The organism is Candidatus Chlamydia corallus (genome assembly GCF_002817655.1).
Lineage (GTDB): Bacteria > Chlamydiota > Chlamydiia > Chlamydiales > Chlamydiaceae > Chlamydia > Chlamydia corallus.
In genome coordinates this window covers 1-57,671 of record NZ_NWQK01000003.1, presented here as the reverse complement: position 1 = coordinate 57,671, position 57,671 = coordinate 1, and the positions used below count along the sequence as shown (strand labels likewise).

Sequence of the window (57,671 nt, the reverse complement as noted above, 5' to 3'; positions counted from 1 at the left end):
GAGAAAATCAAAGATCCAGCTCTACAATCCTTAGCTTTAGACTACCTTGTTCAAACCACCCCACCCTCTCAAGGTAAATTAAAAGATGCTCTTATTCAAGCAAGAAATAGTCATACAGAGCAATTCGGACGGACAGCTATTGGTGGAAAGAACATCTTATTTGCCTCTCAAGAATATGCAAACCAACTTAGTGTTTCTCCTTCAGGGCTTCGCTCTTTGTACCTAGAAGTAACTGGTAACATACATACCTGTGATCAGCTGCTTTCTATGCTGCAAGACCGCTATACATACCAAGATATGGCTCTTGTTAGCTCCTTCCTAATGAAAGGAATGGCTACAGAATTAAAAAGACAAGGTCCCTACGTACCTGCTCCACAGCTACAAGTACTCATGACAGAAACTCGCAATCTGCAAGCTGTTCTTGCCTCTTACGATTTCTTTGAAAGTCGAGTACCTGTTTTAATGGACAACTTAAAAGCTGAAGGAATCCAAATTCCTGGAGATATAAATTTTGTAAAGGTTGCTGAGTCTTTCCATAAAATCATTAACGATAAGTTCCCTACAGCATCTAAAATGGAACGAGAAGTCCGTGGTCTCGTAGGAAATGACGTCGATTCTGTTACTGGTGTCTTAAATTTATTCTTCTCAGCTTTACGTCAAACATCGTCGCGCCTCTTCTCTTCAGCTGACAAACGCCAGCAATTAGGAGCTATGATTGCTAATGCTTTGGACGCCGTAAATATAAACAATGAAGATTATCCAAAAGCATCAGATTTTCCTAAACCCTATCCTTGGTCATGATTAAAAAGGATTGCCATGCAAAACCAATTCGAGCAATTATTAGAATCCTTAGCACCTCTATTAAATACAAAACTTGCTCCCGATAAAAATAACTCTTGTTTGATCCGTTTCAGCAATACCCAAGTCCCAGTTCAAATAGAAGAAGACGGGAATTCTGGAGATCTTGCAGTATCTACGATTCTAGGTCCTCTTCCTGAAAATGTATTCCGTGAGCGTATTTTCAAAGCCGCACTCTCTGTAAACGGCTCTTTCCAATCTAGCATCAAAGGAATTCTAGGCTACGGTGAAGTCACCCAACAACTCTACCTTTCAGATATTATAAGTATGAATTATCTGAATGGAGAAAAGTTATTCGAATACCTTAATCTCTTTTCTATGCATGCTAAGATTTGGCTCGAATCCCTAAGAACAGGAAATCTTCCTGATCTCCATGTTTTGGGAATCTACTACGTCGCGTGAATGTTTTAAAATACACAAAACACTCGCCCGCAGCACATGCTTGGAAAATTCTAGGAACGTCTCCTAAACATGGTATTTGCCTACCGCTATTTTCAATACATACAAAAAACAGCTGTGGAATTGGTGAATTTTTAGACCTCATTCCTCTGATCTCTTGGTGTCGAGAAAAAGGGTTTCGCGTGATCCAGCTTCTCCCTTTAAATGATACTGGTGAAGATACTAGTCCATATAACAGTATCTCTTCAATAGCGCTAAATCCCCTTTTTCTTTCCCTATCATCTCTTCCAAAGATCGATCAAATCCCTCAAGTTTCTAATAAACTCCAAGAGATGCATGCGCTATGCTTGACCCCTTCGGTAAACTATACTCAAGTTAAAGAAAAAAAATGGGCATTCCTAAGAGAGTACTACCAAAAATGCTGTAAATCTTCCCTTGAAGGTAACCTTAGCTTTTCCCAATTTTTAGAAAAGGAGCACTACTGGCTGTATCCTTACGGAACTTTCCGTGCACTCAAACATCATATGCACGGAGAACCGATTAACAACTGGCCAAAGTCAATCACAAAAAAGGAAAATTTCCCTTACTTAACTAAAAAATTCTATGACGAAATTCTTTTCTTTTCTTATCTCCAATTTCTCTGTTACCAACAGCTTTCCCAAGTTAGAGCCTATGCAGATCAAGAACAGGTCTTGCTTAAAGGAGACCTTCCCATTCTAATTAGCAAGGATAGCTGCGATGTCTGGTATTTCCGAGAATACTTTTCCTCATCACGGTCTGTAGGAGCTCCTCCAGACCTCTATAATTCTGAAGGACAGAACTGGCATCTTCCTATCTATAACTTTTCAAGACTTGCCCAAGACGACTATATTTGGTGGAAAGAACGTCTAAGGTACGCCCAAAATTTTTATTCACTCTATCGCTTAGATCATATTGTAGGATTTTTCCGCTTATGGATTTGGGATTCTTTAGGAAATGGTAAGTTCATTCCTGAAAATCCTAAAGATTATATAAAGCAAGGTACGAGTATTCTCTCTGCTATGCTCCGTTCTTCTTCGATGCTACCTATCGGAGAAGATCTCGGGATCCTACCTGAAGATGTTAAAACAACATTAACACACTTAGGGATCTGTGGAACACGGATCCCGCGATGGGAACGTAACTGGCAAAGCGACTGTGCTTTTATTCCCCTCAAAGATTACAATCCACTTTCTGTGACCACCCTCTCTACCCACGACTCCGATACGTTTGCCCAGTGGTGGCTCAATTCACCTCAGGAAGCTAAACAATTTGCTACATTTTTAAATCTTCCTTTCGAACCCTCCCTGACCCCAGAAACTCAAACAGACATTTTAAGACTCTCTCACCAATCAGCATCCATCTTTCATATCAATCTCTTTAACGATTACCTAGCCCTCTGCCCTGATCTAGTATCAAAAAATCTACAAAGAGAACGAATCAATACACCAGGAACTATTTCTAAAAAGAATTGGTCTTATCGAATTCTTCCTGCTTTAGAGGATCTCTTCGCCCATAAAAAATTTAATGGCTACATTGATAAGATTCTTAAAGAACTTTAAGGGTATCAATAAAATATTCGCGTTTTCTCAAGCCAGATGAAGAACCTTCTATAATTTCCTATAATGACCTCTATTCTTTAAATAATTCATTCGTTATCAACAATAGACAATGAAATTTTCTAAGAAAACCTCTTTCCCATATATTCGAAAAGCTCTAGTATAGGTTCCTTTTCATAGAGTTGCTTTATTTAACCGATGTTAGAGAATTCATAGGAAGAATATGTCAAGAAAGTGCCCCCTTACAGGGAAAAGACCTCGTCGTGGTTATAGCTATACCATTCGAGGTATTGCTAAAAAGAAAAAAGGAATTGGCTTGAAGGTAACAGGGAAAACTAAAAGAAGATTCTTCCCTAATATGTTGACCAAGCGTTTATGGTCCACAGAAGAAAACCGTTTTCTTAAGCTTAAAATTTCTGCTAGTGCTCTTCGGCACATCGATAAGCTTGGATTAGCGAAAGTTCTGGAAAGAGCAAAAAGCAAAAATTTTTAATTTATATTAATTAAGGGAAATATTTATGTCTTTTCTAAGGCGCCATATTTCTCTTTTTCGTTCGCAAAAACAACTTATTGATGTTTTTGCTCCTGTAAGTCCTCACCTCGAGTTAGCTGAAATTCATCGTCGTGTTATTGAAAATCAAGGCCCCGCCCTTCTTTTTCATAATGTTTTAGGATCCCCATTTCCAGTCCTTACTAATCTCTTTGGGACAAAATATCGTGTGGACCAACTTTTTTCTCAAGCTCCTGATGACCTCGTAGCTCGATTCGCCCGTCTGCTTTCTTCTCCCCCAAAGCTTTCTTCTTTATGGCAATCGCGCAGTTTATTAAAAAGAGCCTGCTCTTTAGGACTCAAGAAAGCACGGTTTCGTCGCTTTCCTTTTGTTTCTATGTCCTCAGTGAACTTAGACCGCCTACCTCTGCTAACAAGCTGGCCTGAAGATGGTGGGGCCTTTCTTACACTTCCTCTTGTCTATACGGAATCCCCAACTCTTTTTACACCGAACCTTGGAATGTATCGCATGCAACGCTTCAACCAAAATACGATGGGGCTGCATTTTCAAATCCAGAAGGGAGGGGGGATGCATCTCTACGAAGCAGAGCAAAGACAGCAAAACCTTCCTGTTTCGGTTTTTCTATCTGGGAATCCCTTTTTAACCCTTTCTGCTATTGCTCCCCTACCAGAAAATGTCTCAGAAATTTTGTTTGCTACCTTCCTCCAAGGATCAAAGCTGCTCTATAAAAAAACAAACGATCACCCCCACCCTCTACTTTACGACGCAGAATTCATCCTTGTAGGAGAATCTCCAGCAGGGAAACGTCGCCCCGAAGGTCCCTTTGGAGATCATTTCGGTTATTATAGTCTCCAACACGACTTTCCTGAATTCCATTGTCATAAAATCTATCACAAAAAAGATGCTATCTACCCCGCTACAGTAGTTGGCAAGCCGTACCAAGAAGACTTTTATTTAGGAAACAAACTCCAAGAATACCTTTCCCCTTTATTTCCGTTAGTTATGCCTGGTTTGCGCAACCTTAAAAGCTATGGAGAATCAGGATTCCATACACTTACTACCGCTGTTGTTAAAGAACGCTACTGGAGAGAATCTCTAGCAACCGCTCTTAGAATTCTCGGAGAGGGCCAACTTTCCCTAACCAAATTTCTAATGATCACAGACCAAGAGGTTCTACTTGAAAGATTCTCTACAGTTCTAGAAACGATTTTAGAACGTTTGCAGCCAGACCGAGATCTTATTATTTTCTCAGAAACTGCAAACGATACACTAGACTATACAGGACCTAGCCTAAATAAAGGTTCTAAGGGAATTTTTATGGGAATAGGGGAAGCAATCCGAACCCTTCCTCATAGATATTCTGGAGGAAGAGTCCCAGGAGTTCGAGACCTCGCTCCGTTCTGTCGTGGTTGCCTAGTATTAGAAACATCGACCGAGGACCGATGCATTCAATCTCTCCTCCACCATCCAGATCTAAAGGGATGGCCTCTGATCATTCTTACTGATAATTTGATGCAAACCATACAAAGTGAAAAGGATTTTCTCTGGAGGACTTTCACACGATGTGCCCCAGCAACTGATCTTCATGCACTGCACAGTCATTTTGCTACCCACCGCCCAAATTACAACTTTCCCTTCATTATTGATGCCCTTATGAAGCCTTCTTATCCTAAAGAAGTTCACGTAGACCCATCTACAGAACAAAGGGTCTCCGAACGTTGGCACAAATACTTTCCTAATCAAAAAGCTTATTATATCTAATAATAAATCTTATTTTATTAAAAGTTTAATAAAGTGGTTATTTTTTATTTTTTAAAAATATATAAAAAATAAAAAACTATTTTAAGAGTAAAAAATGAATAAAAGACAAAAAGCTAAATTAAAAATCACTGTTATTATTAGTACTTTGATTTTAGTAGGAGTTTTTGCAAGAGCCCCTCGTGGCGACACTTTTAAAACTTTCTTAAAGTCCGAAGAAGCCGTGATTTATTCCAATCAATGTAATGAGGACATTCGTAAAATTTTATGCGATGCTATAGAACATGCTGATGAAGAGATCTTCATGCGTATTTATAACCTCTCTGAACCCAAGGTTCAACAAAGTATAACTCGACAAGCTCAATCAAAAAAAAAAGTTACTATCTACTATCAAAAATTTAAAATTCCTTACATCCTAAAGCAAACAAGCAATGTGACTCTAGTTGAGCAATCTCCATTAGGAGGTAAGCTCATGCACCAAAAAGCCCTTTCGATAGATAAAAAAGATGCGTGGTTGGGATCTGCAAACTATACGCACCTTTCTCTACGTTTAGATAATAATCTGATCCTAGGAATACATAGCTCCAAGCTCTGTGATCTTATTATTACAAACACCTCTGGCGACTTTTCCATAAAGGATCAGATAGGGCACTATTTCGTTCTTCCTCAAGATCGTAAAATAGCCCTACAAACAGTGCTTCAAAAAATTCAGACTGCTCAAAAAACAATCCGCGTTGCCATGTTTGCTCTCACGCACTCAGAGATTATTCAAGCCTTGTATGAAGCAAAACAACGAGGAATCTATATAGATATTATCATTGATAGAAGTCATAAAAAACTTACTTTTAATCAGTTACAAAAATTAAATATCAATGAAACTTTTGTTGCTGTAAATACGGGACCTTACACCCTACATCATAAGTTTGCAGTTATAGATAATAAAACCCTACTTGCAGGATCTATAAACTGGTCCAAAGGAGGATTCTCCTTAAACGATGAAAGTTTAATCATCTTGGAAAACCTTACAAAACGGCAAAATAAGAAACTTCAGATGATTTGGAAAGAACTAGGTAAGCATTCCGAACGTCCTATAATAGATGCTACAGAAAAAGAGATCTTAGAAAAACGTTTTGCTGTAGAAGTACAAGAAGCAGCTTAATTATTTAAAGAGTACAATCAGCAGGCCTAGCTCCTTATTCAAGCAGCTCTAGGCCTCTTCATCCTTTTGATAAAAGAGATTGGAAGCAAGCTCTAAAACTCCTTTATTTCTAGCAATGACCCAAGCTTCTCCTGCTGCTGCAATTGCCTGAGAAGCCGCAGCCCCTAAAGAGATGTTCTTTTTTTTCTTTATAATCTTGATGGATCGCTTTTGTTGTTTTTTTTCGTCTTTTTCCTCGTCCCTATCCTCTTTTTTCTTACTACCGTCGTGTAGCTTTTTAAAATCTAAACGAACATGGCGCAACTGAGAAAGCAAGACCTTTGCTTGTTTTTGTCCTAGTAACTTATAACGATGCTTTTGCTTCTTCTCCTCTTGTTCACGATCTCCAATAGCAAGCAAAGCAAGGCGAATTGCCTCATTCGTAGCGATCTCATCAGAAATTTTTTCTGCTAAAGGAGAGTTTTGATGAGAATCTCTAGCTATATTTTGTGTAGACAGAGCTCCATAAGGATCAAAACGAATTATGCGCATTACCAACCTACAACCCTATATATCCTTAGATAATTTTTTTTCTTTCTTCTCCCGACGCGAAGCTCTTGGATTGGAAGATCCTCTTCCTTCATCTCTAAAACCACTATTTCCACCACCAGAATCGTCATGAACAGAAGAAGCTTCAGGCTTTCCTTGAACTGATAGACGTGAGGATCCTGAAAAAGGTTGTGGAGAACGGAAAACAATGGGCGGTTCAACGGAAACATTTCGATATTGATAAATTAAGGGATCTGGAGGCCCTCCAGGACCTTTATGAGCTTCGATCTTTTCTTTGTAGTCATTAGTAGAACGAGGTGTAGGAGCAAGTAACGACACCCCTCGCTGGGCAAGAAAATGATATGATGAACTCACAGCATCGCTTCCTAAAGGTCCTCCTAAACCACTCTTAGTAGGGAAAACACTCTCCTCACTAATAGGAAGAAAGTTTTCACTGCTGTTATCTGGATGTTTGAATTCCGTAGATTCTTTCACGAATGATTTGGGCATCTCACTCGGAACTGCGGCGTCCCTAGGGAAACGATGCCTACCCTCTGCATGAGGTAAACTTTCAACCGCAGCTCCTCTCAAAGCACTCTCACGAATAGGAGAAAAGTTTGTATGGTTATCACTTTTTTCTATCCCTAGAGGCTTATGCTTTGATTTATCTCCCGATCTCTGAGGAGATAAAGTTCCTGAAAACTTGGGAAGAGGAAATTTTGTAGAGGAACCAGACCAAACAGAAGTACTTATATAAATCTCTCCAGTCCCTGATCCTGCAAGAAGCGAGGCCATAGCACGCGCTAGCATTATCTGGTCCTCACTCAATTCCTCTCGACTTTCTTTTTTCTCAGCTTCTTTTTCTGCCTTTTCTAGGGTATTAGAACCCTGCATTGCTTTTGGATTAGCTTCTACTGATTCGGAAGAAGATGACTTTACTTTCGCCTCAATCGTTTTAGGAGGAGTCATTGCTGTACTCATTTCCTCCTGTCCTAAATCAGAAAGATCTACCATTCCTTCGTTACCTGTTGCCATTGCCCTACGTACTAGTGAGGAGGTCTCAACATTAGGATCTAGAAGAGAGCTTACCATTTCCCCTCCTAAACGAGCTACAGTCCAAGCATTTACCTTTTCTTCACTCATAGGCTCTACTGCCCTTTGGAAAGATCCAAAAGAAGCCACGGAACTCGCTCCTGAAGAGCTTCTACTTAAACTTCTTGTCTCTGAAAATGCTGAAGATTTCAAAGCATCTAAAGAAAGCTGAGAAATATCAGAGGAACTCCCTCCCATCCCAGAAGCATCTAAGAAAAATCCCTGCATTTCAGGAGAGATACGGTTTCCCTTCTTTACCGCAACATCCATCGCTGTCGGCAATAAAGACGTTCCCTCGCCGTTATCAGAAGCCCGCTTTGCAGAAACTCTCGAAGCGCGGGATCCAAACCCCGACATGAATCCTTGCACACTAGCCCGCATTTTCGAAAAGGTCCCTTTTAATCGAGATTTTGGAGAGGTCGACGCTCGATCCTGAGTTTTACGATACTTAGCCTTATTGATTTGCGACTCTGTTTCGTACATCCCAGTGGATCCCGAACGCACTAAGCTTTCCTGCTTAGCAGAGGAAGCCTGCTTCGTTTCAGAAAATACAGATTCTTTTGGCGCAGAGGGACCCTCTGCCTGATCTCCTTTAAGAGCAGGATTCCACTTGCTTGGATCTGAAGAAGGATGAATGCCTCCGCCGCCTGAAACTGCCATAGTGATTCTCTGAATTTAAAAAATATAACTTATAATTATTTATAATTTTAAAACAAAAAATAATTAATTTAAAAAAAAGAACTTACAAACAAATCTTAAAAATCTCGCAAACAAAAAAAAACGCAAGATAAAACACCTTGCGTAAAAAAAAACTTATGGGAGGACAAAGAATAACGAGTAGATGCAACAAAGTGCATCGCTGTTAAGCTAGAAGGATCACTCAGATCCGACTGTCTAAGTATTAAGATTTTGGAGATCTTAATACTTAGACAGTTCTTAGCTCTAAATTGATTCCCCAGATTTCCTGTCATTCCATCACGGGATAGTCCCGTTCTGCGATTTTTTTTTAGTTTAACCCCGTCTAAAGACGGACTGAATACTTACTAAAATTATCTTTGTCAGTAAAAATAAATCCATTCTCATAATTGAAAATCAACACCTTATCAATATCCTTTTTCTGAGAATCCAAGAGAGAGCGAACTAACTGGTCGTATTCTTGAGCACGGTGTTTAAGAGTTTTCTGTTCCTTAGCAATAACAAATGCACGACGGTTCTTATTTTTTATCTGCTTAGGTTTCTTTAACACTTCGGTTGATTTCTTTTGAATCGCCCGAGCCAAAGCCCTATCGGTTCTGCTCTTCTTTGGCTTTCCCATAAAAATTATAAAAATAAAAAATCAACCCAACAAACTAATTTTAATTTAAAAATATTAATAATAATAAATTAATTTTAATTAATATATAAAATATAACCTAAGCTTTTGTTTAGAAACCTTTTAGATAGATATAAAAAACCAAGCTAAGAAATGCTCTGGTTTGTTATATACAAGACGTCTAAACCTTTCGAAATCGATAATCAGAACTACAGGCTATCACAATGCCTTCCTACATCACACCTGGCAAATGCTTTCTTTTTTGTATTTTATCCATGCTAATCCTCCCCATACTCTGCCCTACTGCAAATCTGATCATTTTTTCTCCCTATATTGTTCTATGCTTCTATTGTTTTTCAAAAGATAGGGGACTCCTACTCTCTCTAGGCTGTGGTATCTTAAGCGATTTAGCCTTAGGAAGCCGAGGCGTATTTCTGCTTCTTTATCCTCTAACAGCTCTTATCACCCATAAGGCATACCTTATTTTTTCAAAAGAGAGCAAGACCGCCTTGGTAATCGTGAATATGATTTTCTGTGCAATCTTTTTACTCCTAACAATTCCTACATACGCCCTGTTTGGCCATGAAGTACGTTGGTCTATAGATTTACTAGTTTCACCCCTAAGACATTCTTTCTTAGATAATCTCATCTTCAATTCCTTAATCTATATACTTCCTTGCGCAATAAACTCTGGAATCCGTAAAATGGTATCTTTTTTTAGGAGATTTGTATGTTGCTGAGAGGGCTTCCTGTAGCTGAAAAAATCCTTCAAAAACTTAAAGAAGAAATCTCGCAAAGTCCTACTTCTCCTGGACTTGCTGTGGTTCTTATTGGCAATGACCCCGCCTCTGAAGTATATGTTGGCATGAAAGTCAAAAAAGCTGGAGACATTGGAATCATTTCCAAAGCTCACAAGTTACCTTCCGACTCCACCCTATCTTCCATCCTGAAGTTAATAGAACGGTTAAATGAAGATCCCAGCATCCACGGCATCCTTGTTCAACTTCCCCTTCCCAAACACCTAGACAGTGAAGTTATTCTCCAATCGATCTCACCAGATAAAGATGTTGACGGTCTTCATCCTATAAACATGGGAAAGTTACTCCTTGGAAATTTTCATGGACTTATACCTTGCACTCCTGCAGGAATTATCGAACTTCTGAACTATTATGAGATTCCTCTTGCAGGTCGCCATGTTGCTATTGCAGGGAGAAGTAATATCGTGGGGAAACCCTTAGCAGCCCTCATGATGCAAAAGCATCCTCAAACCAACTCTACAGTCACAGTTCTCCACAGCCAGTCCAAAAACCTACCAGAAATCTTAAAGATGGCTGATATTATTGTTGCTGCTGTAGGAGTGCCACTTTTTATAAAAGAAACTATGGTAGCACCCCACGCTGTAATTGTAGATGTAGGAACAACAAGAGTTCCCGCCGACAATGCGAAAGGCTATACTCTCCTTGGAGATGTAGATTTTAATAACGTTGTGACAAAATGCGCAGCAATCACTCCAGTGCCTGGAGGCGTTGGTCCCATGACTGTTGCTATGCTTATGAGCAATACCTGGCAATGTTATCGAAATTGTTCTTAATTCTTCTATGTCTTGGACTCTGTTCATGCTCTCAGAAAATGACAACAATCAAGGGAGAGCAGATGACAATCTCTTACCGTATCATTCTGGGAAAATCTTTATCTGCAAAAGAAAAAGACCTTTTATGCCAGCAAATCAAGGCATGTTTTCATAAGATTGACTCAATTTATAACAATTGGAATCCCAATTCAGAGCTCTCGATGATCAACCGAGCTCCAGCAAACATCCCTATCACCCTATCCGTAGAACTTTCTGATTTCTTAGATCAGGTAGATAAACTTTATAAGCTTTCGGAAGGACGTTTTGACCCTACTTTAGGACCTTTAAAAACTCTTTGGCTTCTACATCTCAAGAGTCAAACTCTCCCTCCTAAGGAAGTGTGGCAACAACATTATCAAACCATGGGTTGGCAACACCTTACTTTTAACCCAAAAACAAAAACTCTAATCAAAGATAATCCTCAAGTTCAAATCGATCTCTGTGGTGTTGTCAAAGGTTACGCCGTAGATTGTCTAAATGAAATTTGTAAAAATTTTTGCTCCAACAGCTATGTGGAGTGGGGAGGAGAGATAAAAACCTCAGGCCATCATCCTTCAGGAAGGCTCTGGCGTATTCTCTCTGAAGCGGCAGGTGAGATTTTAGAGATGGATAACAAGGCAATTGCAACTAGTGGAAATCGTATTCAAAAATGGTTTGTTGAAGGGAAAACTTATACTCATATTCTTGATCCCCGTACAGGAAAACCTTTAGAGCTAGACACGTATCCTATCCAAAGTGTTTCCGTAGTCCATCCGAGCTGTACATATGCCGATGCTATTGCAACAGTTCTCATGACTTTTAGTTCTAAAGCAGAGGCAAAAAAATGGGCTGAAGAACATCACATCCTAACCTATATCAATGATGGCGCCTCTTCATAGCAGCCGCAACCTCACGTTCTTTTTCCCGTTCTATGATCGTACGACGCTTATCGTAAGCTTTTTTCCCACGACAACAACCCAAACGCACCTTAACATAGCCGCGACGAAAAAACATGCTCAGAGGAATCAAAGTCATGCCCTTTTGAGCAATTTTACCCTCTAATTTACGAATTTCGTATCTATGAAGAAGGAGCTTACGCTTACGACGCTCTTCGTGGTTATAGATATTCCCAAACCGATACGGAGCGATACTAGCATTCAACAACCACCCCTCACCTTTAGAAATGACTACATAAGCATCCCCTAGATTCCCTCCATGATCACGCAATGACTTGATCTCAGTTCCAGTCAAAATGATGCCTGCTTCTAAAGTCTCTATAACTTCATAGTTACGCAGAGCCCTGCGATTAGAAACAATTTCTTTTTCTGCCATAAGATCCTCCCCCGTATTTGGGGACAAAAGCAAGTATAACAAAAAGTAATTTTTCCTTCTTAAGACAATAACGAGAATCGTCTTTCCTTTATTTTCAAAGAAAATTTCCTCAGCCTAAAGCCTTTTTTAGTAACAAAATATCTAGAAGACCAGAAAATCGCTTTGTAGTAATATCCCGATCGTACCTCTACGATCTCTTTTAAAGAGGCGTAGCCCTTCGCATAAAGTTAGATGACTCTGAGGTCATAGGAAAATATGAAATTCGTTGTATCCCGAAATGAGCTAGGAAACCTTATCAAAAAAATTCAAAGTGTCGTTCCTCAAAACACACCGATTCCCGTACTCACCCACGTGCTGATTGAAACTTATAATGACGAATTAGTTTTTACTGCCACCGATTTGACAGTGAGCACACGTTGCGTTGCCAAAGCTAAAGTCTATGAAAAAGGAGCGATTTCTATCCCATCAAAGAGATTTTTTCAATTGGTTAAAGAGTTAACAGAGGCAAATTTAGAAATTTCCTCGTCCGCAGGGGAAATGGCACAAATCACTTCGGGATCTTCATGCTTTCGCCTACTGAGCATGGAAAAAGAAGACTTTCCCATGCTCCCTGATATACAAAACGCTCTGCGCTTTTCCTTACCTGCTGAGCAGCTAAAAACAATGTTACAGAGAACCTCATTTGCCGTATCGCGAGAAGAAAGCCGCTATGTTCTTACTGGAGTTCTGTTTTCTATAGCCCAGGGCATTGCTACTATGGTGGGGACTGACGGAAAACGGTTAGCAAAAATAGATGCCGAAGTTACTTTAGATAAAAGTTTTGCTGGAGAATATATTATTCCTATCAAAGCAGTAGAAGAAATTATAAAGATGTGCTCTGATGAAGGTGAAGCTACTATCTTCTTAGATCAGGATAAGATTGCCGTTGAATGTGATAACACACTCCTTATCTCAAAACTTCTCTCTGGAGAATTTCCCGATTTTTCTCCTGTCATATCTACAGAGAGTAACGTAAAACTCGATTTGCATCGAGAAGAGCTGATTACTCTACTCAAACAAGTTGCATTATTTACAAACGAGTCCTCGCACTCCGTGAAATTTTCTTTCTTACCAGGAGAACTCACTCTAACAGCAAACTGTACTAAAGTGGGTGAAGGAAAGGTAAGTATGGCTGTGAATTATTCTGGTGAACTCCTAGAAATTGCCTTTAATCCCTTTTTCTTTTTAGACATCCTGAAGCATAGTAAGGATGAATTGGTCTGCCTAGGGATCTCCGATTCCTACAATCCTGGAATCATTACAGATTCTGCCTCAGGATTATTTGTTATCATGCCTATGAGACTACATGATGATTAATAAATTACCCCAGGTAAATCCTTTAGGTCGCTACCCTGCCGATTTTTATGAAAATCTGCTCTCTGAAGCTACAAAATTTTCGCAACCATAGTGATTTAGAAATCTCACTAGCCCCTAAGCTCAACTATATTGTTGGGAAAAATGCCCAAGGAAAAACAAACCTCTTAGAAGCGCTTTACGTTTTATCTCTAGGAAGGTCTTTTCGAACACAACACCTCACAGAAACCATCACCTTTGGGTCTCCCCATTTCTTCTTAGAAACACAATTCGAGAGAGACCAACTTTCTCAAGCGCTATCCATCTATACAGATAAACAGGGAAAAAAGATCTTCTACAACCAAAATCCCATAAAAACCTTATCTCAGCTTATAGGAAAAGTACCTATCGTCCTCTTCTCTTCAAAAGACCGCCTCCTAATTTCAGGAGCTCCTGCGGATCGTCGTCTCTTCCTCAACCTGCTTTTATCTCAATGTGATAGCCAGTATACCCACGCCTTATCATACTATCATCGCGCCCTCCAACAAAGAAATGCTCTCTTGAAAAGCAAGCAAACATCCACTGTTGCCATCTGGGACGAACAACTAATTAAGCACGGTACGTACCTATCAATCCAACGTTTTCTCTGTAGTCAGAAACTCACAGCTTTATGCAAAGAACTCTGGTCCAACAATCTAAAGGAACAGCTAGCCTTAAAATTTAAGAGCTCCTTAATCAAAAATTCTGATATTTCTGAAACTACTATTGCTGAGGAATTTCATAAACAACTCTCTACATCCCTTCCCCGGGATCTTGAATGGGGAAGCACTTCAATAGGCCCTCATCGAGAAGACTTTCTACTTACTATCAATCAAATGCCTGTCTCTCAATTCTCTAGTGAAGGGCAAAAACACAGTCTCTTAGCAATCTTACGTCTTGCTGAGTGCCTCTATCTAAAGCAAGCTCACAACGTCTCTCCTCTAGTCTGTCTAGATGATATCCATGCAGGATTAGATAATGAACGTATTGGTCAACTCCTTGACCTCGCCCCTAGTCTGGGCCAGACTGTAATCACCTCCACTCGCATTCATCAGGAGCTTCCAAAAAAGAGCCTGATCTTAAGTATCAATAATGCTCAAGTTTCTGAGCAAATTATCTAAAATAATAAAGTCATCGTTTCTTTTAATATTAAAAGTGAACTAATTAGTTATTTTTATTAATAAGTATCAACAAACATATTCTTTTTTAATAAAAGACTTATTTAAAATAATTATATCGGTGACAAATGAAGAAATTTTTATTAACTATACTCTTTCTAGCTGTTGGTACTCCTTTATTCTCGGAAACCTCAGTAATCCAAACCCTTCCGTCTGGAATCGGGGGCTTAAAGGAAACCTCTCAGAAAAAAGAATCCGTTGTCTGCGTGCACGCATTCTTAAGATCCTATACATCCTTAAAACCCATTGCTCGCGTTCTAGAAAAAGAACACTACGATGTCTTTATTTGGAATTACGAAACTCGTAAGTTTACTCTAGAAAGGCATGCCGAACACTTGAATCTCTTGCTCAAAAAAATTGCTGAACTCAAGCCTGGAGTTCCTATCAACTTCGTAACTCATTCTATTGGAGGAGTGATTGTTCGTGTCGCACTTGCTCGCCCAGACTGTCCTGAAGAAGCCAAGAAAGGAAAAGCCATTCTTATGGCTCCTCCAAATGCAGGGTCTACACTCGCAAGACGCTACAGATGTGTAAAATTCGTACAGTTCGTATTCGGAGGAAAATTAGGAAGACAACTCCTAACATACTGCCCTACAAAGATGTTAAATATCGCGAAACTGCCCGCATCTTTAGACGTTCTCATTCTTAGCGGGAACAAACATAGCAAATTCCTTCCCTTCCGCCTGCCCTATGAAAATGATGGCAAGGTATGTACTATAGAGACGAAACTAGATACACCACATAAAACTTATGTTATCCATACCAGCCATACCTATATCATTAATAATAGGAAGTCTCTCTATCTTATGAAGGAGTTTTTAAAAGAGGGAAATAAAACCTCTATAATTGAGGACACTCCAGAAGCAGCTCTAGAACAAACCGTTATGGAAGACAAACAGAAGAATTCAAGACTTAAGCCCTATCCTAACCAGGACGTCTACGTTATACACTGCTTTGGTTCTCGTCCCTATAACCTTTACGGATTCCCCAAAAAATGGAACCCTAGCCAAAAAAGCGAAATAGGTCTTGAAAAGTTAGAAAAATAAAGAAAACAATCAACAAAAATGTGAAAGGAACCAAGATCCTTCCCACAATCTTCATATTCAAACGTCTTCTTGTGACTACCTCCCACAAACATAGAAGAATATAGCCTCCATCCAAAACAGGAATAGGAAGCAAATTCAATACAGCCAAATTCATACTAATTAGGCCTGTCCAAAAGAGCGCTTCAGAAAATCCTACCGACCATCCCGTATGTAAGATTTGCACAATACCCACGGGTCCAGAAAGCCACCGCGGACTCAAATGTCCAGTAACCAGTGCTTTCAATGTGATCAAACTTTCCTTAGTAATATTTACTAAGAGAACCACGGGTGAAGGATTGTATTTCACCTTAAGATCTTTTAAAGATATTCCTAAAGATGGTTTTTGCTTTTCAGCATCAAGACGTTCTAGATAGTATCTTTGTTTATCCTTATTCTTAATCTTCTTAGCCAGTTCCAGCTGTTTATCTAAACTCTCTGAAGAATAAACATCAATCCAAGGACGAGGCTCAATAGGATCCAAAAGACGGTAAGGACCTGCTATTTTTACTTCTTTGGGCTCTCCAAGGTGATTCAAAATTTGTAGCAGATCTTTGGAATGATACGACGCGATAAACTTCTTGTCGGCATCTAGAGAATTCACCTCTTCAAGTTCTTGATCACTCATTTGCTGCACAATAATAGAAACCCAGTGATTCTGAACAAGACGTAAAATATCCACACTTCCCGAAACAGGAGTTCCGTCAATAGCTAAAATGCGGTCCCCAAGTTGTAATCTCTCTTGAGATTGTGGGAAAGGAGACTCTGGATCTATAGAGGTAAGCTCACCTTCAACGTATCCATAACTATTGATTACATAAGGCAAAGTATATAGCGAAGACCATTTACCTTTAAGGCCTGCCTCATACTGCGTATCTATGAGCTCATTACGCAGATAGGGAGTATAGTGTAAAACCGAAGCCAATACCCTAGGTTGACGAGAAAATAAGATTTCTCCATTACGTGTCACTTTAACAAAAGCATAAGACTCATTTAGTATCTGAGATACCTGAGCCATAGAAAAAAGAAGTGTTCCATCCATCCAGACTAAACGATCATTCGGACGTAATTGTGAATTCTTCATAGGAGAATTCACGGGTAGTGACACCTGATCATGATACAAAAGATAACTCGCTCCAGAACACGGCACCCCCAATTTAGTAGGATCAAACCCCACATCAATAGAGAACTCTTTGCTAGGAACCGCCAAATATCCTGGGCGTGTGATCTCTAAATTGAGATGCCCCTCTAATAAAGAGGTCGTTAGCATCTCCTTGTCTCCTCCATAAGGCTTACCATTACACACGCGAATCTCATCTCCAGGAATCAATCCTTCAGCCTGTAAAACGGGGTGCACCCAACCAACAACTCGAGAACAATCGTTATAATTTTTATTTCTTCCTCCATTCATGTAAAGAATACTGAAAGCAAGAAGAGCCAGTAAAATATTGGCAAAAGGACCAGCAAAAAGAACGAATATTCTTTTCCAAGGAGACTTACTAAAAAATCCATTCGGAATATCATAGACAGACTCTATCTTGCTTTTCTCTCCTTTTTCTTTTGTATGTTCCATACCTCTGATGCGAACATAACCTCCAAAAGGAATGCAACCAATGCGATACTCTATGCCGCCTATGCGCTTTTTAAATAAAGCAGGACCAAAACCTATGCTAAAACTCTCTACAGCCATTCCTACAGCTTTTGCTACTATCAAATGACCAAGTTCATGAATTAACACTAAAACCCCTAAAGCTAGGGCTGCTAGAATAAAATAGATTATTGTCATATACCTACTCGATTATATTTCTTGAGCAAGAGCTCTAGCCTCACCATCTACCTCTAAAATATCTTCTAAAGAGTGGCAGGCATAAACCTTATGACATTCCATAAGAGTCGTTAATTTTTGTAAAATGTCACACCAAGAAATTTCTTCGGAAAGGAACCTTCGTACTAATACTTCATTGGCTGCATTAAAAAAGCTCCCAGAAGACCCCTCTTTCTCTAAGACCTCTCGTGCTAAACGAATACTAGGGAATCGCTCCTCATCTACTGGGAAAAATTCTAAAGTCTGTTTCTTTGAAAAATCGATACCTTCCCTAGGAGATGGCAAACGCTCTGGAGCTGTTAAAGCATACTGTATCGGAAAGAGCATGTCGGGAGGATTCATTATAGAAATCACACTCCCATCTGCAAATTCTACCATACCATGGATTAAGCTTTGAGGATGAATTATAGCTAGGATTTCGACATTGTTTAAACCAAACAACCAATAGGCCTCTATAATTTCAAGACCCTTGTTCACTAATGTTGAAGAATCCACTGTGACTTTTGGTCCCATATTCCATATAGGATGACGCAAAACATCTTCTTTTGTCACACGAGAAAGCTCTTCTAATGACTTGTTGAGCAAAGGCCCTCCAGAAGCTGTAAGAATTAGCCTCTTAATTCCCTCAACAGCTCTTCCTTCTAAACATTGATACAAAGCATTATGTTCGCTATCGATAGGAAGAACCTCAACGCTATATTGCTTTGCAGTCTTAGAAATCAATTCTCCAGCACAAACTAAAATCTCTTTGTTTGCTAAAGCAAGCGTCTTTCCTTTTTTCATAGATTCTAGAATTGCTGGCAGTGCCTCGATTCCTGAAGAAGCAGCAACAACAGTAGTCACAGCATCCATGATACAAAGCTCTGTTAATCCCTCCTGTCCTAGAAAAAATTGAATATGAGGGAATCGCTGACAAGCCTCTTTATAAACCTCTTTATTATAGACCGCAGCAGCTAATGGGGAAAACTCTTCTATTTGCTCGAAAAATAATTCTGCATTATTCCCATAAGAAGCTATAGAAATAATTTTAAATTTTAAAGGATAACGCCTAACAATTTCTAATGTTTGACGACCAATACTACCTGTTGACCCAAGAACAGCTAAATGTTTCAAGCACCGCTACCTTTAACTATGTGAAAAAGAGAATCATACTCCGCAAGTCGAAGAATTGTCAATTCTCTAATTAATACTATTTCTTCTCTAAAGTTTCCTCATAACTAAAGTTGACTAAACTCTAAAATTTCATTCTTTTAAATCAAAGCTATTATTGCGAACTTTCTTGATGTATTTTGTCGGAATGCTTAGAAAAACTGCGTCGAAAATAGCTCGTAAATTTAACCAAGATATACATGATCGTCAACAGTACTACAGATATCCCCGAAGTTGATAGCCCCACGCCATAAGCACTAAGAATAGCTCTCGAACATGCAGGAGCTGAAAATGCCGTAGTAATACTAAAAATTAAAGACCATGCCATAAGACCCCCTATGGATTTCGCGATAATCTTAGCAATAAGTCCTGGAATGATCAGAAAAGCAAGAGCCATTAATACACCTACCGCCTTAAAAGCTCCTACAAGACATGCAGAAAGTTGCAAAATAATTAAATAATCGATGAATCGAATCGGTATCCCTATAGACGAGGCGAATACAGAGTCAAAAGAAGCGCAAACTAAACTGCGGAATGCAAGGATAGTGATCACAGCATTAGCCAAAATAACAGTAGTCACAGGAAAAATATCTTCTTGCGTTAAAGAATCGGCATTTCCTAATACAAGCTCCGTGCCTATATGAGCATTCTTTGTCATAAAGACCAGTAAAACAAGGCTAAGAGAAAATAATAAGGAAAAGACTAGAGCAGTGCTGCTCTCTTCTGAAACTTTGAACGTATTACGAATAAAGTAAATAAGAAATCCTGTAAGTACAGCTGTTGCCATTGCCGCAAGAGTTAGGGTACTCAAAGAGAGTGTAGTCAGTTGATTTGTAAACAAACAAACACAGACCAAACCAAAAAGCACGGTGTGAGAGACAGCGTTAGCATACATAGCCATCTTTCGCAAGACTAAAAATGTTCCTGCAAATGCACCAGAACACGAAATAGCAAGAAACACTATAACCTGAACATCATCAATATATAGAGAACCAGAGAAAAGACTCCCAGAAAACAGTCGCGAAAAAAAGACCAAGAAAAATTCGAAAAAAGATACTCCATAATATGGAGAAAGTCCCAAAACCATTATACCCCCTTTTTTTTATTTGGGATAATTTGTTCATGAGGATCATAACAAGGGTCATTTAGCATTTTTGTCAGCGTGTTATCTAATTCTTCAGTAAGAACATGTTCCATCTCCTCAGCCAACTCGTGAACATTTTCTTTGTTAAAATCCAAAGAATTAACAAGATAGGACTCCCATAACCTATGAGCACGGACTAACCTTAATGCCTCACCCCTTCCTTTTTCTGTGAGTCGGTAACGATCTTTTTCTTTTTTTACATACCCTTGCCATTCTAATATCCAAACTCTCCACCTAGGAAAGGGCCTAGGACTAAAATACTCCTGATACTTATGACTACAGACAAAATCTCGGACACTAATATTCTCTAAATAATTATTAGAAATATGCCAAAATACCTTCAAAAGGTGTTCTTGATGTTTTAAAAATGAAAAATGCTTTCTACGGAAAATACGAATTACCCATCCAGATTTTGGAGAAAAAAGCAAACATATGCATGCCAATAATCCAGCACAAACTACAACTAAAGGTCCCGTAGGCAATGTCACAAAAACTGCTTGTTGTCCTATAACAGCACGGCATGTGAATACTACAGAGATATAACTTCCTAAAGCACCGCTAATTCCTCCAAAGCATGCAGAAAGGATAAGAATTGTACTTAGACGATCCGAAAGCTGACGAGCACCTAGAGAAGGAGCCACAAACATGGCAGAAATTAAAACGATCCCTACACTTCTTACACCACTTACGATCACCAGCGATACAAAAGTCAAACTCATTGCTTCATACAGAATAGTCTTTAAACCACAAGTAACAGCAAAGTCCTTATCAAAGGTAGTCACAACAATTTGTCGATACCACCACCATAAAGCAAGTAACGAAACACAAAACACTACAGCAGCTAATGCAGCTTCAAGAAAACCTAAAGTTGCTGCTTGCCCATAGAGATAGGCATTAATTCGATTATATAGTGTAGGGCTGCTTTCCTTCACATAACTGGCTAAAATAACTCCAAGAGCAAAAAATACCACAAGAACAAAACAAAGAGCGGCGTCTTTATGTAGTTTACATACTTTCCCTAGAAAGACAATGATTCCATAACCGAATATCGAAGCAATACATCCAAATAAGATAATCCAAAAAACAGAGGCTTGAGATGGAAAAACATATTGTGCCATTAAAGCCCCAAACAAAAGCCCAGGGTATGAGGCATGAGACAAACTCTCACTCAAAAGAGGCTGCTTGCTAATCAAAAGAATTGTCCCCCACAAGGCTGTGGTCATACAAATCAAAGTGACAGCTAAAAAACTAGATAAGAAAATCGTATCGGAAAAAACACAATTGAGCATAGTCAACACGCTCCAAATTGTTTTCCTCGAGAGAGTTTCAAGGTATGTTCCAAAAGTTCAATTTCACAACCATATGTTTGGAAAATGGTATCTCCATTCAGACACTCATCAGTAGGACCACAACAAATCAAACGCTTATTCAATAAAACTACATGATCAAATAGCTGACGTACGTGACTCAGGTCATGATGAACAACAACTATGGTCTTTCCTTGATCTCGAAGCTCACGCAAGACCTCTACAGATGTCTTAAACGAAGCCATATCAATAGCAGAAAACAGCTCGTCCATAAGATATAAATCTGCTTTTTGCATCAAAGCACGTGCTAAAAATGCTCTTTGCTGCTGTCCTCCTGAGAGCTGTCCTATTTGCCTATCTGCTAAAGATTCTAAACCAACTCTTTCTAAGATATTAAGGGCTTCCCTTCGATCGTCCAAAGAAATTCGCGCCCACATGCCTTTATAGCTGTAGCAACCCATAAGGACTAAATCTAAGACAGTCATGGGAAAATCCCAATCTACGCTAGCTCTCTGAGGCATATAAGCTATGCGCTGACGTACCTTTTTAAATTTTTGATTAAAAAAATAAATAGCCCCTGAAGAGGGCTTGACTAAACCTAACGAAGCCTTTAAAAGAGTGCTTTTACCAGCTCCATTAGGACCTAAAATAGCGGTTAAAGACCCTTTCCCCAAAGAAAAGGATACGTGATAAAGAACGGCCGCATGTTCATAGTTTACACAAAGGTTGTGTACAGACCAGAAAGTCTCATTCTTGTAATTCAATAACAACTCCCCCTAATTCTTCAGTAATAAGGCAGACATTATGTTTAAAGGTACTAAAATAATTGTCGTCCACATTATCACTATACAGTGATTTTTTAGCTAGGCGGACCAAATGATTTTTCTTGAGAGAGGAAACAATTTTTTTTAAAGCATCTTGATTCAAAGTATCCTCAGGGAAAACTACTTGGACATTATGCTCATTAATATAATCTACAACTGCCATAATATCACGAACACTGATTTGAGCTTCTGGAGATAGACCCTCAGGAGAAATACAACGGGACCTCCATTCTCCAGAATCCACTTCTTCAGGAGTAGCCAAATAACGACGTGTGAAGTAACTGAACGCATTATGACCAGAGACAAGATACCGTGAATTTTTGGGAACTGTCCTCAAACATTCTTTCGCCCAAAAATCTAACATAAGCATTTCATGCACAAGTTCTTTAGCATTTGCTTTAAATTCGTCAGACGATTCAGGAAACTTTTCACAAAGAACTTCTGTGATTTCTATGACCGCTTCCTTCCAAATAGAAAGATCCATCCAGATATGAGGGTCACAAATGCCATCTTCTTCTAGAGGAACAAATACCCCACGAGCTATCAAACGCTCCCCTAAATTAATACTATTGGGATTATTTTCTATATGCTTTCGCAAACTTAACGTATGCTCTAGACCAAGACCATTACAAAAAATTACAGCACTTGCAGCAATCTTATCCTCATCTCCCTTGACCATCTCATACAAATGAGGATCTAGTGATCCTTCAATCAAAACAAGATTAGTAAGTCTATCCCCGATAATTCTTTCAACACAATCATAAATCATGCGATTCATGGATAGCACACAAGGACGTGAATCTGGATGCTGACGTTGAGGATTTGTACACCCAAAAATCATACCACATGCAGCCAAACAGCAAACCCAACGCATTACTTTAACTATATATGTCATTCGCATCTCCCCTCCAGAGACATTTTTAAACTTCATTACAAACCACTTAAAGAGCCAAATTAAACATCAAAGCTATCACCTTATCTAAAAGATTTATTATTTATATTTTGGTCCCAGAAACTAACGAAAGAGGAAAATAACAGAAAAATAAGTTCCATTCAAAAGATATTTTATTCTTCAAGAAACACAACTAATAGAAACGAAAGAAATATTTTTGTTGAGGATAGTTTAAGAAAATTAGAAAATTCGTTTGTTTTATGAGAAAATAAAATGTTATAGAAAAAATCTTCTTTGCTTTATGATTTTTATTTTTTGAGTTTTGTTAAGAAACAAAAAGATCCTGAGAGGAAAAATATTGCAAAAAGGAGAAATTGCAATATAACTTATGTTCGCTGATTGATTAAACAGCGCTTTAATTTTATTTCTCTAAACATTAAATTGAAAGTATGCCACATTCTTTCTTATAAAATATGTAAGCATCAATTATAAAAGGTGGGTTTCATGGCCGTAGAACAATCAAATATAAAAGAAGAAATAGACAAATTGATCGGCAAAGCTATTAAAAAAGTCTGCGGAAACAAAGAAAATGATCTATGTCGCTATCTGCCAGGCCCTAGTGGCGGTTATATGCATCATTTTACTCTAAAGAAAATGAAAAGCGCTGCTCCTGAGCAACTCTTAAAAATGTTAAAAACATTTATTTTAGAATCGGAGACTCCACGTACAATTAATCCTAAGCCCAGAGCTCCTAGAGGTTCTAAAAAACGTCGAGACTTTATTAATTTTACTAAAACAGATATTGAACGTGTTTTAGAATTGGCAAGACAAGTTGGAGATAAAGATCTCTTAGCTCGTTTTAGCCCTAAAAAGCCGTTGACCTCTTTAAAAAGAGAGTTAATTCGTTCTATTCGCAACGGCATAGTGAGCGTAGAGTTATGGAATGCCTACGTGGAAGCTGTAAAAGCAGTAAGCTCTCCCAACCTTGAAACCGCCTCTCCTTTCGTTTAATTAAAAAATAAATTTTATAGGCGACTTGGCAATAAAGTCGCCTAAGAAGTTTTATCCCTTAGAGACACCCCTTTCCTCTTGTCAATAGAGCAAAAAGATGGTATATTATAAGGTCTTTCGAAATGGAAACGGTTTAAGCTAATCCACAACGAAATTAAAAACTATCAGAATAGAAAATAAAAGTATTTCAGAGGGTAAAATATGACAAAAACCGAAGAAAAACCTTTTGGAAAATTGCGCTCTTTCCTATGGCCAATACACGCGCACGAGCTGAAGAAAGTTTTGCCAATGTTCCTAATGTTCTTCTGTATTACATTTAACTATACGGTGTTACGCGATACAAAAGACACTCTTATTGTCGGAGCTCCTGGCTCTGGTGCAGAGGCCATTCCTTTCATCAAGTTCTGGCTTGTTGTCCCCTGCGCCGTTATCTTTATGCTTATTTATGCAAAGCTAAGTAACATTTTAAGTAAACAATCTTTATTTTACACAGTGGTAACCCCATTTTTACTTTTTTTCGCTTTGTTCCCAACTGTGATTTATCCTTTGCGAAATGCTTTACACCCCACAGATTTTGCTGATCGCCTACAAGCTACCCTCCCCTCAGGCTTACTAGGACTAGTTGCTATTTTACGCAACTGGACATTTGCTGCATTTTACGTTCTCGCAGAACTCTGGGGAAGTGTTATGCTATCTCTAATGTTCTGGGGATTTGCTAATGAAATTACTAAAATTCATGAAGCAAAACGCTTTTATGCTCTTTTTGGTATTGGAGCGAACGTTGCTTTATTGGCTTCTGGTCGTGCTATTGTTTGGGCTTCCAAACTTAGAGCTACTGTTTCCGAGGGAGTAGATCCATGGGGATTCTCTCTACGCATTTTAATGACCATGACTATTGTCTCTGGGCTTATCCTTATGGCAAGCTATTGGTGGATCAACAGACATGTTCTCACAGATCCTCGCTTTTATAATCCAGAAGAAATGCAGAAAGCCAAAAAAGGTGCTAAACCTAAAATGAATATGAAAGATAGCTTCCTCTATCTGGCTAAATCTCCTTATATTCTTCTACTAGCTCTCTTGGTTATCTCCTATGGCATTTGCATTAACTTAATCGAAGTGACTTGGAAAAGTCAGCTTAAAATGCAGTATCCTAATATGAATGATTATAGCGAGTTCATGGGGAATTTCTCCTTTTGGACTGGCGTAGTATCTGTATTTATTATGCTATTTGTTGGGGGCAATGTTATCCGTAAATTTGGATGGTTAACTGGTGCTCTAGTCACTCCTGTGATGGTTCTCCTGACAGGGATTGTTTTCTTCGCTCTCGTCATTTTTAGGGGTCAAGCCTCTGGACTGGTCGCTATGTTTGGTACAACACCACTAATGCTAGCTGTCATTGTCGGGGCAATCCAAAATATCCTTTCGAAATCTACAAAATATGCTCTCTTTGATTCGACTAAAGAAATGGCCTACATTCCTCTTGATCAAGAGCAAAAAGTTAAAGGGAAGGCTGCTATTGATGTAGTTGCTGCTCGATTCGGAAAATCAGGAGGAGCCCTAATTCAACAAGGGCTACTCGTTATCTGTGGAAGTATTGGAGCTATGACTCCCTATCTTGCAGTCATTCTTCTTTTCATTATTGCTATTTGGCTGGTTTCTGCAACTAAGTTAAACAAACTATTCTTAGTCCAGTCTGCTCTTAAAGAACAAGAAGTTGCTCAAGAAGAAGCTGCATCAATTCAAACAAGAACTCAAGAAGATTCAGCTACAGCTTCGGCTTCTTCATAAAGTTTCTCTTCTTATTCTGATCAATCCCTACCTACTTTTAGTAGATAGGGATTTTTTATGTTGCCCGATTATTTACTCCTAAATTCAAGTTGTACTATGAATTGTAATTCCCTAACGTCAATTCCGCACACATTTTTAAAAAATAATTGCGAATCCTGCATATCCTGTTCTTTAAAAAATAGAACAATTATCCAACTAATTCTTGGGATTTTCCTGGCTCTTACTAGTGCACTTACTTTTGTTTTCCTGTCCGCCCCTATTAGCTATGCTGTTGGAGGAACTTTAGCTTTAGCTGCGATCACCGTCTTGATTGTAACCCTAGTCATGGCTCTAGCTAAACCAACCAAAGTTGCACCTATTTCTAACCAACTTCTCAATATTATTTATAATCGCTATCCTCGAAAAGTTTTTGATTTTGTAAAAGCACAATCCCTAACTGTTGATGAATTAAAAATATTTATTAGCTGTTGGAAAAGCGACTCGAACTTACCCCCTCGTTTAAATAAAAAAGCAGAGGCTTTTGGAATCGAGATTCTAGAGGCTATAGATCTGACTCCCTTTCCCAATTTCGAAGACATTCTCCTTCGCTACTGCCCCCTACACTGGCTCTTCCATTTTATAAGTAAAACGGAATGTGTTGGCCAAGAACCTGCATTAAGTGCCGAACAAAAAATTTATGGTTTACTTGGACCTTTGGCATTTCATAGAGGATATACCACCATTTTTCACCCATTTACACGCCCTTTACTTAGTTTAATCTCAGAAAAAGATTATGCCATCCTAAGTAACCAAGCATGTAAAAATAAGTGGAATGTTCCCGTTGTAAAAAAGATCTGCGAAGAAATATTCAGGCAATTCAAAAGCTCTAAACTTAATAAGGAAGTCCCTTACAGCATGACTTTTCAGAAAGACCTTGCAGGAATCTCACAATTCTTATTCCTTTTCTTTTCTCATAGCATGACTTGGGAGCAAGCTCTGATGATTCAACTTTTAGACCCAGAAAATTGGAAAATATTTTGTCAGTTCGATAGATCAAAGGGTCACTGTTCAATGGCAGCATTTGGAGGCTTTTTGATTACTGAAACAAACATGCTTAATCCACAGTCCCCAAACTACGAAGCTGGCGTAGACTTCCTCACATGGGAAGAATTCAACGACTTAGTAGAGAAGGGGAAAAAGAGTCCTCTTTATCCAGCGACTGCTCTTATTCAGAATATATGCTCAATGACAAGGCAACATCAAAATCTGTTAAAACGATGGCAACTTGTTCGTAACAAGGAAAATAAACTGCGAACCTCTGAGATGCCCCAGTATAATTTCAATTCGAAAATGTTTACTCTAGAGAAAAAAAAATAGAAGAATAGGCTCTCTATTTGTAACTTTCTTTCTTCAACAAGCTCTGTACAATTGGGTCAATTCTAACCACTTAATGTTTTAAAAATTTTTTATTATTAAATCAACGGCTCATCTTTAAAAAGATTAACAAGTTCTTTAGCTACCCTTCCTGTAAAATTTATTTTTAATAAAAACTCTCCACAAACAATACAAGGCGGTTTCAATAAAAATTGAAAAATAAAAATATCTATTAACAAGAGTTTTTTTTGAATTTACGATATAATATTTAAACTAACTGACTTAGGGTGCTTATGAGCAATATGACTTCCCCCGTGATTCACAATAGTTGTATTGGCAGCTATTATTTTGAAATAAAAAATTCGACCATTATCCATATTGCGGTCAGCGCCATCTTAATTTTGGGCGCCTTGCTAGCTTTCTTGTGTGCGGCGGCTCCAATTTCCTGTATTATAAGCGGAGTGCTGTTGGGATTGGGATTATTAATTGCCTTGATAGGTTTGATCCTAGGGATAAAAAAAGTCAAACCCGTTATTCCATCAAAAGAACAACTACTTCCTGAAGACCTCTTAAAAGAAATTAGGCCACGTTATCCTAATTTTGTTTCTGATTTTATTTTAGAGGCTAAACCGAATCTTAACGAACTCATGTTTTTTATTGATTTTCTAAATAAATTGCATTCTGAAATTCAGTCAGACGAAAATTATTGTTTACCCGAGTCGCTACAATGTAAAATAGATGCATTCGGCGGTATCTCGCGCATAAAAAACGAGATCCGTGCTGCTGCTCTTAAAAGACTGAAAAGCGCCGCTCATTCCCGTCCTCTTTTCCCTCCTTTGAAAGAGCTATTACAAAAGCTTTATCCATTTTTTTGGCTGGGGGAGTTTATTTCTTCTGGTAGCAACGTTATAGAACTTTATGGAATGAAGAGAAGTAGTGACAGCTCTACAGAAGAAGAAATTCGGGATTATGTAAAAAAAGAAATGCTTCCTATCTATTGGTTTATTCCCTTAGGTTTTAAACAAGCTAATCCCTCCATTCTGAATCTACATACACTAGTTTTAGCTAGAGTCTTGACCCAAAATACTTTTCGATATCTTAAGTATGCAGCATTAAACGGAGAGTGGAACCTTGATAATAACGATTTAAATTCTATGAAACAGCAGCTCTTTGCTATGTATCGTACCGCGTATCAATCCTATGAAAATCTATCAGAGCCGCCTCTTGAAGAAAATGCATTCTACAAGATGCTGTTTTTTATTTTTAAGCATCAGTACTCTTGGAAACAGATGTCCCTAATCAAAACAGTCCCATGTAATTTATGGGAAAACCTCTGTTCCCTGAATTCAGACTACATAGGACAATCTCAAAACATGGAGTTGGCGTCTCTAATTGGAAATCTCTACACACAAGGCCTAATTAATAGAAAAAGCGAAGCTTTTCTCCCTTTGCTGACTCTCCTTAATTTAGATCAGTTTAAAACGATCCGTAGGGAATCAACGACTCTAGCGACTTTCCTGGAGAATTTAACAACCTATAATTCAACCTTTAAAGGCTTACTAAACACAACAGTCCATCCACTGACGAAAAAAATCTTCGCTCAACCTCAAACAGAAGAGGAGGTCCCTGTTCAAATTCAAGAAAAGGTGCCTTCCTGATACTTATGTCTTAGAGATTTCTATTTCAAAATAGGAAACTCTCTTTCGATATCTTCCCTTGTCTCCTTTTGAGACTAAAAGCCTAGGTAGCCTTACCACTTTTAGAGGAACGAGTTAGTTTTCTGGTCCCTGTCGTAAAATCGACTTCATAAATTGGAGTCTTCTTTTCTCCATGAGCTATAGCTCGCAACAGAAGCCCCTGTCTTAATATACTTGCTAGTCGCTTAGAAACTGCACTCAGACATTGTAGTAAGTATTTCCCCAGCCCCATCTTTTGAAAATCCTCAGAAGTTTTGAAAACTTCGACCTTTTCTTTTAGATCCTTCATAACGAAGAGACATATGTTTATATCAAAATCCTTAGAGGTTTCTTCAAGAAGATTTTGTGATGATAGAGCTCCTCCAAGAACACAAAGCTGAAGGTTATATGCCGTACCATTATCCATATAACACAGCGATTCCCAGGTATCCTGAGGAAGTTGCGTAATCAACTGAATCTGATCAAAAGAATATCCATGCAAGCTCAACAAGAGCAATTCCTTGCTGATCACCTCTTTTGTAAGCACCCCCTGTTTGGCATAGGTGTTGTGTATGCGGTAAATAACTTCCTTGACTGCCTCGTCGTCCCATTGCCCTTGAAGGGCCTTGTTTTGTAACAATGTAATGTCTTCTTTCGTTAATTTTCCAAGGATATTGCGCATCGCATTATAAAAAATTGTTGATTTAGCTGTACTATGCCCCAAAGGCCCTAACCAATAGTACCCGTAACATTCTTTAGGTAGGCCTAAGTCTTGACAGACTTTTGGATCTCCTGCTGATATAAATTTCTGAAGCCAATACATCGGACAGGATTGGTTTAAGATATCTTCAAATACTGGCCAGGTATTTTTTGCTAAATCATCTTCGAGTTTGTTAATGCCGTAGTTCTTTATTTTAGTTTGTAATTCAGAAGAGAGTTGTTTTATTTTCTCTTCAACAGAGATATTACAAAGTAGCGCGATAGAAAATTGTCTAAACTCGGCTAACGTCAACTGCTGTTCTTTTACAAAAGCAGCAATTCCAGGGCTGTAGGTCTCCCCTATGACCTCAGCAAAACTCTCGGGAATGATTCTTGGCGTTGGAGGGAGCTTCTTCTCTCCAAAAATTAAAGCTAAAATCACCAAAGCAAGAATGACCAAAGCAACAAGAGCTAAAACGCCTCCAACAATATAAGAAATGGGAGCCGATAAACACCCTAAAGCTACTAACGCTCCTATACAAAAGAGGCTAGCAATGGCTACTCGTAACACAGTCCTTGAACTTAAAGAACAGGAAGTGTGGCACTCGCAGTGATTTTTAAATAAAGCATGTGGAATGATAGTCATGCTCATAGTTACTCCTTGAATATAGATTTATTCAAGGCATTATAGATTATGTGTAAATAAAAATCTCGAATTCAAGAAATTCCTATAATAAAAAGTGCCTTTAAGAAGGGTTCTCACTGAGAATTTAGAGTAGAAATACCTTTTACAAGTCCCTAAAAAATTTAGGATTGATGCTTAACAACTTAGGAAATTTCCACAAGATGCGCTTGTTATTTTTTCTCCCGCCTTATATCTAAATAGTATTTAGAGTAGTTTTTAAAGACGTTTTATAATTTTTTAAATTGTTTTTTAAAGGTCAAACAAAGATTGTCTACGACTTCTCCTTTCTCCAATCTTTCTTGGATTTGTATTTCGCGCAGCTCATCCCAACTAAGGAAACGGACAATATTGCAGAAGAAGTTCTCCAAAATTAGGTGCCTACCTCGCTTGTAGGGATGCACGTCCCCTGATTCTTTTCTGATCTTAGAAACAGTGATCTCAGCAGAAGCAAAAAGAACGAATCAGACTAGGATCAGGCAGTTCCTAAACATGTGGATGGAAGAGAAGAACTGTATACCAAAGCAATTATAGAAATTATAGCAGCAAGGACTGAAAGGATACTAAGACGAAACGCCGCTCGATAAGCCGAGAAGCTGGGAAACCTGACTATAGTTGGCGTATCTCTACAAAGATTGTATAACCAAGTATCTTCGCTGTAAGCTAACTACAGGAGTATTTAGAATAGTTTTGTTAAATCATTCTAAAATTAATAAGGTTATTTTTCTCTCTTAAGTTTCTTTCGAAGAGGTTCTGCAACTTCAGAAAATAGATTGCAAATAGCTTGACTAGCATTCTGAACAGGGTCTAGCAAGAGATTTTGCTTCACAGCTACTCGTAATTCTTCCCAAAGAGCAAGTTGAATATAGGGATTAGATACAAGGGGTAAAAGAAAGCTTCCGAAAGAGGCTACCTGAGACCCCGACATTCCCATGGTATCTATAGAGCAAAGCCATTGCCAGTCGGTAAAGCTCAACTTGCTAATCATCTTAAGTTGTGCAAAAGAAAAGCGTTTTTCAACGATGAAATGTAAGAGTTGATCCACTCTTTCTTCAGTAAATTTAGGAGGAGTTTCTTGGGCATAAGGACCAAATACATTGCTTTCATTTTTCTTACAAGCTTGGACCAAGTCTTTTACAATATTGCGCACAAGAGAACTATCCCAATCATGGATGCTTTCATTCATTTCATCATCCACCTGCTTGTATAGATGACATTCTAAAGTTTCTAATTGCTTTTCGGAAATCTCATTAGAGATGGCGTGAACAGCTGTATCAAAAACAGTTTGGGAAGAAGTGTCCTTGTTCAGAGGTCCTAGCCAATAATCTAACCTACTTTCTTCTTTGCCAATTAAAGACAACGTCACATCTTTAGAACCAGATTCTACGAATTGATGCAGCCAATACAAAGGACAATGTTTCAGCATAAGCTCTTCTAATGAAATGAGGGGGAAGCGATAGTTGCTAATGTCTTTAGTTAGGTTCTCCATACCAAAAGCACGAACTTTCTCAAGCAAAGATGGTGATAGGTGATCCTCTAAGGATACTTTATTTTGTGCACATTCTATGATTTTATGTAGTTCTTCAAAAGTGAGTCTTTTTTTGAGAGCGAGATAAAAAATAGAAAGAGGGTAGTGCGTTTCTATCAACTTTAAAAACCCCATAGGGAGGGGTAGGGGGTCTTCTTTACGATATGCTTGGATTAATTCCAGCAAAGATAGGATAAGCAAAGCTAAGGATATAAGACCAAAGACCACGCTTACAAAGCACGCAACCCCAAACGGAAGACAGATAAAAACTATAAAGGCCAAAAAAGCTGTGGAAAAAATTAGAAAAATTCTCAAAAGAATATTTTCTATCAATGAAGTTTTTGAAAAACTTTTGGTGTCATATCTTTGAAAGACAGTTTGTGGAACAACGAGTAACCCACTCATAATCAACACCAGGAACAATTAAGTAATATTTCGCATTTGCTATGCGTAAAGCAAAAGAAACAGAAGGCAGTCTAGATTAACAACTATAAATAGTAAATGCTTTTTATTTTTTCTTTTAGAACGTTTTTCCCTTTCAGAAGAGTCCCTGGCCGTAATAATTTTAATCATACTAGCGTGGAACTTCTTCTAACTTCATTTCGATAGGGATAGCAACTCTGGAACCGTACCGCGGATTCGACTTTAAACTCTTGTGGTTTCTACATGTCATCTATTATACTTTGACTTGTGCAAAGCTAAAGATAACCGCCAGGATCTTCTTGTTAGCAAAAAAATAAGAAATGCAAGCTGTAAGAATATTTTAGAGACTGATCTTTTTCTAAACGATTTTTCTCAATACAGCCTTATGAAGCCATTAATAAAACCAGACGACACCACAGTATATTTTGAAAGAATATAAGCTAGAGAACATTCGTAATTTTTCAATTATAGCGCATATCGATCACGGGAAGTCTACAATTGCTGATCGCCTTTTAGAAAGTACAAGCACAGTAGAAGAGCGGGAAATGCGTGAGCAACTTTTAGATTCTATGGATCTTGAAAGAGAGCGTGGCATTACAATTAAGGCCCATCCTGTGACCATGACCTATGTATATGAAGGAGAAGTTTATCAACTGAATTTAATTGATACACCTGGCCACGTGGACTTTTCCTATGAAGTCTCCCGATCTCTAGCTACATGTGAGGGAGCCTTACTTATTGTGGATGCTGCTCAAGGCGTGCAGGCGCAAAGCCTTGCTAATGTCTACCTTGCTCTCGAGAGAGATCTGGAGATCATTCCTGTATTAAATAAGATTGATCTTCCTGCTGCTGATCCCGTTAGGATTGCCAAACAGATTGAAGATTATATAGGCCTAGATACTACGAACATTGTAGCCTGTTCTGCAAAAACAGGGGTCGGGATCCCAGACATCCTTACAGCAATTATTGAGCTTGTTCCTTCTCCAAAAGCACCTGAAGAAACCGAGCTTAAAGCGCTAGTCTTTGATTCCCATTATGATTCTTACGTTGGAATTATGGTCTATGTACGCATTATTAGTGGTGAATTAAAAAAGGGGGATCGTATTATTTTTATGGCTTCTAAAGGCTCCTCATTTGAAGTATTAGGTATAGGAGCCTTTCTCCCTAAAGCGACGTTTATAGAAGACTCATTACGCCCTGGACAGGTAGGTTTCTTTATTGCTAATCTCAAAAAAGTTAAGGATGTGAAGATCGGCGATACAGTCACTAAAGCAAAGCATCCTGCGAAAACCCCTCTAGAAGGCTTTAAAGAAATCAATCCAGTAGTCTTTGCTGGAATTTATCCTATAGATTCTTCTGATTTTGATACTTTGAAAGATGCTTTAGGAAGACTGCAGCTCAATGATTCTGCTTTAACCGTAGAACAAGAAAGCAGTCACTCTCTAGGTTTTGGTTTTCGTTGTGGTTTCTTAGGTCTTCTTCATCTTGAAATTATCTTTGAAAGAATCATTCGAGAATTTGACTTAGATATTATTGCAACAGCTCCGAGTGTGATCTATAAAGTGATCTTAAAAAATGGGAAGACTCTACATATTGATAACCCCTCAGGATACCCCGATCCTGCGATCATTGAGCATGTCGAAGAACCTTGGGTTCATGTGAATATTATCACTCCTCAAGAATATCTGAGCAATATCATGAGCCTCTGTTTAGATAAACGCGGCGTGTGCATAAAAACCGAGATGTTAGATCAGCACCGCTTGGTTCTTTCTTATGACCTTCCCTTAAATGAAATTGTCTCAGATTTCAATGATAAGTTGAAGTCCGTAACCAAAGGTTACGGATCGTTTGACTACCGTCTTGGAGATTATCGTAAGGGATCGATCATCAAATTAGAGGTCCTGATCAACGAAGAGCCTATAGATGCTTTTTCTTGTTTAGTCCATAGAGACAAAGCAGAATCTCGTGGAAGAAGTATCTGTGAGAAACTTGTTGATGTGATTCCACAACAACTATTCAAGATTCCCATTCAAGCTGCTATTAATAAAAAAGTAATTGCTAGAGAAACTATTCGTGCTCTTTCTAAGAATGTCACAGCAAAGTGTTATGGTGGAGATATTACTAGGAAGCGAAAACTATGGGAAAAGCAAAAGAAAGGGAAAAAACGTATGAAAGAATTTGGGAAAGTTTCCATTCCCAATACAGCGTTTATCGAAGTTCTAAAATTAGATTAACATCAGAGCTTAAACTCAGCAATCTTTGTTAATGATGCGAACGAAATCTCAAGATCGTTTTTATCTTGAGATTTCTTGCATTTACTTGACTCTTTCTGTAATTTTTGTGTGTACCCAATCGGTATGATAGAACTCTCCTCGAGGGCAATCTTTACGTTCATAAGTATGAGCCCCAAAATAATCTCGAAGTCCCTGAGCTAACGACATAGAAGAGTTTGCTGTGCGATAGCCGTCATAGAAGGTAATGGCTGCTGCTAAACATGGAATAGGCAGTCCTGCGCCAATTGCAGTGACTACTGTCCTACGCCATCCCGTCTCAGCGTGGCGTAGTGCTGCACGAAAATATTCTTGGAAGATGAGAGAAGAATCGTTTGGGTTAGCAGCAAATCCCTTATATATAACATCCAAAAATGCGCTTTGAATAATGCAGCCCCCGCGCCATAACAAAGCAATTTCTCCTAAGTGCAATTCCCAATTGTATTCTTCTGAAGCTTCTCCTAAAAGCATGAATCCTTGGGCATAGCTGATGATCTTTGAAGCATACAAAGCATGAAAAATATCTTGAATAAATACTGAGGCATCATGAGGCTTTTGAAAAATTAAGGGAGTTCCTGGATAATCACGAGCAGCTCTCTCACGAACCTCTTTCCAAGAAGAAAGGAAACGAGCAAGAACAGCTTCTATGATTAAAGAGAGGGGCACTCCAGAATTTAAAGCATCGATCGCGGTCCATTTTCCAGTACCCTTTTGACCAACAACATCTAAAATGGTATCAATGACAGGGACTCCATTCGTATCTTTCAAGGCCAAGACTTCAGCAGCAATGCGAATCAGATAACTTTCTAATTCTAGGGTATTCCATTCTTTAAAAATTGTAGCAACGGCAGTTGAAGAAAGTTCTAGAAAATCCCTCAAAATACCGTAGGCTTCACATATCAACTGGATATCTCCGTATTCTATACCGTTATGGACAGCCTTTACATAGTGACCTGCACCGCCAACTCCTACCCAAGAACAGCAGGGACTGCCGTTCACTTGTGCTGCTATTGATTGAAAAATAGGAGCCACTAGTGGCCACGCCTCAGGATTTCCCCCAGGCATAATTGATGGGCCATAACGCGAACCTTCTTCTCCTCCAGAAATCCCCACGCCTAAGAAGAGAATCCCTTTTTCCTGCAATTCTTTACATCGGCGTTCGGAATCTTTAAAATAGCTATTCCCACCATCGATAATCACATCGCCTGATTCTAGCAAAGGCAATAGCAAATGAATGCTTTGATCCACGGGCTGCCCTGCCTGTATCATCAACATTATCTTCCGGGGCCTCTGCAAAGAAGTCACGAAATCTTCGAGCGATTCAAAACCCAAAAGTTCTTTGTGATTCGGATGTTCTTTCAAGAAATCCCGAGTTTTCTCTGGAGTCCGATTATACACAGAGACAGAAAAGCCATGATCTATCATGTTTAAGACAAGATTTTTCCCCATGACAGCTAAGCCTATAAGACCAATATCCGTTTGCAAATCTACCTAACCTCCTTAAACTAGTTTAGATATAGAACAAGTTTTCGCTTTTTACCTTGAGCTAACAACACGTAGTGACCATAAAAGATATCTTTTTCTTCACAAACACTCTGCTCATTAGCAAGGGGCACATTATTAATATATAATCCTTTTTGTTCAATTAGCCTTCGAGCTTCTCCTTTGGATTTACACAGTTCTACAGCAAAAAATACGTCTAACCATTGCTTTCCTAATACCTCAGATTTATCCAATGACACTCCCATACCTCCTACAAATAACTCATGAAAATCTTCTTGGGATAAGGATGAAAGACTCCCTGGATGGATACTACGAGTTACGGAAAGTGCCTCTTGAAGCCCTGGTTCTCCATGAATAGCACGCAGGATATCTTGAGCGACAAACTCCTTTACTGCAATTGGATCGGTCTGTAATTCTCTATCAATATCGTGAATTTTTTCATTGCTCAATAAAGTTAACGTCCTAGCAATTTTAGGGATGTCGCTATCAGGCAAACGGAGCAGGTATTGGTATAGCTCAAAAGGAGAGGTTCGTTCTGGATCGAGCCATACGGTTCCTGATTCTGTTTTTCCTATTTTTTTCCCTTGAGCATTAGTTAATAAAGGATAGGTAAGACCGTAAGCCTGACCTAATCCTTTACGGCGAATGAAATCTATTCCTGAAGTGATATTCCCCCACTGATCGCTACCACCACACTGCAAGATTGTGCGGTAATTTTTAAATAGGTGATAAAAATCGTATGACTGCAGGATTAAATAGCTAAATTCAGTATAGCTAATTCCCTCATCAGACTGCACCCGCTGCCTTATTGTATCTTTTGCGAGCATTTGGCCTAAACGAAAGTGTTTCCCTACATCACGTAAAAAATCAATCAAGGACATCTTCTGCAGCCAGTCTGCATTGTTTACAAGAGTAATACCAGGAAGATATCTCTGCAAACACGCGCTAATCTTTTGACTATTATCTAAAACTTCGTCTGTCTGAAGTAGCGACCTCTCACTATGTTTCCCTGAGGGATCCCCAACCATGCCTGTAGCTCCCCCAACTAGCGCCACAGGAGTCACCCCTAAAGTCGCCAGTCGTTTCAAGAAACAAATCCCAATCCAGTGACCAATGTGCAAAGCTGGTCCGGTAGGATCAAATCCCAAATAACCTGATATAGGTCCCTCTACGGACTCCAAGCCAGAGGAAAAATCTTCAACAATATCTCGCTCTTGTAAGTAGTTTAACCATGATTGCATGAGTGGTGGCACACAGTAAGAATTGCGAAGCTCTATCTTATCGATCCTGAAGCTTATATGCAAGGCACCGCTTATCTAAGAATAAAGAAAAGATTGTACGCTGAGAATAATCCCCTCTCTGGGGTACCATAACTTCTATCTTTTCTAAAGATAAGGTTGCTATGTCTACATCTCCGCTCGGGGTTCCGACTGTTCTAAATACCATTCCCCCAACTACAAAAGCCTTCCCCCTCCTCTCGCCATGTTTGAAAGAATGGCTGCTCAATATTCTTCTTTTGACTCTGGGAGGAATTTGCACGATTGTCGGCTGCATTGTTATGGTGTTGACTAAACAGATTCTTTACGGATTAGTTTGTGTCGTAGGTGGGGTACTCCTAGCTATGGGAATTCTCTTAAAACCTGGGAATTTTATTTATCGAAACGCCGATAACGCTGCACGAAGCTTAAGTAGTGCTTTAGAGTGAATTTGAGAAACGCGAGATTCACTTACTCCGAGGACCTTGCCGATTTCCTTAAGGACAAGCTCTTCATAGTAATACAAGGCCATGACCTTGCGTTCCTTTTCCTCAAGTTCCTGAATTGCATTGGCTAGATATAGAGAAAATTCTTTTTTATCTACAACATCGTAACCTGTCTCCGCCCGTTCATCGGCGATTTTCTCTTGAAGGGTTATACCACATCCAGCATCACTTTGGGAAGGCCACTCTTCATTCAAGGAAACAAGTAGTGCAGGACGAGCTGATACAAACCATCCCGAGAGTTCTTGTTGCGAAATATTGAGATACTCACAAAGTTCAAGATCAGTGGGTTCTTTGCCTAAAGACTGGCGAAGACAGTCCATAGCTCCTGACAACTTATTCGCTTTTTGATGTACACTGCGGGGAACCCAGTCTTGCTTACGCAGATCATCAATAATTGCAGCCTTAATCAAAAATACCGCATACCCTTTAAACCGAGGACTTCTCTCGGGATTATAGCGTTCAACCGCACGCAGTAAGCCTTCAATACCTGAAGCATATAAATCCTCGGTCTTAACGTGAGCAGGCATCCCTGAAATCAAACGATGAACCACACTTTTTACTAAAGGCAAGTAGAACTCGATTAAGCTATCGCGATACTCAATTTGTTGAGTTTCCCAATAGAAGCTCCAAACCTCTGCAATGTTTTGAGTCTGCTGTGTTTTCACAAATTTTTTCTTATGTAGTTATTTATTAGATTAATTTAAAAAAAATTTTTAAACAATACTTACACTAACAAAAAACATAAAAATACTAAGTTTTACCACATATTGAATTAAACTAGGGAACTAAAACCTCGTCCGAAACTATTCCTAAAAAGGAAATTGGGATTTCTTTAGGAAGTTCATTATGAGATAACACCAAAAGATCTGGAAAATGTGGATCGAGCATTTTTTTCATTTCAAACCGTGTTTCACAGCTGGTAACAATAGCTCGGAAATCTTTAAATACTGACTGTTCTAAAAGACTATCTATCTGGCGAATAACGTTCTCTTGCATTGCGGGATTAGACTTTGAATAAGAACTATTTATCAATTCTTCAACATGAAAATCTACGGTGATGACCTCAAGAGTTTGTTTCTGATCCCATAGGCTTCTTCCAATCCAATGCCCCAGAGATTTTCGCACTTTTTCAGCAAGGATCTCCAAGCTATCTCCAGAATTTTGGTATACGGCAACTGCCTCTAGGATCTTTGGAAAGAGCTTAAGCGATACTCTTTCTCTAACAAGTAGACGAGAAAGAACCACAAGCGAGCTTAAGGAGATTTTCTTGGGAATGATTTCCTCAACGGCGATGCCGAATAACCTCTCTGATTCTTGAAGGTACTTTTGGACCGCCTCTCCATTCAGAGCCTCATGAGCTATGTTTCTCAAGAAAGGAAGCAGTGTCTTTACAGTCATTTCATCAAAGTATAAATTCTGGCCGAATAATCGAAGCGAAGGACGTTCTCCCTCACTACGCAGACAATGCAGCTTAGGCAACCTAACTCCTAGATCTTCAAATACTTTGTCAGATGCAATGCGATATACTCGATAGAACTCGGATTCTTGTTCTTTAGGGCACACCCCCTCTACATAAGAGAAAGCGTGTGCTATACAAGAATCTTCTGATGAAAGCTCCTCTTTTCGATATGCCAACCATAAGAGACTTGCAAGCAAAGCTATAGGAAACTTTGGGGAACTTGGAATACAGCATAAAGAAAGGATCAATAGCGCGACAACTCTGAAATGCTGACGCAACTGTTTGTAGTATTCTATTAGACGGTTTAAGAGGCTCTCTTCCTTATCGATTTTACTGATAAGAGTCGCTGCAGCACAGGAAGTAAGCAAAGCAGGAACTTGACTAACTAGAGTATCTCCTAAAACTGTAAACCACATTTCTTCAAGAGGATAACCCGAAGTATAATGAAGACAAGTTACAGAAATCACGTTAACAAGCAAAAGGATACAACTAATAATAGCATCCCCTTTAACAAAACGAAAGACCCCCTCCATGGCAGAAAAGAAATCGCTTTCTTCTACAAGTTCATTTTTTTGTCTTTTGATGGCCTTATACGAAGCTCTTCCAGAAACAAGATCAGCATCTAAAGCCATCTGTTTGGCTGGAAGAGCTTCTAAGACAAATCGAGAACGCACCTCTGCAATTCTTTCAGAACCCTTGGAAATCATCAAAAAGTTCACAAAGAAAAGAAGGAGGCACGCAAATGTTGCTGCCCATAAACTTCCCAAAGAGAAAAAACTTCCTAGAGAAAAAATCATAGGAGAGGCTGTTCCCAATGAGACAATCCGCCGTGTCGAGGCAAGATTTAGTCCCAATCGCAATAGGCAAAGGTACAAGAAAAAAGGAGAAAAGAGCTTCCCTGAACTACTTGAATTTAGATTAAACACCCAGCAGACAGTCAATAAAGATAATGCAAAACTAACACATAATCCAAAATCAAGAAGGATCTGAGGAAGAGGCAAAAAGATTAGTAATAGGATTCCAAGAGGGACAAAGATCATTCCCCCAACACTATCTTTCTTCCCAGACACAAAAACGGCCTCCTAGAAAATCCCTGTTTTTCCCATACTTCCCCTCTCCATATATCTGCAAGTAAAACTCTAGAGAGAAGTTGTGAAGAATCTTTGATCTTGTCGACTATTTCCTACTATGCTAATGTTGTCCTTTTTTATCTGATAATTTTATTTTACGGAGTATAGCGCAGCCTGGTTAGCGCGGTTGCTTTGGGAGCAATAGGTCGGGGGTTCGAATCCCTCTACTCCGAACTTCATTTAATCTACCAGGCAACAAGTAACAGGGAACGGTATGGCTAGGCTAATCATTACCTCTGATGATGAACAACAGGAGTTCGAATTGGAAGACAACAGTGATATCATAGATTCCTGTGAATCGGCGGGCATTCCTTTTGCTTGTACGGAGGGGGTTTGTGGAACCTGTGTTATAGAAGTCCTAGAGGGCCAAGATAATCTTTCCAGTTTTACAGAAGCAGAAAACGATTTTCTAGGAGAACCCGAAGACTCTAACGAACGTCTTGCTTGTCAATGCCGCATCAAAGGTGGCTGTGTAAAAGTTACTTTCTAATCTTAGAAAGTAAAAATTTTAGATTAATACAACACCAATTCAGACGAGTTCTTTCTTAAGTAGCTATAAAACGATTTGCATTTCGGAAAGACTTCTTTTCTTAGCTCCCCTATTTTGAGCGATCTTTTTCATTCTAAAAAAGTTTATAATTAAGCACGGCACGCCTTTTTTTATTTTTAATTAGAAAAGTTAAAATAAAATTTTAATAAAACACAAAGACATTTTAATTACTTAAATATCAACAAAAGAGATATAATTTAAAAGGAAATAAAAAATTAATTTCTTAATTATGACAAAAACCTCAATAACATCTCTAACTACAGATCATTCCCCAGCACAAATTAAAAAAAAATCTTCCCGATATTTTGATAAGATTGAGTCTCAGGTTCTATTTATTACCACAATCTTTGCCGTTCTAGCTACAATAGGTACCCTACTCATTGGAGTCCTTTTAAATATTCCTGTAATCTACTTCCTAACAGGACTTGTATTTGTTACTGCTGTTCTTAGCGCCTTTATGCTTTATAAAAAAACGGTAAAACGCTTAAAAGACAGCACTCATACAGAAGAAGAAAGTATTGAGCCACAACACTTCTTTACCCCCGCATCTTTCTCTTCTATCCCCGTTTTCATGAATTTTTACAAAGAAAATTGGGAAGAAAAATCTGAGGACCTTGAGCTTCTTCCTTCACCTTCCTTGTTACTCACAAACAATCCTTATAAAGTATGGGAAGCTAAAAACTCATTGCTTTCCCTGGTATCCATACAAGGAGGAAATCCAGAGCATCTCTTGATTTCATCTAAGGATACGGGAAAGACCCTATTAATTGAGGAGACTTCCGAGGATTCTTATCCACCTCCCTGTTCAAACGTCACTGCCTCCCCAGAATCCCTCATCAACGAAGCATTCGAGAAGACCACGTTTCAAGTAACTGAAGAACTTCCTACAACAGGAGATTCTGCTACATTCTCATACTGGCAACCCCATCTTCGTGGTCAAGTCTCCCTCCCAAAAATACCGTTCATACCACAAAGAACCTACCAATATTATTACGCGCTCTATGTCACCTATATCCAGACTGCTATTGATAAAAACATCCAACTCATCCAAATCCCTCTATGTAGCTTACGAGAGCACCTCTACCCTAGAGAACTCACTCCAAAATCGAGACAAGAACAATCTTTAGCTATGGTTGGAGCAATACAATATATGGCCAAACTTTATCCAGATTATCCCCTAACTATTGCTTGTGTTGAAAGAACTTGACCCACGTATCTCCAAAAGAAAGTATTGAAGACATAACTTATAGATTTCTATCCAACTAAAATGGATATCCTTAAATAAACAAGAAGGTAATTAGATTACTAAATAAAAAACAATAAAAGATTGTTACTAATCTTTGCATATTTGATAGGTAGGTTATTATGACAAAAATTGCTTTTCATAACCCAACGTCTCCTCATTATCCATGTGAAAAAAAAACAAAAACTACACCCGTAGAAACTGAGGGAAAGTCTTCCTCAATCCGTACACAAATCAAATATATAGTACTTCGGGCACTAGTCTTACTCTTAGGCGCTATTGTCTTGATAGGGGGTATAGCAGGACTTGCCCTTTGGTTTACTAATGCGGTGCCGATAGCACAACCCTATCAACACGAGGGAGTTCTTGTTATTGCAATAATAATTACAGTATTAACCGTGGGACTAATAATGTTGTTAAATTCTTGCTGGAACAGGCTATCCGAAGGTGCGAAAAAAGAAAAAATAACAAAGCAGGCCCCCTCTTGATTTCACTAGAAAAACCGAGTGCTTACTTCTATCTTTTCTTAGGCTTCACAAAAACTAGCTTCTTTCTAGGGGTGACAGAAAAGAGCTAGGGAAAAGAAGAGAGAAGAATTTCTCTATTCTCTCTTGTTCTTAACCATATCCACATAAACGAACAATTCTTTCTATAATTATTAGAAATAATCCCCCTTATCCTTACGCAAGCTTTTGAAATGCTAGATAACCAACTTTTTCAAAAACAGTCCTCCAATAGAACTCTTTAACTTTTCTTAGAAGGCGTTCTCATAAACCCCCAATCGGTCCTAGTATCACCAAATAAAACTATGAGGTCCCTTCAAACCTTGAAAAATTAGCCTAACCATTCAGATATCTGAAAAAAGGGGATTCTGTAGCCTCAGGATCATCTTTGGATTCACCGTGTATAGACGGCGGGAAAAGGTTAGGACAAAATAAAGGTAACCGAAAAGGCGAGTTTGGACACATAGCAAGCAATAACCTAAATACCAAGTCACTTCTGCTTAGGAAAATGACTCCTTTAATAGGAGGCAATCCTTAATTAATAGAATAAAAAGAATTTGTAAAGATTTTATTATAAATCAATAACTAGCACGATTTTTTTATTAAAAAAACAAAAATTAAGGTACAATCTTTCCTCAAATTAATTTAAACGGTTATTTTATGACTAGAATTTCTTCAACCCCAGACGTAGGTTTCGATACATCACAAGCTGTAGACAGCGAAATCCACGCAGAACAACCCAATCGTATAAATAAACAGGGGGTTGCTAAAATAGCGAAAATCGCAATTGCTGTCCTTGCTTTAGCGACAGCCATCGGGTCTGGAATTGTTGCTGTAATCTTTGGTATGCCTCTGCTACTGATAGTAACAGGTGTGGCTTTAATTGTAGCAGCAGTAGCCCTCTACCTTCTTTTCAAGAAAAAGCCGTCCGAAACGCTCCCTGAACCTGGAAAGGATATCCCACCTACTAGAGTTCCAATAACTCCACTTACACCCCCTCTTAATGAAATGCTGAAAAACAACTGGACCCTACTAGGTAGTCTTTCTGAGATAAACGGCTCCTGGATGACCAGAGAGCCTAATCAAAAATATTATGCCTGGCACTACCTAAACTCTAAAACTACCTTGATAGTTACCACAGGAGACATTTCTCAGCCTCGCCTGAAAACCAAAGAGAGAGTCATGATTGTTAACTCAGCTAATAAAGAAATGCTCCCTGGAGGGGGTGGAACCAATGCTGCCCTCTCAAGAGCCACCCATACCACTTGTTGGGAAAATAGCAAAACAGGTGGAGGAAGGATATATCCAAGTCAACCATTATCTGTTTGTGAATGTCGTTCAACACATTGGATCAATCAAGACGGAAGCATGAATGATCCGACGTCAGGAAAACCTCTATTTTTAGCACAACTTCTTGGTCCCAAATATAGTGGAGAATTGAAAGAACATCCTGAAAAAGTAGAAAGCATCGTTAAAGAAGCTTATACGAACTGTCTTAGTGAAGCTCTACTCAGAGATGTAAGTCTTCTCCAAATTCCACTGATTTCTTCTGGTATATATTCACCTGGAGGAAGTCTAGAAATCCCTCCTGTGGACGAAACACAATCAGCTAGTCCTCAATACAAGCTCTATCATATCCACATGCAATGGATAGAAAATGTGAAAAAAGGTCTTCTACAAGCCGTTGAGACATTTGCAACAACGCACAAGGACATTCCAATGAATGTAGTCCTTACAGACTACAACACGCTATTAATAACCCCGCCTAACTAAATAGCGAACAAATGCAACCCTAAGAATTAGTTTTTATTGATTCTTAGGGAAAGCAAGGAACAGAACCTAAAGAAACATCAACCAAAAACCTAAGCAAAAAGCCTCTTAGCTCCTAGTATGAAGCACGATTATAAGACCGCACTAAAGGCCTATTTCAACTGCTTTAAGGAAACTCTCTGTAATAGAACAGGATGGCACTGGGATAACTCTTCTGAAGTATATTCACTCATAGCAGTGTAGAACGATAACTCATAACAAAGAAAAATATAATAGTCCTGTAAGTAAGCTCATCTCAACTGTCTAGATCAAATCAAACGACGTAAAGCAACAGTACGACAGCTTTCCCTGCTTTCCTCCCATTTCAATGTCCCTCCAAAAGAGCGAAAGGGACTTGAGTCTACGACAACAATGGATTGATGGTATGAAGTTAGCTTTAATAGACCCTCTCCAGACATTTGAATCAGAAGCAAATGGATCATAATTCCGATAACTCTTTCTAAACCCCCTGCCATCCCAATTCCCTTTTTAAGAAAAAAAGCGGAATTTCTCCTATGAAAAGAAAATTTTCTTTTAAAAAATAGTAAGCTTTCTCTCTTTGGAAAACCTAAAACTGTTATAAAATTTTTTAAAAAATCTTTTCTAACTTCTTAAATCACGGTATACTCGTCCTAGTAAATCTAAAAGCAACTCCCATCAATGATCGGGGGCTTTTAGGAAATAAGGAAAATTCTAACCAAAAGATCATACTAGTGTCCCCTGTTCCCCTACCCACAAGCCCCCGCCCCTCCTCTGGAAATCTAGAATCTATGCAACTCATTTCCAAATCACTGGAAGAAAAGCGTCGAAACAAAACTATTAAGACGATTCAATGCTTAGTTAAAATCCTGGTTGCAATTCTAGCGATAGAAGTTGCAGGAACAATTGCGGCTTTCTTCATTTCTGGGACACCTGCCATCTGCTTGATTATCCTAGGAGGTCTTGTTCTTGCAACAGTGCTCTGTGTGATTCTTCTTTCTATAAAGATTGCCCTTTTAACCAAACCTCAAGCAAAAGACGCTGAACAGCAAGTCAAACGCAAACTTTCCTCTCAAAAAGCTAATTAGAAAAACAGCGTATTGTTTTCACTAACTGACACTAAAATATTTTATTCTTCCACAAGCAACCCCTAAAATAAGAATCTATAAAATTCTATTTTTAATAATAAATAGAAATTCATTCATAACATAAAAAAGAATTAATTATAAAATTAATTTGCTTTACAAAAAAAATCAGGAGTTAGTTATGCCTTCTCCTACTCCAGAGGTTCCTCCTCCAGTTAAAAAAACGTTATTCCAAGAATTCAAAGCACAGTTCCGTGCTTCAGGATTATGTACAAAAATTGCCTTCGTGGTCTCTGCCACTCTTTCCGTCCTCAATGGCCTTGCTTCTGGGAGTGCTGCTATAGCCCTCATCTTTATAGCATCGTCTGTCGGTGCCTATTTTACAATTGTAGGACCTTTAATCTTACTTACTCTCGTCCTTTTCGCTGTACTTATAGTCTCTTTGTACAAAATAACAATGGCAAATCCTTCTACGACAAACTCCATTCCAAATTAGGAAAAAAGAAACAGGTTCCCGAAACTCCACAGTCTCAGGAACTCTGTAAAGCAGTTGCAATGATGCGTATGATCACGGGATCGATTCCCGTAAACCTCTTTTCCATTGTCAGTGTTATCCTTCATAGTTGTAGCTCTTGCCGCGCTTGTTTGCTCCCCACCAAATAAAAAATGCGTAAATAAAGAAACTGTATAGAAAAGGTCTTGTCCCTAAAGAATGGGTGTTGCACAAACGCAAAATCCTTTCACTTCTTCCTTAAGAATATAGTGGCAAGAGTTCAACCTTCAAGCAGCACTGCTTATATAAAATTACAGTCATGGCCATGAGAAGATCGGTGAAAAATACCCGAGGTCTTCGTACATCTCAGGCTTTTCCTCTCTTACTCGTCTTAAAGTTAATAAATTTTATAAATATAGAAATCCCTTACAAGCTTTATGAGCTTCAACAAAATTACTCTGGCTTTTATAATTCATAGGACTCTGATAATTTTGGAATTTTTATGACATTCACTATCTCTGGCATTAATTCTTCACGACGCAAAACCCATGCCGTAAAAATAGGTCACCTATACATAGGTAGTGATCACTCAATAAAAACACAATCTATGACGACTACGGCAACCACAGACGTTGAAGCTACAGTAGAGCAAATTTGTGCCCTAGCAGAACATAATTGCGATATTGCCAGGGTTACCGTGCAAGGAATCAAAGAAGCCCAAGCAGTTGAAAAAATTAAAGAGCGGCTGGTTGCTTTGGGATTGGAAATCCCCCTGGTTGCAGATATCCACTTCTTCCCGCAAGCAGCTATGTTAGTTGCTGATTTTGCTGACAAGGTTCGCATCAACCCAGGCAACTATGTAGATAAGCGTAATATGTTCAAGGGGACGAAGATCTATACAGAAGCAAGCTATGCTCAAAGTCTTTTACGACTTGAAGAGAAGTTTGCTCCTTTAGTAGAGAAATGTAAAAGACTTGGCAAGGCCATGCGCATTGGGGTGAACCACGGGTCACTTTCAGAAAGAATCATGCAAAAATATGGCGACACCATCGAAGGGATGGTAGCCTCGGCAATTGAATATATTGCTATATGTGAAAGGATGGATTATAGAGATGTCGTCTTCTCAATGAAATCCAGCAACCCTAAGGTCATGGTAGCTGCATACCGCCAACTCGCTAAAGACTTAGATGCTAGAGGCTGGCACTATCCCCTGCACCTAGGGGTCACGGAAGCTGGGATGGGGATGGACGGCATCATAAAATCCGCGGTGGGGATCGGCACTCTTCTTGCCGAGGGTCTCGGCGACACGATACGCTGCTCTCTAACAGGTTGTCCTACTACAGAAATTTCTGTTTGCGATAGCTTACTACGCCAAACTAAAATCTACCTAGACCTTCCAGAAAAGAAAAATCCCTTCTCCCTAACACATTCCCAAAGCTTTGTTGCTGCCGCAGAGAAGGCGACTAAAACAACACTGTGGGGGGACGTTTACGGGGTTTTTTTGAAACTTTATTCTCATCACCTTACCGACTTTACTCCAGAACAACTCTTAGAACAACTAGGAGTGAATCCGATAACAAAAGAAAAATCATTCACAACCCCTGAAGGGGTCGTCGTCCCTCCTGAGTTGAAAGAGGCCCCTATTACAGATATACTTCGAGAATACTTTTTAGTTTTTCATCACTATCAAGTACCTTGCCTATATGAGCACAATGAGGAGATTTGGAATAGCTCTGCTGTTCATAATGCTCCATTTGTGCATTTCCATGCTTCAGACCCTTTCATTCATACCTGCCGAGATTTCTTTGAGAAAGAAGGACATCAAGGGAAACCCACGAAGCTAGTATTTTCAAGGGACTTTGACAACGAAGAAGAAGCTGCTATTTCGATAGGGATAGAGTTTGGAGCTTTGCTCCTTGATGGTCTAGGAGAGGCTGTTGTTCTTGACCTACCTAACATTTCCTTAGCAGCGGCTCGAGAAATTGCCTTTGGAACTCTACAAAGTGCAGGGGTTCGCCTTGTAAAAACAGAGTATATCTCCTGTCCTATGTGTGGTCGAACCCTCTTCGATCTGGAAGAGGTGACACTACGTATTCGAGAAAAAACTAAACACCTACCAGGACTTAAGATCGCTATCATGGGCTGTATCGTTAATGGCCCTGGAGAAATGGCTGACGCGGATTTTGGATTCGTAGGTTCCAAACCAGGGATGATCGATCTTTATGTAAAACATACCTGTGTAAAAGCCCACATACCTATGGAAGATGCTGAGGAAGAATTGATTCGACTTTTACAAGAACATGGAGTATGGAAAGACCCAGACTCAACAAGGTTTAAAGCATGACACTTGCCTTCCACGGACACCCTTTGAACTATTGGACTTTCGAAGAGCTCAATGGATTCCCTATACGCCACGGAATCTTTTCAAAACAACAGGACGAAGAAGGGACTGTCTTTGCAGCACAGAATCCTGAGATTGCCAAAGCTCTACGATCTCAAAATTATTGCGACCTCCACCAACGCCACGGTACTTCCATACATGCTGTTACCCCCACATCTCCCCACTATCAACCTGCAGATGGACTGTGCACCCAATCCCCACTTCTATCCCTCCACATCCGCCATTCCGATTGTCAGGCGGCTATCTTCTATGATCGAGAACACCATGCTATTGCAAATGTGCACAGCGGCTGGCGAGGACTCCTTGGCAACATCTATGCTGTCACAGTGGGCACCATGAAGAAACTGTTTCACACTAAAACGCAAGATCTTTTTGTAGCTATCGGCCCTTCAATCGGCCCAGATTTTGCCATCTACCCTGATTATGCGACATTGTTTCCTCGTAGCTTTCTTCCCTTTATGAACCCAAAAAACCATTTTGACCTGCGGGCTATTGCTCAAAAGCAACTGAGTAATCTAGGGATCCCTAAAGACCATATCTTTATTTCTAACCTATGTACATACTCGGAACACGAAGCCTTTTTTTCTTCAAGGTACCGCTCCCACCACCCTGATCCTAAGCTCGATGGCCAAAACTCAAAAAGTAAAAACAATGTAACCGCGGTACTTCTCCTCCCCAGAGAGTAAAGAAATCAAGCCAGAAACCTCTGTTTCTCCTTAAACCTATCAAAGACTCTGTTGCTTAAAAGAATACCACGATAAATCCTAACTCTCTTATACTGAGCTTATTTTCTTGACAAAAAAAACTTTACAAGCTACCTTCTTTGGGGAAAATGCTAGTCGAAAGGTTTTTTATGAAATTAGGCGCCCCGTTCAGTCATAAAACTCAGGCAGCAGAGATCCCTAGACAAACTAAGAATATTGAGTCTACAAAGACGCAGCCTTCTCAGCCCTCATCCAAAAATAAAGGTGCGACCGCTCTTCTAATTGCGTCTGCTGTTCTCCATGTACTCTTTGTTGGTTTAATGTTAGCCGCTGGGATCACGTTCATCACTTTGATAGCTTTAGGCTCACCCTTAATACAGTCCTTTGCTATTGCAGGCATTATTACACTAGTAGGAGCATTCATAGGGATCGTGCTTCTGATCCTTACCCTGTTTCCTCAAAAAGAACGGTCCGTTTTTCGGGGTTTTCTTATTCCACCAATACTAATCCCAGTAACTACAGTCCCACCGACAAGCTATGGCATTCCCAAACGCGAAACACTGTACTCATATAATACTAAACTAGGCTTATTAAATAACTGTTCACTATCTTTGAAAGAACTTCCTCCGAAAGCACAACTTCCTAAGGGCACTAAAATTACAAATGGTGCTTCTATTGAAGTTCACTGTTTAAAGGAAAATGAGCAATTTAAAATCATCACAGCTAAAGCACCTAATCTCCCAGACATTACTGAAAACGGGGTGCGCGTACCCTTTCTATTCCTCCTTCCCCCAGAAACTTCACACTGGCAAGAGGAGAAGGCTGTTTCGACTCCCCTAAAGGAGCTGCAAGAGTTCTTAGGAAAAGATCAATGGTTAACAATGAAAGCTAAAATGGACTCTAGAAAACAAGCAGGCCAATGGGCATTTTTCTCTTACAATTCTTCTGAAGTAGTTTTAGCATGGACTCCTTGGGGTTGTTATGACAAGGATGTAGCAGCATTTTTACAAAGAAAACATCGGTCTAATTTAAGCTTTGATTCTGCTGAAACTTCTTACTTTACAGACTCAGAGAACTTCTTGGAAGAGCTGTTTGTGGATCTCATAGAGAGCGGTATTCGCAGGATTCATCTTCACGGAGTAGAAGTTTTCTCCCCCCTCAATCATGCTGGACAACCTCATTTTACACAGAACACATTCTTGCCCACGAAGCTGCTTAGAGCCCTGAATTCGGCCTCACAAAAAGCCACTAGGCAACCAGATTCCCGATTTACATTGTTCCTTACTCAAGAGGATCGCAATCCTCTACATGATGAAAAGAAGGGAAATTAAACGTCTGTTTCTGAACTCTAAAGGGGCTTTCACGAAAGTGAAAAAAATTATAAATCAAGTAATAATTCGGGATTCTCAATACATTCTTTCACTTTGATTAAAAAAGTAACAGCCTCTTTCCCATCAATAAGGCGATGGTCATAGCTTAAAGCGACATACATCATGTCCGCAATGATAATTTCGTTATCAAGAACAACGGGACGCTTTTCTACCTTATGCATTCCCAGAATCCCCACTTGCGGGGGATTGATAATTGGCGTCGAAAGTAGAGATCCGTATACGCCTCCATTTGTAATTGTGAAACTTCCTCCTTCAAGTTCCCCTATGGAAAGCTGACCTTCACGAGCCCGCAAGGCAAGATCTGCGAGCCTCTGCTCAATCTCCCCACTAGAAAGCGTATCACAATCACGGACAACAGGAACCACAAGTCCTCGATCCGTACCTACAGCAAGAGAGATGTCATAATAGTCACGATAGACAATCTCCTCGCCATCAATATAGGCATTCATTCGTGGACACACCTTCAAAGCCTCCAAGACAGCTTTCACGAAGAAAGACATAAACCCTAACTTGACTCCATATCGAGAGGTAAACTCTTCTTGCTTTTCCTTGCGCAAATTAAGGAGAGGAGTCATATGGACTTCATTGAATGTCGTGAGCATCGCAGATTCATGTAGGGCCGACAAAAGGCGACGGGAAATTGTCTTGCGGATAGAAGTCATCCGTTCTCGAGTTTCTCCTCTATCTCTTTCTGAAGGACCTTTTGATGCTTTTTTAATCTGATCACGAAAAGGAACAAAGGTTTTATTCTTAGGAGGAGACTGGCATACTTCAGACTGAGGAAAGCAAATGATTTCAGCTTCTATAGTCTCTTTAGATCGAAAATCTACAGAGTCTGCTCCTTCACTAGCAGTCTCTATTTTTCCCACTAAACCACCCACAGCAACAACATCCCCTTCGGCAACCTCCCAAAGAATTCTTCCCGATGCTGGAGCATAAATTAGCTGATTTACCTTATCACTTTCAATTTCTAGTAAGCCCTGATTTTCTTCAACAAGACTACCCTCTGAGACTAACAAAGAGGCTATCGTTACCTCGCTGATCGACTCTGCAATATTAGGAATGCGTACTTCTGTAGTCATAATTTACCTTAAAGAAAACAGGGTTTCCATACATGTGACCAGCTCTTGACGACTCAGCTTCGCTGATCCAGAAGCTGTCGAACTACTCCGAGGACGTCCTATGTATATCAGTTTTTCAGGAAGAATATCCTGTAATGCCATAAACATATAGTCATAGGCTCCCATATTCTTGGGTTCTTCTTGTAGCCAAACAAAATGTTTCAGATGAGAATACTTATCAATAAACTTTACCAAATCCTCAAGAGCTAAAGGATACAAGCTCTCTATACGTAAGCAAGAAAAATTATCACGATGTTCTTTAGGAAGCATTTCTAAATAGTCATAGTAAATCTTTCCTGAGCATAATACCAAAACAGTTGCATCATAATTAGGATCGGCATCTTCGAGAATAGCGCGAAATCCACCAGGCTCTGAAAATTCCTCTAAACTACTAACACATTGTGGATGTCTCAATAGCAACTTAGGGGTAAAAATCACCAAAGGCAAAGAAAGATCTCGTTTGGTATGCTCTCTAAGAATCCTAAAGTATTGCACAGGAGTGGAGGGCAATACTACTTGAAAATTCCAATTTGCTGCCAATTGCAAATAACGTTCTATACGAGATGAAGAGTGCTCAGGCCCCTGCCCCTCATACCCATGAGGAAGAAGAAGAACCACGTCAGAGTGCAAATCCCATTTTTGGATCCCCGAAGAGATATATTGATCGAAAATAATTTGTGCGCCGTTAGCAAAATCACCGAACTGCGCTTCCCATAACACTAGAGTCTTCAATGCCTGTTGAGCATAGCCATACTCAAATCCTAAAACTGCGTACTCAGAAAGCGGAGAGTTGTACATTTCCACAGCGCCCTGTTCTACAGAAAGGTGGTGTAATGGAGAGTAGGTATCTCCAGTAACAGTGTCACTCCAAACCAAATGTCGTTGACTAAATGTCCCACGAATAGAATCTTGACCTGAGAGCCTAAGGTTATATCTTTCGATTAATAACGAAGCAAATGCCAACTCTTCAGCCATTGCCCAGTCATAACCAATCAAACCTTGAGCCATTTTAATTCTTTTTTCCAAAAGAGTCTTAATTTTAGGATGAGGATTAAAATTTTCAGGAAGACTGCAAAGACGTGAACTCATATGAAAGACAGTATCACGATCTAAAGAAACATCGAAATCGTGCAAAATAAGCTCACCGTTATTTAAGCGATCACAATGACGACAATCTTTTTTAGGAAAGGGTTCTGGCTCCTTCTCTTTCAATATCTGAAATTCATTGTTGAGGCTACCTTGCACCTCTTTTTCAATAGAGGCTAAAGTCTCTTCAGAAATATCAGCACTATGGCCTTCAAGGAGAGATTGCCTAAAAAGTTCCCGTATGCTCTTTTTTTTCTTAATTTGATCATAGAGCAAAGGAGCCGTTACTGAAGGATCATCACTCTCATTATGTCCATACTTGCGATAACAACAGAGATCTATAATCACATCACAACTAAACCTCTCACGAACTTGCAAAGCGTACTCTATAGCTTCTATGCAAGCAAGGACGTCCTCACTATTGACTCGAAATACAGGAATTCCTAGCATTTTAGCAATGTCAGTACAATACGGGGTTGACCTTGACTCTCGTGGCACTGCTGTAAAACCTATGTAGTTATTCACAACAATATGAAGTGTCCCTTCAGTAGAATACCCTGGTATACGACTCAGCTGCAGAGTTTCATAAACAACTCCCTGACCAGAAAATGCTGCATCTCCATGAACTAGAATTGCTAAGCTGCTTTGCTCTTTACCAGCTGCTCCTTGGTGTTGCAACGCAGCAACTACCCCCTCTACAACAGGATCTACAGATTCGAGATGACTGGCATTTGGCAACATAACAAAGGTGGTCTCACTATGTTCCCGATGGGACTTTAGCACATAACCTTTATGGTACTTCACGTCCCCGACACTCTCCAAACCACGAGCTGCAGGGTCGTCTTCAAACTCCATAAAAACATAGCGATAGGGCTTGCCAAGCACATTAGTTAATACATTCAAACGCCCTCGATGAGCCATGCCCAAGACGTAGTTAGAAATTCCCAATGCTGATCCATAATGAGCAAGATGTTCCAACATAGGAACTAGGGTCTCTCCGCCCTCTAAAGAAAAACGCTTTTGACCCGTAAATTTTATCTGTAAGAATTCTTCAAAAAACGTTGCCTTACATAAGTCTTTATAAGAACGAAGGAGCTGTTGCGCGGAGCGTTCTACTTTGGGTTTCTCCATAAGATTCCAAACAAACTCCTGCAACTCGGGAATACATGTTAGGGTTTCTACAGTAAGATTTCCACAATAGCATTTTTTCAAAGCTTGGATCAGCTCACGTACAGAGACCTGAGCCTTAGGAAAAAGACCAGAAGAAGGCACCTGTTCATCCAGACCAATTTTAGCGATCTTTTCGCGAATTAGTGGAGAATCGGTGGTTGGAGAAAGGGGCGAAATTTGACTTTGCAAGTATCCATAGTAACGATACATCCTGCATAGAAATTGTGATTTCTGTTCTTGAAGCATAGCAATAGACTCGTTCCCAGAAAGCTTGGTAATCGCTTCTGATGAAGATTCTGCTTGCCCTAGCTGATACCCCTCAAAAAAATACTTCCAGGAGGGATCAAGAGTCTCATGATTCATAAATCTCTGATACATAGACTCTATCCAATCCATATCCGAAGAATATACTTGCCCCGCAAACTCGGAATCCATAAAATAATTAAGCTCAATAAATGCAATCTAAATGTCTGCTTCATAGCAAATTTTTATTTTTCAAAAAAAAAAATCTTTGTTTTTTTTCTACAGTTGAAAAAAACAAAAAAATGCTATACACCTGCTCTCGGAATACAGGATGGGAACCCTTGGATGAAAAGCGAACGTCTTAAAAAACTTGAATCAGAACTTCATGACCTTACGCAATGGATGCAGTTAGGTTTAGTGCCAAAAAAAGAAATTAGTAGGCACCAAGAAGAAATCCGAATCTTAGAACATAAAATTTACGAAGAAAAAGAACGACTACAGCTCCTAAAAGAAAATGGAGAGATTGAAGAGTACGTCACACCACGACGTAGTCCCGCAAAGACTGTCTATCCCGACGGTCCTAGTATGTCTGATATCGAATTTGTAGAACCCACAGAAACAGAAATCGATATTGACCCAGGAGAAACTGTCGAGCTAGAACTCACTGATGAAGGACGTGAAGATGGAGCAGTAGAAATCGACTATTCCCATGAAGACGACGAAGACCCCTTCAGTGATCGCAATCGCTGGAGACGAGGTGGTATCATCGATCCTGATGCCAATGAATGGTAAGATTCCCTTAGCTCTTTATATTCATATTCCCTTCTGCACAAAAAAATGTCGCTACTGTAGTTTTTATACAATTCCCTACAAAGACGAGTTGATATCGTTGTATTGTACTGCTGTGATTCAAGAGGGGATAAAAAAGCTATCTGCAATCCAAGACTCTCATTTCGTGGATACTGTGTTTTTTGGAGGAGGGACGCCTTCATTGGTTTCTCCTCTTTATCTCAAGCGCATCCTCAAAGAGCTAGGACCCGATGCCCAGGAAATCACTTTAGAGGCTAACCCTGAAAATTTAACTACAAGCTACCTAAGTGAACTGCAAGAAACTCCGATAAATAGAATTAGTATTGGCGTACAAACCTTTGATGACGCTATCCTACAACTCCTTGGCAGAACACATTCTTCATCTTCGACAATCACGGCACTACAAGGATGCCAGAATTATGGCTTTCGTAATCTTTCCATAGACCTGATCTATGGACTGCCAACACAGTCCTTAGAGATATTCCTAAGTGACCTAAATCAAGCTCTTACTCTCCCAATTACGCATATTTCTCTATATAATCTCACTATAGATCCCCACACCTCTTTCTATAAACATCGCAGAACCCTAGTCCCTACGATTGCTAAAGAAGAGATTCTAGCCGAGATGAGCCTTCTAGCCGAAGATCTCTTAATCGCTAAAGGGTTTCAACACTACGAACTTGCTTCATATGCTAAGCCAGGTTACATTGCGAAACACAACCTCCATTACTGGACAGATCGCCCTTTCTTAGGCTTAGGGGTTTCAGCCTCGCAATACCTTCACGGAGAACGGTCTAAAAATTATAGCCGCATTTCTCAATATCTACGTGCTGTACGTAGGAATCTCCCCACTCAAGAGACTTCAGAAATTCTTCCAGAAAAAGAAAAAATCAAAGAAGCCCTTGCCCTACGCCTTCGCCTCATCGAGGGGGCAGACCAAAAGCATTTCCCTCCTAAGCTTATTTCAATGCTCACGCAACATGTAGAATTGCAACACCTATTCAGTTCCGATGGACAATTTCTCTCCCTAAATAAACGCGGTCGACTCTTCCACGACACTATAGCAGAAGAAATTATGGGGTATTCCTTCTAATCCCTTAGAAAGGCTCAAATTTGGACTCGCTCTCTTTTCTACACGAGCAGACCTATCGTCTACACCAAGAAACCTCCTAAATATAGGCTAGCGACGACGACGCCTACAATGGTGTAACACTGATCGCAAAAGGAACCAAATATTAACGAATAAAACGAATGAAGTTATGATGAAGTTCATTGTTAGGCTCACCGCTAATACATCGCCAGTCTGCCAGTTTTGCTGAGCAGTTTTATTCTGTAAATCATAAACACTAGATACATTTGAACGTGTTAGAAGACGTGGAACTTGCAGGCCAACCTGGTTAAGAACCATGATGGATAAAGGAAAATAAATGTTGTATACAGAGTAGGCAAACCCTAATGCAAACGCTATAGCTTCCATCTCAATAACCCGCACCCTTCCTACAGGAAGGGTGTTTCCCGTGGCTTGTCGATAGGCAAATTGTTGTATACGATTTCTAAGAGGTCGCCCGCTCCAGCGAAGGCATTCCATAAAAATAAGACTTCCTACAACTGTAGACGCTGAAACGAAAACTCCTTGTAAGATTGGGAAAGGCATCCATAGTCTACGCAAGAGGTTAAAGTAATCAAAAACAAGAACTAATACACTCGGTACATATAAAGCTTGTGCAAAGATTCGTCCAGCACGAACTCTTTCTCTAAGCTGAGGATAATTTGTAATGAGCAAGAAAAAATAACGAACAGCACAAGTAGTGTGCATAAGAATTAAAGAATAACAAATCTGCAAATCCAGATTGTAATGCACAGAGGCCAGTACCCATTCTTGAAGGAGCCCTGAAATTCTACTAATTGCAAAAAGAGCAGCTAAAGCTATATCAGGACAGTTTTGAGGATAAGGATTGATCTCACGATCTGCTGAAGTCGGCCCTTCATCTAACCATGCTGCAAGTCTTTCCATAGCACGACTGTCACTAGGATTAATGACAACAGCCATATTACTACTAGATCCTTGAGGCGGTAACATTGGGGAGCTTACAGAGCCAGCTCCCTCATCCCCAGCATTCCTAACTCTCTCCCTAAGCAAGCATCGTTCTCCAAAACGCAAAGCCCAATTAAAAGTAGGACAACGGACAGAAGGGCAAAAAACACCCTCAAGACCTGAAGAATAAGGAAGAGTTGAGGTGTTTACAGCATAAGCTCCCAGAGAATCAAAAGAGGAGACATAATCTCCTGAAACACGGTAATTCTGTACCCTATAGTCGCCTTGAATAAAGACTGAAGGGGAAATCCCTAAAATCATAATGCGATCGGAATATTGCGTACTCTCTAACATTCTCTGTATATAAGAACCTCCATCACCATAGAAAATTATGAGAATATCCCTATCTTGATTTTGAGGATGAGAGAAAAACTGTTCCACAACCGTCGAGAGCCCGTGACACAAAGGATGATCGCTACCAGGTGAAGTACGGCGAAGGCAGGGCAGCCAAAACATGCCGCTTCCATTGTTATACATGAGTCGAACAGCTTCATTTCTCAAACCGCTGATATGCATAGCTTCAGATATAGCTTCTTGCTGAGTTTGCCAACTTCCATTTATATAGACAGTACTCACCAGCGAGTCTTCAAAAGTAGTGTCATCATTATTGTCTCCAGCGATGCAAACCACTTCATAAAACTCTGGAGAAGGCGAAGGACTTCTGGGACCGCCTTCTATGAACATTGAGATTTCTTCAGCCAAAGACCCCGCTGATGAGCTATCAGAAGAAGGAGGAGATATTGTGATTAGAGGTATGCTGGTGTTAGAAGGGTCTGGGGGGGGGGGGTAGAAGTTT

The 57,671-nt window shown here is 39.4% G+C and carries 49 protein-coding genes and 1 tRNA gene (1 of these 50 running past the window's edge); 30 read left to right on the top strand and 20 right to left on the bottom strand.

The genetic code is table 11. From position 1 onward, the window contains the following. From sctW to CMV32_RS04430, 6 genes are all read left to right on the top strand, one after another. On the top strand, positions 1-801 hold the 3' portion of the coding sequence (gene sctW, locus CMV32_RS04455; RefSeq protein WP_100934721.1) for a type III secretion system gatekeeper subunit SctW. Its footprint begins 399 nt before the window's first position; 801 of the gene's 1,200 nt are visible here — the last part of the coding sequence; its start codon lies beyond the left edge, outside the window; the stop codon is at positions 799-801. Between the two features lie 15 nt (positions 802-816). Next, positions 817-1,260: a CesT family type III secretion system chaperone gene (locus CMV32_RS04450; RefSeq protein WP_100934720.1), complete on the top strand. Its 444-nt coding sequence runs from the start codon at positions 817-819 to the stop codon at positions 1,258-1,260. Further along, positions 1,257-2,837 carry a 4-alpha-glucanotransferase gene (locus CMV32_RS04445; RefSeq protein ID WP_100934719.1) on the top strand — a complete coding sequence of 527 codons (1,581 nt, stop codon included), beginning with the start codon at positions 1,257-1,259 and terminating at the stop codon, positions 2,835-2,837. The genes CMV32_RS04450 and CMV32_RS04445 overlap by 4 nt, the downstream gene beginning before the upstream one ends. A 220-nt stretch (positions 2,838-3,057) precedes the next feature. Continuing rightward, positions 3,058-3,327, top strand: coding sequence for a 50S ribosomal protein L28 (rpmB, locus tag CMV32_RS04440; protein ID WP_100934718.1), 270 nt, complete (start codon positions 3,058-3,060; stop codon positions 3,325-3,327). A 25-nt stretch (positions 3,328-3,352) separates the two neighbouring features. After that, positions 3,353-5,107, top strand: a complete 1,755-nt coding sequence (locus CMV32_RS04435; RefSeq protein ID WP_100934717.1) for a menaquinone biosynthesis decarboxylase — start codon at positions 3,353-3,355, stop codon at positions 5,105-5,107. A 94-nt stretch (positions 5,108-5,201) separates the two neighbouring features. Then, positions 5,202-6,263 carry a phospholipase D-like domain-containing protein gene (locus CMV32_RS04430; protein WP_100934716.1) on the top strand — a complete coding sequence of 354 codons (1,062 nt, stop codon included), beginning with the start codon at positions 5,202-5,204 and terminating at the stop codon, positions 6,261-6,263. A gap of 48 nt (positions 6,264-6,311) precedes the next feature. On the opposite strand, the gene CMV32_RS04425 is transcribed toward CMV32_RS04430, so the two are convergent. The 3 genes from CMV32_RS04425 to ltuB all read right to left on the bottom strand — a co-directional run bounded on the left by CMV32_RS04425 (position 6,312) and on the right by ltuB (position 9,198). Further along, positions 6,312-6,794 (bottom strand): hypothetical protein, encoded by a 483-nt coding sequence (locus CMV32_RS04425; RefSeq protein ID WP_100934715.1) that lies wholly within the window; start codon positions 6,792-6,794, stop codon positions 6,312-6,314. A 15-nt stretch (positions 6,795-6,809) separates the two neighbouring features. Next, positions 6,810-8,543 (bottom strand): hypothetical protein, encoded by a 1,734-nt coding sequence (locus tag CMV32_RS04420; protein WP_100934714.1) that lies wholly within the window; start codon positions 8,541-8,543, stop codon positions 6,810-6,812. 361 nt (positions 8,544-8,904) lie between these two features. Continuing rightward, positions 8,905-9,198, bottom strand: coding sequence for a late transcription unit protein LtuB (gene ltuB, locus CMV32_RS04410; protein WP_100934713.1), 294 nt, complete (start codon positions 9,196-9,198; stop codon positions 8,905-8,907). Positions 9,199-9,419: 221 nt separating this feature from the next. On the opposite strand from ltuB, the gene CMV32_RS04405 reads away from it, so the two are divergent. The 3 genes from CMV32_RS04405 to CMV32_RS04395 are packed head-to-tail and all read left to right on the top strand — an operon-like array spanning position 9,420 to position 11,703. Continuing rightward, the gene (locus CMV32_RS04405) at positions 9,420-9,935 is read left to right on the top strand and encodes a hypothetical protein (RefSeq protein ID WP_100934712.1); all 516 of its coding nucleotides are present in this window, start codon (positions 9,420-9,422) and stop codon (positions 9,933-9,935) included. After that, entirely contained in the window at positions 9,926-10,786 is an 861-nt protein-coding gene (folD, locus tag CMV32_RS04400) for a bifunctional methylenetetrahydrofolate dehydrogenase/methenyltetrahydrofolate cyclohydrolase FolD (protein WP_100934711.1), read from the top strand. The genes CMV32_RS04405 and folD overlap by 10 nt, the downstream gene beginning before the upstream one ends. Then, entirely contained in the window at positions 10,765-11,703 is a 939-nt protein-coding gene (locus CMV32_RS04395; RefSeq protein ID WP_192940655.1) for an FAD:protein FMN transferase, read from the top strand. Before folD ends, CMV32_RS04395 begins: the two co-directional genes overlap by 22 nt. On the opposite strand, the gene smpB is transcribed toward CMV32_RS04395, so the two are convergent. After that, positions 11,681-12,136: an SsrA-binding protein SmpB gene (gene smpB, locus CMV32_RS04390; RefSeq protein ID WP_100934710.1), complete on the bottom strand. Its 456-nt coding sequence runs from the start codon at positions 12,134-12,136 to the stop codon at positions 11,681-11,683. The two genes, CMV32_RS04395 and smpB, sit on opposite strands and share 23 nt — an antisense overlap. Before the next feature lie 255 nt (positions 12,137-12,391). Between smpB and dnaN the strand changes: the two genes are divergently transcribed. From dnaN to CMV32_RS04375, 3 genes are all read left to right on the top strand, one after another. Continuing rightward, on the top strand, positions 12,392-13,492 hold the full coding sequence (dnaN, locus tag CMV32_RS04385; protein WP_100934709.1) for a DNA polymerase III subunit beta: 1,101 nt from the start codon (positions 12,392-12,394) through the stop codon (positions 13,490-13,492). A 47-nt stretch (positions 13,493-13,539) separates the two neighbouring features. Next, positions 13,540-14,628, top strand: a complete 1,089-nt coding sequence (gene recF, locus CMV32_RS04380) for a DNA replication/repair protein RecF (protein ID WP_100934708.1) — start codon at positions 13,540-13,542, stop codon at positions 14,626-14,628. Between the two features lie 125 nt (positions 14,629-14,753). After that, a complete protein-coding gene (locus CMV32_RS04375; protein ID WP_100934707.1) occupies positions 14,754-15,731 on the top strand; it encodes an esterase/lipase family protein in 978 nt (325 codons plus the stop codon). On the opposite strand, the gene CMV32_RS04370 is transcribed toward CMV32_RS04375, so the two are convergent. The 6 genes from CMV32_RS04370 to CMV32_RS04345 form a co-directional block, all read right to left on the bottom strand. After that, complete coding sequence (locus tag CMV32_RS04370; RefSeq protein WP_100934706.1) at positions 15,688-17,553, bottom strand: M50 family metallopeptidase; 1,866 nt, start codon at positions 17,551-17,553, stop codon at positions 15,688-15,690. The two genes, CMV32_RS04375 and CMV32_RS04370, sit on opposite strands and share 44 nt — an antisense overlap. Positions 17,554-17,565: 12 nt before the next feature. After that, a complete protein-coding gene (gene dxr / locus CMV32_RS04365; RefSeq protein WP_100934705.1) occupies positions 17,566-18,705 on the bottom strand; it encodes a 1-deoxy-D-xylulose-5-phosphate reductoisomerase in 1,140 nt (379 codons plus the stop codon). A gap of 151 nt (positions 18,706-18,856) precedes the next feature. Next, positions 18,857-19,828 (bottom strand): metal ABC transporter permease, encoded by a 972-nt coding sequence (locus tag CMV32_RS04360; RefSeq protein ID WP_100934704.1) that lies wholly within the window; start codon positions 19,826-19,828, stop codon positions 18,857-18,859. Next, positions 19,828-21,174 (bottom strand): metal ABC transporter permease, encoded by a 1,347-nt coding sequence (locus CMV32_RS04355; protein WP_100934703.1) that lies wholly within the window; start codon positions 21,172-21,174, stop codon positions 19,828-19,830. The genes CMV32_RS04360 and CMV32_RS04355 overlap by 1 nt, the downstream gene beginning before the upstream one ends. A gap of 2 nt (positions 21,175-21,176) precedes the next feature. Next, positions 21,177-21,956: a metal ABC transporter ATP-binding protein gene (locus CMV32_RS04350; RefSeq protein WP_100934702.1), complete on the bottom strand. Its 780-nt coding sequence runs from the start codon at positions 21,954-21,956 to the stop codon at positions 21,177-21,179. After that, a complete protein-coding gene (locus CMV32_RS04345; RefSeq protein WP_420807405.1) occupies positions 21,940-22,857 on the bottom strand; it encodes a metal ABC transporter solute-binding protein, Zn/Mn family in 918 nt (305 codons plus the stop codon). Before CMV32_RS04345 ends, CMV32_RS04350 begins: the two co-directional genes overlap by 17 nt. A 555-nt stretch (positions 22,858-23,412) precedes the next feature. Here CMV32_RS04345 and ddbA point away from each other — a divergent pair. From ddbA to CMV32_RS04325, 4 genes are all read left to right on the top strand, one after another. Continuing rightward, on the top strand, positions 23,413-23,919 hold the full coding sequence (gene ddbA, locus CMV32_RS04340) for a DNA binding protein DdbA (RefSeq protein WP_100934700.1): 507 nt from the start codon (positions 23,413-23,415) through the stop codon (positions 23,917-23,919). Positions 23,920-24,120: 201 nt separating this feature from the next. After that, on the top strand, positions 24,121-25,707 hold the full coding sequence (gene npt1 / locus CMV32_RS04335) for an NTP/NDP exchange transporter Npt1 (RefSeq protein WP_100934699.1): 1,587 nt from the start codon (positions 24,121-24,123) through the stop codon (positions 25,705-25,707). A gap of 96 nt (positions 25,708-25,803) precedes the next feature. Continuing rightward, positions 25,804-27,063, top strand: a complete 1,260-nt coding sequence (locus CMV32_RS04330) for a DUF1389 domain-containing protein (protein WP_100934698.1) — start codon at positions 25,804-25,806, stop codon at positions 27,061-27,063. A gap of 290 nt (positions 27,064-27,353) precedes the next feature. Further along, positions 27,354-28,718: a DUF1389 domain-containing protein gene (locus CMV32_RS04325; RefSeq protein ID WP_100934697.1), complete on the top strand. Its 1,365-nt coding sequence runs from the start codon at positions 27,354-27,356 to the stop codon at positions 28,716-28,718. A gap of 82 nt (positions 28,719-28,800) precedes the next feature. Here the strand turns inward: CMV32_RS04325 and CMV32_RS04320 are convergent, their stop codons facing one another. Together CMV32_RS04320 and CMV32_RS04315 are read right to left on the bottom strand one after the other, a co-directional pair. Then, positions 28,801-30,087, bottom strand: a complete 1,287-nt coding sequence (locus CMV32_RS04320; RefSeq protein WP_100934696.1) for a DUF1389 domain-containing protein — start codon at positions 30,085-30,087, stop codon at positions 28,801-28,803. A gap of 748 nt (positions 30,088-30,835) precedes the next feature. After that, a complete protein-coding gene (locus CMV32_RS04315; protein WP_100934695.1) occupies positions 30,836-32,050 on the bottom strand; it encodes a DUF1389 domain-containing protein in 1,215 nt (404 codons plus the stop codon). 443 nt (positions 32,051-32,493) lie between these two features. Between CMV32_RS04315 and lepA the strand changes: the two genes are divergently transcribed. Next, a complete protein-coding gene (gene lepA / locus CMV32_RS04310; protein WP_100934694.1) occupies positions 32,494-34,302 on the top strand; it encodes a translation elongation factor 4 in 1,809 nt (602 codons plus the stop codon). Positions 34,303-34,383: 81 nt separating this feature from the next. Here lepA and gnd read toward each other — a convergent pair whose 3' ends face one another. Both gnd and tyrS read right to left on the bottom strand, forming a co-directional pair. After that, positions 34,384-35,823, bottom strand: coding sequence for a decarboxylating NADP(+)-dependent phosphogluconate dehydrogenase (gene gnd / locus CMV32_RS04305; protein ID WP_100934693.1), 1,440 nt, complete (start codon positions 35,821-35,823; stop codon positions 34,384-34,386). Between the two features lie 20 nt (positions 35,824-35,843). Next, the gene (gene tyrS / locus CMV32_RS04300) at positions 35,844-37,082 is read right to left on the bottom strand and encodes a tyrosine--tRNA ligase (protein ID WP_100934692.1); all 1,239 of its coding nucleotides are present in this window, start codon (positions 37,080-37,082) and stop codon (positions 35,844-35,846) included. 161 nt (positions 37,083-37,243) lie between these two features. On the opposite strand from tyrS, the gene CMV32_RS05440 reads away from it, so the two are divergent. Further along, complete coding sequence (locus tag CMV32_RS05440; protein WP_151899120.1) at positions 37,244-37,546, top strand: hypothetical protein; 303 nt, start codon at positions 37,244-37,246, stop codon at positions 37,544-37,546. Here CMV32_RS05440 and CMV32_RS04295 read toward each other — a convergent pair. Together CMV32_RS04295 and CMV32_RS04290 are read right to left on the bottom strand one after the other, a co-directional pair. After that, a complete protein-coding gene (locus CMV32_RS04295; RefSeq protein WP_100934691.1) occupies positions 37,495-38,268 on the bottom strand; it encodes a FliA/WhiG family RNA polymerase sigma factor in 774 nt (257 codons plus the stop codon). The two genes, CMV32_RS05440 and CMV32_RS04295, sit on opposite strands and share 52 nt — an antisense overlap. Positions 38,269-38,380: 112 nt before the next feature. Further along, entirely contained in the window at positions 38,381-40,132 is a 1,752-nt protein-coding gene (locus CMV32_RS04290) for an FHIPEP family type III secretion protein (protein WP_100934690.1), read from the bottom strand. A gap of 158 nt (positions 40,133-40,290) precedes the next feature. Between CMV32_RS04290 and CMV32_RS04285 the strand changes: the two genes are divergently transcribed. The 5 genes from CMV32_RS04285 to CMV32_RS04265 all read left to right on the top strand — a co-directional run bounded on the left by CMV32_RS04285 (position 40,291) and on the right by CMV32_RS04265 (position 44,261). After that, a tRNA-Pro gene (locus CMV32_RS04285) sits at positions 40,291-40,365 on the top strand. A 41-nt stretch (positions 40,366-40,406) separates the two neighbouring features. After that, complete coding sequence (locus CMV32_RS04280; protein WP_100934689.1) at positions 40,407-40,682, top strand: 2Fe-2S iron-sulfur cluster-binding protein; 276 nt, start codon at positions 40,407-40,409, stop codon at positions 40,680-40,682. A gap of 289 nt (positions 40,683-40,971) precedes the next feature. Next, positions 40,972-41,949 (top strand): hypothetical protein, encoded by a 978-nt coding sequence (locus tag CMV32_RS04275; protein WP_239923159.1) that lies wholly within the window; start codon positions 40,972-40,974, stop codon positions 41,947-41,949. 158 nt (positions 41,950-42,107) lie between these two features. Next, complete coding sequence (locus CMV32_RS04270; protein ID WP_100934688.1) at positions 42,108-42,473, top strand: hypothetical protein; 366 nt, start codon at positions 42,108-42,110, stop codon at positions 42,471-42,473. A 675-nt stretch (positions 42,474-43,148) separates the two neighbouring features. Further along, positions 43,149-44,261, top strand: a complete 1,113-nt coding sequence (locus CMV32_RS04265) for a hypothetical protein (protein ID WP_100934687.1) — start codon at positions 43,149-43,151, stop codon at positions 44,259-44,261. Positions 44,262-44,566: 305 nt separating this feature from the next. On the opposite strand, the gene CMV32_RS04260 is transcribed toward CMV32_RS04265, so the two are convergent. Then, positions 44,567-44,773: a hypothetical protein gene (locus tag CMV32_RS04260; RefSeq protein ID WP_100934686.1), complete on the bottom strand. Its 207-nt coding sequence runs from the start codon at positions 44,771-44,773 to the stop codon at positions 44,567-44,569. 237 nt (positions 44,774-45,010) lie between these two features. Between CMV32_RS04260 and CMV32_RS04255 the strand changes: the two genes are divergently transcribed. From CMV32_RS04255 to CMV32_RS05635, 5 genes are all read left to right on the top strand, one after another. Then, a complete protein-coding gene (locus CMV32_RS04255) occupies positions 45,011-45,364 on the top strand; it encodes a hypothetical protein (RefSeq protein ID WP_239923158.1) in 354 nt (117 codons plus the stop codon). 178 nt (positions 45,365-45,542) lie between these two features. Beyond that, positions 45,543-45,857, top strand: coding sequence for a hypothetical protein (locus CMV32_RS04250; RefSeq protein ID WP_100934684.1), 315 nt, complete (start codon positions 45,543-45,545; stop codon positions 45,855-45,857). A gap of 499 nt (positions 45,858-46,356) precedes the next feature. After that, positions 46,357-48,198 (top strand): 4-hydroxy-3-methylbut-2-en-1-yl diphosphate synthase, encoded by a 1,842-nt coding sequence (locus CMV32_RS04245; RefSeq protein ID WP_100934683.1) that lies wholly within the window; start codon positions 46,357-46,359, stop codon positions 48,196-48,198. Beyond that, a complete protein-coding gene (pgeF, locus tag CMV32_RS04240) occupies positions 48,195-48,941 on the top strand; it encodes a peptidoglycan editing factor PgeF (protein WP_100934682.1) in 747 nt (248 codons plus the stop codon). Before CMV32_RS04245 ends, pgeF begins: the two co-directional genes overlap by 4 nt. Before the next feature lie 167 nt (positions 48,942-49,108). After that, positions 49,109-50,290, top strand: coding sequence for a hypothetical protein (locus CMV32_RS05635; protein ID WP_239923157.1), 1,182 nt, complete (start codon positions 49,109-49,111; stop codon positions 50,288-50,290). A 47-nt stretch (positions 50,291-50,337) separates the two neighbouring features. Here the strand turns inward: CMV32_RS05635 and sucB are convergent, their stop codons facing one another. Beyond that, positions 50,338-51,432 carry a dihydrolipoyllysine-residue succinyltransferase gene (sucB, locus tag CMV32_RS04225; RefSeq protein WP_100934681.1) on the bottom strand — a complete coding sequence of 365 codons (1,095 nt, stop codon included), beginning with the start codon at positions 51,430-51,432 and terminating at the stop codon, positions 50,338-50,340. A gap of 3 nt (positions 51,433-51,435) precedes the next feature. After that, a complete protein-coding gene (locus tag CMV32_RS04220; protein WP_100934680.1) occupies positions 51,436-54,162 on the bottom strand; it encodes a 2-oxoglutarate dehydrogenase E1 component in 2,727 nt (908 codons plus the stop codon). Between the two features lie 153 nt (positions 54,163-54,315). Here CMV32_RS04220 and CMV32_RS04215 point away from each other — a divergent pair, with 153 nt between their 5' ends. Both CMV32_RS04215 and hemW read left to right on the top strand, forming a co-directional pair. Continuing rightward, positions 54,316-54,762 carry a hypothetical protein gene (locus CMV32_RS04215; RefSeq protein ID WP_100934794.1) on the top strand — a complete coding sequence of 149 codons (447 nt, stop codon included), beginning with the start codon at positions 54,316-54,318 and terminating at the stop codon, positions 54,760-54,762. Further along, entirely contained in the window at positions 54,752-55,873 is a 1,122-nt protein-coding gene (hemW, locus tag CMV32_RS04210) for a radical SAM family heme chaperone HemW (RefSeq protein ID WP_100934679.1), read from the top strand. The genes CMV32_RS04215 and hemW overlap by 11 nt, the downstream gene beginning before the upstream one ends. A gap of 87 nt (positions 55,874-55,960) precedes the next feature. Here the strand turns inward: hemW and CMV32_RS04205 are convergent. Beyond that, positions 55,961-57,671: DUF687 family protein (locus tag CMV32_RS04205; protein WP_204524844.1), on the bottom strand; the 1,711-nt coding region annotated here is incomplete at its 5' end.

Bases quoted from the DNA above. Each gene is read 5' to 3' on its own strand.
- CMV32_RS04450 (WP_100934720.1), top strand. From the start codon at position 817: ATGCAAAACCAATTCGAGCAATTATTAGAATCCTTAGCACCTCTATTA.
- rpmB (WP_100934718.1), top strand. From the start codon at position 3,058: ATGTCAAGAAAGTGCCCCCTTACAGGGAAAAGACCTCGTCGTGGTTAT.
- CMV32_RS04435 (WP_100934717.1), top strand. From the start codon at position 3,353: ATGTCTTTTCTAAGGCGCCATATTTCTCTTTTTCGTTCGCAAAAACAA.
- CMV32_RS04430 (WP_100934716.1), top strand. From the start codon at position 5,202: ATGAATAAAAGACAAAAAGCTAAATTAAAAATCACTGTTATTATTAGT.
- CMV32_RS04425 (WP_100934715.1), bottom strand. From the start codon at position 6,794: ATGCGCATAATTCGTTTTGATCCTTATGGAGCTCTGTCTACACAAAAT.
- CMV32_RS04420 (WP_100934714.1), bottom strand. From the start codon at position 8,543: ATGGCAGTTTCAGGCGGCGGAGGCATTCATCCTTCTTCAGATCCAAGC.
- ltuB (WP_100934713.1), bottom strand. From the start codon at position 9,198: ATGGGAAAGCCAAAGAAGAGCAGAACCGATAGGGCTTTGGCTCGGGCG.
- CMV32_RS04405 (WP_100934712.1), top strand. From the start codon at position 9,420: ATGCCTTCCTACATCACACCTGGCAAATGCTTTCTTTTTTGTATTTTA.
- folD (WP_100934711.1), top strand. From the start codon at position 9,926: ATGTTGCTGAGAGGGCTTCCTGTAGCTGAAAAAATCCTTCAAAAACTT.
- CMV32_RS04395 (WP_192940655.1), top strand. From the start codon at position 10,765: ATGTTATCGAAATTGTTCTTAATTCTTCTATGTCTTGGACTCTGTTCA.
- smpB (WP_100934710.1), bottom strand. From the start codon at position 12,136: ATGGCAGAAAAAGAAATTGTTTCTAATCGCAGGGCTCTGCGTAACTAT.
- dnaN (WP_100934709.1), top strand. From the start codon at position 12,392: ATGAAATTCGTTGTATCCCGAAATGAGCTAGGAAACCTTATCAAAAAA.
- recF (WP_100934708.1), top strand. From the start codon at position 13,540: ATGAAAATCTGCTCTCTGAAGCTACAAAATTTTCGCAACCATAGTGAT.
- CMV32_RS04375 (WP_100934707.1), top strand. From the start codon at position 14,754: ATGAAGAAATTTTTATTAACTATACTCTTTCTAGCTGTTGGTACTCCT.
- CMV32_RS04370 (WP_100934706.1), bottom strand. From the start codon at position 17,553: ATGACAATAATCTATTTTATTCTAGCAGCCCTAGCTTTAGGGGTTTTA.
- CMV32_RS04360 (WP_100934704.1), bottom strand. From the start codon at position 19,828: ATGGTTTTGGGACTTTCTCCATATTATGGAGTATCTTTTTTCGAATTT.
- CMV32_RS04355 (WP_100934703.1), bottom strand. From the start codon at position 21,174: ATGCTCAATTGTGTTTTTTCCGATACGATTTTCTTATCTAGTTTTTTA.
- CMV32_RS04345 (WP_420807405.1), bottom strand. From the start codon at position 22,857: ATGATTTTTGGGTGTACAAATCCTCAACGTCAGCATCCAGATTCACGT.
- ddbA (WP_100934700.1), top strand. From the start codon at position 23,413: ATGGCCGTAGAACAATCAAATATAAAAGAAGAAATAGACAAATTGATC.
- npt1 (WP_100934699.1), top strand. From the start codon at position 24,121: ATGACAAAAACCGAAGAAAAACCTTTTGGAAAATTGCGCTCTTTCCTA.
- CMV32_RS04330 (WP_100934698.1), top strand. From the start codon at position 25,804: ATGAATTGTAATTCCCTAACGTCAATTCCGCACACATTTTTAAAAAAT.
- CMV32_RS04325 (WP_100934697.1), top strand. From the start codon at position 27,354: ATGAGCAATATGACTTCCCCCGTGATTCACAATAGTTGTATTGGCAGC.
- CMV32_RS04320 (WP_100934696.1), bottom strand. From the start codon at position 30,087: ATGAGCATGACTATCATTCCACATGCTTTATTTAAAAATCACTGCGAG.
- CMV32_RS04315 (WP_100934695.1), bottom strand. From the start codon at position 32,050: ATGAGTGGGTTACTCGTTGTTCCACAAACTGTCTTTCAAAGATATGAC.
- tyrS (WP_100934692.1), bottom strand. From the start codon at position 37,082: ATGCAATCATGGTTAAACTACTTACAAGAGCGAGATATTGTTGAAGAT.
- CMV32_RS05440 (WP_151899120.1), top strand. From the start codon at position 37,244: ATGTCTACATCTCCGCTCGGGGTTCCGACTGTTCTAAATACCATTCCC.
- CMV32_RS04280 (WP_100934689.1), top strand. From the start codon at position 40,407: ATGGCTAGGCTAATCATTACCTCTGATGATGAACAACAGGAGTTCGAA.
- CMV32_RS04275 (WP_239923159.1), top strand. From the start codon at position 40,972: ATGACAAAAACCTCAATAACATCTCTAACTACAGATCATTCCCCAGCA.
- CMV32_RS04270 (WP_100934688.1), top strand. From the start codon at position 42,108: ATGACAAAAATTGCTTTTCATAACCCAACGTCTCCTCATTATCCATGT.
- CMV32_RS04265 (WP_100934687.1), top strand. From the start codon at position 43,149: ATGACTAGAATTTCTTCAACCCCAGACGTAGGTTTCGATACATCACAA.
- CMV32_RS04260 (WP_100934686.1), bottom strand. From the start codon at position 44,773: ATGGCAGGGGGTTTAGAAAGAGTTATCGGAATTATGATCCATTTGCTT.
- CMV32_RS04250 (WP_100934684.1), top strand. From the start codon at position 45,543: ATGCCTTCTCCTACTCCAGAGGTTCCTCCTCCAGTTAAAAAAACGTTA.
- CMV32_RS04245 (WP_100934683.1), top strand. From the start codon at position 46,357: ATGACATTCACTATCTCTGGCATTAATTCTTCACGACGCAAAACCCAT.
- pgeF (WP_100934682.1), top strand. From the start codon at position 48,195: ATGACACTTGCCTTCCACGGACACCCTTTGAACTATTGGACTTTCGAA.
- CMV32_RS05635 (WP_239923157.1), top strand. From the start codon at position 49,109: ATGAAATTAGGCGCCCCGTTCAGTCATAAAACTCAGGCAGCAGAGATC.
- sucB (WP_100934681.1), bottom strand. From the start codon at position 51,432: ATGACTACAGAAGTACGCATTCCTAATATTGCAGAGTCGATCAGCGAG.
- CMV32_RS04220 (WP_100934680.1), bottom strand. From the start codon at position 54,162: ATGGATTCCGAGTTTGCGGGGCAAGTATATTCTTCGGATATGGATTGG.
- CMV32_RS04215 (WP_100934794.1), top strand. From the start codon at position 54,316: ATGAAAAGCGAACGTCTTAAAAAACTTGAATCAGAACTTCATGACCTT.
- hemW (WP_100934679.1), top strand. From the start codon at position 54,752: ATGAATGGTAAGATTCCCTTAGCTCTTTATATTCATATTCCCTTCTGC.